The sequence below is a fragment of the Duganella sp. LjRoot269 genome, from assembly GCF_964254095.1.
Classification (GTDB): domain Bacteria; phylum Pseudomonadota; class Gammaproteobacteria; order Burkholderiales; family Burkholderiaceae_D; genus Rugamonas; species Rugamonas hordei.
On sequence record NZ_CAXUSL020000002.1, the window covers coordinates 1 to 52695 of the forward strand.

Here is a 52695-nt window from a genome sequence, read left to right on the forward strand (position 1 = left end):
TCAGGTGTTGGCGCGTGCCCGGCGCCGTCGGCGGCCGGCCAGCAGCAGGATCGTGCCTGGGCGTGGTGCTGGCCAGCGTCGGTACCGCGGCGCGCCGGCGGCGCGTGCGCGGCGGCCGCCATCGACCTGGTGCTGCAGCTGAAGGAGGCGCCGGCCGGGCGCCGAGCTGGCGGAGCAGGTGGGCCAGCAGCTGGTGATGGCCGTGGCCAGCGCCGCGCCGCGCGCGCCGGCGGCGATCGCGGATCTGGCCACACGGTCCCCATCATCCCTTTTTTCACGGTGACAATGTGTGAGTTTTCTCCGTGGAAAATTTGCTATCTTTGACCGCTTTCGACCAAACAGTCGTTAATCCAAAGAAACGAATTGTCGTCTAAAAAAGGGTAAAAAGATGAGCAAGCTCAAGATTGACACTTCTCGCGGCGCGTTATGGCACCGTTGGGATCCGCACATCCATGCTCCAGGCACGGCAATGAATGACCAGTATTCCGGCACAGATCCTTGGTCTGAGTTTATTTCGCGGGTCGACAATCAGGACCCGCCGATCCGGGTGCTAGGTATCACAGACTACTTTCTCGTCGACACGTACGAGAAAGCGCTTCAGGCGAAGGCTGCGGGGAATCTCTCGGGTGTTGAACTCATATTCCCAAATGTTGAAATCCGGCTGTCTGTAGGCACTGGGAGCAACTCGGCAATTAATGCGCATCTCCTATTCTCTCCAGAAGACAAGGATCACCTCGAACGCATCCGGCGCCTCATGGCGAGCTTCAAGTTTCGTTATCAGAAGGACGAGTTTCGTTGCGAGCGATCGGAATTGATCCGGCTCGGGCGCGCCCATGACTCGTCGATCATCGATGAGGGGCCCGCATTGACCGCTGGAGTAAACCAGTTCAAGATCGACTTCGAGGTCCTGCGAGGGACCTGGGAGACGAACGACTGGTTCCGCAGCAACTGTCTCGTGGCAGTGGCCGCCGGCGAGCGCGACGGTACATCCGGTCTGCGCGACGCCAATGGGTCGTTTGCCGCCATGCGAACGAACATCGAAGCTTTCGCGCACGTCATCTTCAGTGGCAACCCCAAGCAGGCGGCATTCTATGCAGGCAAGGGTTCTGTGACACTGGAGGAGTTGAATGAGAAATGGGGCGGGGTGAAGCCATGCCTGCACGGCTCCGACGCGCACGAGCACGATAAAGTCGGCAAACCGGCATTGGATCGGTTCTGTTGGCTAAAGGGCGCGCTGACATTTGAGACGCTGCGCCAAGCTTGTTTGAACCCGGACGGTCGTGCGTTCATCGGCAAGGAGCCACCATGCGGGGCACTGCCCAGCAATGCGATCCGCACGGTCTCCGTTAGCAACGCGCCCTGGATGTCGCCATCGTCTATCGAGCTAAATCCCGGCCTAATTGCCATTATCGGAGCACGCGGCTCCGGCAAGACAGCACTGGCAGACTTCATTGCTATGGGTGGCATGGGGGTCCAGGCGCACTTGAGCGACAAGTCATTCTTGCGCCGGGCCGCCGACCACCTCCATCAATCTGAGGCGAAGCTGATCTGGGAGTCCGACGAAATCACTTGCAACTCGTTCTCCGGGGTTGAAGCGGAAGACCTGCTGGACGTACCCCATGTACAGTATCTGTCCCAGCAGTTCGTCGACCAACTCTGCTCGTCTGAAGGGCTGGAGGACCCGCTAGTGCGCGAAATCGAACGCGTGGTGTTCGAGGCACACGGTGAAGCAGACCGCCTGAACGCGATCTCCTTCGAAGAACTCTTGTGCATTCGTTTGGAGGGGGCACGCACGGCCAGGAATCGCCAAGTGGAAGCGATCTCCCGGGCATCGGAAGCGATGACGATTGAACAAGCCCGGAAGGATGGCCTCGCGGCGTTGAATAAGCAGCGTGACGAGAAGGTCAAGGCTATTCAGACGGACGAGGCCGACATGAAGGCGCTGATGCCGAAAGGCAATGCCGATCGGGCAAAGCGCCACGGCACAGTGTCCAAAGCCGTCGAAGCTAAGCGGGCGCTAGTCCTCAAGGCCAAGGTCAGATTGGAGGCACTCCAGCATCTAGCGGCGGACGTCAAGGACCTGCGCGAGCGGGAACTGCCCCAAATGCTCGAAGCTTTGAAGGCCAACCGCGAGGAGGCCGAACTAGACCCTGCGGATTGGGCCAAGTTTGAGCTGGTATTCGCAGGGGACGTGGATGATACCCTGCACCGGTCCTACCAAGGCACATTAGGGCTTCTGCGCACATTGGAGGGTAACCAGGGCACTGCGGCGCCTGTAGCTCCAGCCGATGCGGATGTGCCGTTGGTCGTCGAGGGCGATGACCTGTCAAAACACCCCTTGTCGCTGCTCGAGCGCGAATTGGCTCGCTTGCGCCAGCTCGTGGGGATGGACGCTCAAAACTCTCGGCGCTTCAAGGCCATCAGCGACCGGGTTGCCACAGCGCGGGTCGCGTTGACGAAGCTCGACGCCGAGATCGCAAAGGGGCTGGGTGCGGAAGCGCGCATCGAGACCCTGCGCCAGCAGCGAAGAGATGCCTATGTCGGCGTGTTTCAGGCGGTACTCGACGAGGAGCGTGCACTGACGGAGCTGTACGAGCCACTGAAGGCGCAGATTGCGCTGGCGCGGGGTACGCTCGTCAAGCTGTCGTTTACTGTACGGCGCAACGTCAACCTGGATGCTTGGTGCCAGACCGGCGAGACGCTCCTCGACCTGCGCGCCGCTGGTGCATTCAAAGGAAAGGGCAGCCTACGGGAACTGGCAGCTGCGTCCTTGTTGGATACGTGGCGCAGAGGTGATGCAGCCATGGCCGGCGAGGCACTTCTGCAATTCGTGAGCGTCTACAGCGCAGAGCTTCGAAAACATCGCCCGGAGGACATGGAGGCTAAGGATTGGGCCAGGCGGATATCAGCCTGGCTGTTCAGCACCGACCACATCTCCGTTGGTTATGGGTTGGAGTTTGACGGCGTACCAATCGAGCGTCTCTCCCCTGGTACCCGCGGTATCGTGCTGCTGCTCCTATATCTGGCGGTCGACACGCAGGATGATCGACCGCTGATCGTCGACCAGCCGGAGGAGAATCTCGATCCGCAATCGATCTACGACGAGCTCGTCGTAGAGTTCCAGCGCGCCAAGTTACGCCGACAAGTGATCATTGTTACCCACAACGCGAATTTGGTTGTCAACACCGACGCCGACCAAGTGATCGTGGCGCGCTGCGGCAGTCATGAACGCGGGCGCCTTCCGCACATAACTTACGCTTCCGGTGGCCTGGAGGAACCGACAATACGCGAAGCCGTGTGCGCGATCTTAGAGGGCGGCAAGCGCGCTTTCCAAGAGCGGGCCAAGAGGCTGCGCGTCACCCTATAAGCCCTATGGCTTGTGAGTCCGGTTTGCCGCGGCCAGCAGCTGGTGCGTACCTGGGCGTGGTGCTGACGAGCGCCGGCACCGCGGCGCGCCGGCAGCGCGTGCACGGCGGTCGACGTCGACCTGGTGCTGCAGATGGAGGAGGCGCCGGCCAGGCGCCGAGCTGCTGGTGGAGCAGGTGGGCCAGCAGCTGATGATGGCCGTGGCCAGCGCCGCGCTGCGGGGATCGGGGATCTGGCGTTCTGGACTATGCTTGTCGAATTTCTACTGTGGCGAGAGGCATGCCTCAGCGTTTATACTGATCGGGTATGACATCCAAATGGATGGTTGAAATGCTTGGCTGTAACCACGGAGTAAAAATCACATGAAATTCACTGAAAGTATAGGGCCATTGGTTATTTCTGCATTAATTGCGGTACCTGGCGTAATGGCTTATAAGACATTGCCGATGTCCGTGGCTGCGGCCTGTCTTGAAGCATCTGCTAAAGAATTCAACGTCTCAGTGCATTTCTTGGCGTCCGTGGACCATATTGAGTATGGCAGTGCGAAGCCGGATCAAGCATGCCAACGCTACCCTGCGGAAGCCAAGGCGTTGGCATACGCGCTTTCACAAACGGATGGGGTTCAAGAGCGCGCACTCGCGTTGTTCTATGGTGGAGCCACCGGGTTGCGTGCCTACGACTCCCATGACGAGAGGGCGCAAAAGCCGGTGTCGCGAAAGGACATCGAGCAGATGTTCTGGAAGCCTCTTCGCTAAGACATGACGCCGAGGAAAATATGCGTCTCACGAAATCTTTAAAGGCCGCCATCCGGCGTGCCGGCAGCTCGATTGGGGACCTGGAAGCACTGGCCGGCATTCCTGGAGATGAGACTTCGCGCAGCATTTTCTGGCTGGCCAGACGCGCCGAGGTGAAGGACAGGACCGGCGCCGAGAATCCCGATCCGGCCTTGGTGTTCGATCGCGGGCGTGAAGTGTGTTACAGCCTTGTGGAGTGGCGCGTCTCGGCTGGAGAACTTTGTATTCTGCGAGCAGGCCCATCTGCGGGTGACGTAGCGTTGGCACGGCAATGATCTGGCTTGCTCACGAATCGGAAGAGCATGCAAAGGAATCAGCTGCAGTGCTGGCAGGCTTGGGCTTTCGCGCCTGCAAGTTGCTCGCCGATTCGGTAGTCACGACAGGGGTGACGCGGAAGCGGCTCTCGAAAGCTGCGCACGACCTTGAATCGGCGGGCTTCTTGTTTGTACGCGACGTCGGCGATTCCTGGGAGCCTGTATTCCAACTGACTCCGTCGCTCGCCGGCGAAGAGGCCCTGCAAGTGCTTGAAGAAACGTGAGGAGGGGAACCGTGGCCGATTTGCATTTAAATCTAAAAGGCGAATACTTCGACCAGATCAAGGCCGGGACTAAGCTGTTTGAGTTCCGGGCGAAATCTACTTGGGCGAAACGCTTGGAAGGCAAACAGTTCGACAGCATTATCATCAAGCGAGGCTACCCTAGCACAGGTGACGCAGAACGTATTATCCGTCGTCCTTGGCGTGGCTTCGATGTGCGGACCATTACGCATCCGCACTTCGGCGTGGATCCGATTGAGGTCTACGCAATCCGCGTGAACTGAAGGACACGAGGGCCATGATCTCAATTAACGCCGGCAGTGTGCCGCGCAAAAAACCGGAGCACCCCATGAATATGACACCACAACAGATCGCGGCGAAGCCGGCCGGTGAGGACCAGATCACTCGCGCTCAAGAAATTGCCGGCGCATCGCCGGTACTGCAAGAGCGTCTCAGCACTTTCCTGGCATCCGGGCCGACACGCGGCGAGATGGCGGACTTCCTTAGCTCACTTCGCTCTACGGCTGCAGAAGATCTGCTCAAGGAGAGGATCGAGGCAATATGCAGGGTCGCCGGGATTGAACAACCATCGGGCTCGGACCGTTTGATGGCGATGCAGATTGGTCTCATCCAGGAGCAGAACACGATTCTGCAGAATGGCATAGCCAGGACACTCAACCAGATGCGTGTAGACGCAAAAGCCGATAATTCTGATAGTCTTTTTACAGCCTTGCTGGGCGGTACTTTGATAGGCGTGGCGCTCGCGCGTTGACACTTGAGACTATGAATAAGGGACAAAAATGAAAATGCGTTGGACTACGGTAATGAGTGCCGTAAGGAAGGCACTGTGCGACATGAACGTGAATCATGCTTGGCGCACCAATCCCAACCGTGACTATAGCGTGAGCACACGTATGTGCAAAGCCTGCGGTCGATTGGAAATTGCCGACGAAACGCACTCCAAATGGGTATTGGTCCAAGCCAAATCAGAACCCTACGACATCCGTAAATACCTGATTGACACTACATTTACATATTCCGACTTGTCGATACCTTTCAGTGAAAAACGCTTGGCTGTTGACCTCTTGGCTAAGCTTCCATTGGCCGCAACTTGGGAGTCCTTCAACGCGGTACTGCAGTCACACGTTCCGTACTTCAGTAACATCACCGAGACCGATACGCTAGCGCTACGTCAGGTATTCAGCACCTTGCAAGACCAAAAAGTGTACAGCGGCCCAGTAGGCTAGCGCAGCTGAGATAAACTGTATAAACAATTTATAAGGTAAGAGATGGTGAAATTTAATGTGGCTCTCGGTGCTGTGATGTTCTGCTTGTCGGCGTGCGGAAGCTCGGAGAACTACGCGATCAAGGCAGATGATGGTCAACTTGGACTCGGGACAACCATCACGATGACCGGTAAGGCGGGCAGGATCCATTCGGACGTGCTGCCGGGCTATCCGAAAGGCTTGGACGAATCGGTGACGGAGATCGAGCGGACCACCGGACCCACCGGTGGAACTTGGAAGATCGAGACGGAGCATAACATGGTGCTCTCATTCATTGTCGTGTCCGGGGCCTACATTTGCGACTCGTGCAATGCGCTTAGCTTGCCATCCAACTGGCACAGAGTTCAGCCGGGGAAGTGAACCTTTCGATCTTGTCAGTCGGGTGACGCGGCAAATGGAAGCTGAACGTGCGAATTATCCTTAAGGAAGCAACATGGAAAAGAAACTGGCCCCAGTTAAAGCGTTTGAGCAGCGGGGGCAGGCCTTGATTGGAACAGCTGTGGCGTTGGCTGCTGAGAGTTCCGAAATCATCGTGGTGACGCCTTCAAAGGGTGACGCGACCGATGTGGCGCAGCAGCTGGGCTGCCGCATGCCGGACGAATCGCGCATGCGCAACGTAGCCATTTTAGGTGCAGAGAAGTTCGCTGAGATCGAGAGCGTCATCGCGTGCGCGGATCGTGTATTCAAGAAATTCGGGGCGGAGAGCGATTGGGCCGAGTGGCGAGACTTGGGCGATGCATTGCGGGATCTTAAAGCGAGCGGCAAGCCTGCCGACAGTTAGCCGGGATTGGGAAGGTCGAGCTCAGTCGTGTTGCGCTGTTTATCGAAATTTGACCACGTCTACAGGACGTCCGCTACGGCCGGGAGCCGATGAAAAGAACGAAATGACTATTGTCCGTGAAGACTTTGATGTTGTCCGTGTTTCGGTGATGGACGAAATTGCCGCGCTGGTCCTGATGGACCAGGAGTTGCGCAAAATGGGCCCGACGTTCCTGGAGTGGGAGAACCCCGATGCGCCCACATTCAAGATTGCAAAACCGGTGCTGACGGCGGCGGAGATCGCCGCTGGCGCTCTGCTGTCAGCTATCTTCGGAGCGTCAGGTAAGTTGGCGTTGCAGATCGCCAAGGCGCGCGCAGAAGGTTTGGAGGAACTGCGCAAATGCCTTCCGAAGGTGGAAGAGTTGGTGAGACTGGAGATCGGCATCTACTCGGACACGGCTGCTAAAGGCACGAATGTTCGGGACAAGGTTCTCGTGCCTCTCAATCGCTTGATTGCCGCCTGGTCGGAGATGTCAGCCTAACAGGGAGGCATGAGCGGTCGCGTGTGTCCAGGCTCTGCGGCGCGCCAACGGCGCGTGTATGCCTCTCCCAGTCCCACACGATGCGCCGTCGTCGACGCTGAGTTACGCCGCGCGTAGCAACTACACACCCAGCGTGACGCGGGTAGCTATTCGACGCCGTTGGCCGTGCGTAGAGCGTGCCGCGCGCCGCCGCGCTGTTGTCCTGGTACGCCGGCCGACTACTTTCCAGGGATCGCTTTCCATACCAGCAGTCCGACCAGCACCAGGCACGCTGGAAATGGATAGCTATCGATCGCCGCCAACACACCGGGCAAAATCGCCAGCATAGTGATCAGGTCTTTTTTAGGGGGCATCCGAAATCCTTTCTAGATTGTGTATCAGACGGGCGCCTTGCCCATCTCTTCATATTGCGTGGCTCTATTCTGGCGCTCCGGTGACGAGCCCGATCGCGCCACTTTCCATTTCGGCGCACCTCGCCCACCAATGACTCATGATGTCCATCACGACGAGATTCGCGCCAGCGCTTGCTATGCTTTTGTTACGGCGCCTACCATCACGACGGCAAGCCATGCACGGGCCTTTTCCTACTGTGATACGGAACGGCATTCGGTTCCTCTGGTGGGTTTTCCAACCCTCCACGGATAGCATTCTCAGCGGTGCAAAGTAATTCGACCGACGCAGCCAAGTTTTTCTTCGGCGTCGTTTTGCACGCCTTGGGTACAGTGTGCCGCCCCGGAAGAATTTTTTCTTGTGGTGGGTTTTCCTTATCCGACACAATCCCGCGCTGGCACCGCGGCGCGCCGGCGGCGCGTGCGCGGCGGCCGCCGTCGACCTGGTGCTGCAGCTGGATGAGGCGCCGGCCGGGCGCCGAGCTGGCGGAGCGGGCGGGCCAGTAGCTGGTGATGGCCGTGGCCAGCGCCGCGCTGCGCGCTCCGGTGGCGATCGCGGATCTGGCCGTGACCAGGTGCTGGCGTGGGTCCGACGCCGGCGGCGGCCGGCCTGCAGGTGCGTGCCTGGGCGGGGTGCTGGCCAGCGCCGGCACCGCGGCGCGGCGCGCCGTCGGCGCGTGCGCGGTGGCCGCCGTCGACCTGGTGCTGCAGGTGAAGAAGGCGCCGGCCGGGCGCCGAGCTGGCACAGCAGGCGGGCCAGCAGCTGGTGATGGCCGTGGCCATCGCCGCGCAGCGCGCGCCGGCGGCGATCGGGATCCGGCGGTGATCAGGTGCCGGCGTGGGCCCGGCGCCGGCGGCGGCCGGCCAGCAGCTGGTGCGCGCCTGGACGTGGTGCTGGCCAGCGCCGGTACCGCGGCGCGCCGGCGGCGCGTGCACGGCGGCCGCCGTCGACCTGGTGCTGCAGCTGGAGGAGGCGCCGGCCGGCGCCGAGCTGGCGGAGCAGGTGGGCCAGCAGCTGGTGCGTGCCTGGGCGGGGTGCTGGCCAGTGCCGGTACCGCGGCGCGCCGCTGGCGATCGCGCGGCGGCCACCGTCGACCTTGTGCGGCAGGGGATGGAGGCGCCGGCCAGGCGCCGCGCCGGCGGCGGCCGGGAGTCTGGCGGTGTTCAGATCGGTATCTTGTTCGTAGTTGACGGTTGTCGTGGCGGTCGTTAAGCTCGTGGCAAACAGGTTAAGGAAAAATTCATGTTCAAGTTCGTTCACGATGCACAGAGTAGAATAGTTTACCGCTATCCTGCCGTGCCCAATATCAGGGAAACGACTGGCGGGCGTGGGCGCGTGAAGAAGCGAACTGGATGGGACGTCGACATGTGGATCGACATTACCCGTGCGGACAATCGTCTCGTCCTCAACCAGTGGGAACATAAGATCGGGGAGGTTCCGACGCAGTCGTTCGATGCTCGCTATGACCGCGAACAGGCCATCTCCTATTTTCTAATGCATCACGCTCCGCGTGGGGCCGAGATCACAGAGTCCGAGTATGAGCGGCTGCAAGCCGAATACGAGGCAGAAGCTCGATCGCGCCCATAGTGCGCGTAACCTGGCTACCGAGCCGCCCACGGGGCGGCTTTGGCGTTAACAGCGTCGGCATGGTGTCGACCAGAGAGAAAGATGACGATGGATATTTTACATATTGGTGGAGCTGCGGACGGCAGCATGATGGACTTAGATGGGAACGTGATGTCGGCCCGACATTCCTTCAAGCTAGTCGGTGATTTTCCATCGGACGCTTTGCATCATCATGACTACAACCGCGAGATCTACTTGCTCGAGCAGAACGGCGAACAGCCAGAAGAAGGGGTTCAGCTAATGGTGTGGGAGAAGCTTCCGAAGGCTGTCGTCCCTGTGCTAATTGAGGCGCGTTTGGGACGCAAGGTAGTGGTTGATTTCCCTGAGGCGAGCTGAGAGCAGATATGACCAAGACCACGCAACGTCAAATGCGCCAAGGGATCGTCGTCGATGGCGGTCTGCGCGACGTCACCTCGGTGACGTCCTGGTATCGCGCTGGCCATTTCAAATCGACCGAAGCCGCATCCGGAGCGTTCGAACTGGCGTACCAGCAGGCCATGGACGGAATGGGGAAAAGTATCTCTGCCTGGATGGGGATGACAGAGTCCGAGTTCGATGTATGGATGCGGCACAAGACCCTTCCGCCCATGAAGTAGGTTTCACGGAGGTACGCCAGTCAGAGGTGCGGTGAGAGCCGCGCGCGAGCCGAAAGAGCCTGGACTTGAGCAAAATATCACGGGGGAGTGGGAAATGACCGAAGCGTGGGCGGGATGGGGAGTGGTGCAAGCTGGTATCTCGGCGGTGACGGGCCTGGCGGGCGTTTGGCTGGGGGGGCATCTAACCAATAGTCGTGAAGCGGAGCGCGAGGAGTCGGAGCGTCGGCATGCCGCCTGCTATTTGGCGACGCTTGTACTGGCGCACCTCGATCGATTTTCCGAAGGCTGCGTTGATGTCGCGTTCGACGACGGGACAAGCGAAGGGCAGCCAGCTGGGGATCGTGGGTATCACCAAACCACGACCAGCGCCCCCGTTTTCGATCCGCTGGAACTAGAAGTGCAGTGGAATGCAATATCGCCCGAGCTCATGTACGAATTGCTCAATCTTCCGCATCGCACCCGCGAGTTGCAGCGGTATCTGAACATGGATCCCGGGTTTGAAGATCCGCCAGATTTCGTTGAATATTTCTGGACGCGTCAGTGCGAATTTGCGCAATTGGGATTGGATGTGATCGACCTGGCTGTCAGATTGCGCAGTTATGCGGGATTGCCGCCACCATCGCCCGGGCCAAGCGGGCGGCGCCGCGACGAAGTGCTACGCGAACGACGAGACAAACTTGCTCGTGATCGGCGCGAGAATGAAGCACGGCGGGCGGCCGAAGCCATGCCACTGCCTGTGCTGGCCGATGCGGCTCGCCATCACGACTGATGCGCGATATGGACGCTACAACTGCTGAGCCAGGGAAAAAGGTTCGCGCGGACGGCCAGATCAGCGGACTCGCTGGAGAATTTTTTGTCGCGGCTGAGCTGTTGAAACGCGGGCTGCAAACGTCGGTGACGTTTGGAAACGCCAAATCGATAGATCTCCTTGCTCACTGTCCCCAAACAGAACGAGTTTTCATTGTCCAGGTGAAGACCGTGCGAAGCCGGAACTGGTTCCTGTTGAACCGGCAGCGCATCAAGCCCGATCACGTCTACGTGTTTGTGATCCTAAACCGCCCCGGTGCCCAAGTTCAGTATTTCATCCTGCGTGGAACTGAACTATTAGAGAACGATTTGCTATTCGCAAAGGGCTTTGCAGATCCGAAGATGCCAGGAGTCGCCCCGACCTCACTTGCTCGCTTTCAAGACAATTGGGCGGTCTTCGACCCCGCCAAACCGGACGCGCCTGATCAGCAGATTTAGCATGTCCGGCGCCGGCGGCGCCCGGCCAGCAGCTCGTCTGTGCCTGGGCCATGCGCTTGGTGGCGCCAGTGCTTCTGGCGTGCTGGCGGCACCTACCTGGCTGCAGCCGTCGACGATGCGCTGGAACTGAAGAGGTCCAGGTCCTCCGACGGTAGGGGAAGGCCATGGTGGTGCAGGGCTGTTAGCGAAACACCCGGCCGTGCGCCAATTCGAAGGCATCACGGAAGATCAGCACCTCGCGCATGGCATGACGCGTAACGTCTGAAGGGGCGCGTTCAATGGCTTCGAGAAGCACAGTGCGTGTGCACGTTACGGGGCTGTTCTGCAGGAGCCATTTGGTGTACGTGGGATGCTGGTCCAGGTGCTGCTCCCACTCTGCATCCGCCAGGTCGAGCGTCACCTGCGAAGTCGTGCTTGGCCGGAAAGGGATTCCGGACCTGCTGGTGAATTCACGCAGTTCCGCAATCATACGCAGCGACTGTCGGATAACAATGTCGGACGCCTGCCCAACCAGTGCCGCGATTTCGTCTGCGCTGCAAACCATGGTGTCCACTTCCGAAATATGACTCTCGAGGACGGGGCTGGCCGCCACGATGGCGCACCAGTCCTGGTGCACACGTTGGTAGATGGCGGCCTCGCAAGCGAGTCCGATCAGTTGGTTGGATCCACGGGGGAGAGCGTGGTCGTAAAAACTATGTTCTGGCATGGGATTCGTTCAAATGGAAAAGGTCTTGCGGAAAGTGTTGCAAAATAAGCGGCCGTCTCGCAAGGAATACGGCCAGAAAATTAATGTGGTCGGGGCGCGTCCTGCTCCTCCGGGTCGGTGGGATCGGGCCAGAGCGGTTCGGTGCCGCTAGCGGCCAGGTCGGCCAGGTACTGTTCGTGTGCGGCTTGTTCTCCGGCGTCGGCCATATGTACAAGAATTGGTGCCATCCCCGCCGGCGCGTGGCCAGGCCCTGCGGCCTGGGTAGCCTCGGGGGCAGTTTGCAGATCGAGAAGGCTGCGTTGACCGCGGCGCATCGCCAGCAGGGCTTCGGCGCAGAGGACAGCGTCGACCAAGGCGCCGTGCTTCACCCGATGCGCGGTGGGTATTTCCAGGCGCGCACATACCGCATCCAGTGATGCCGGTTTTCCGGGCCAGCGCTTCCTGGCCTCTTTCATCGTGTCGTGCACGCCGGCGATGTACTGTGCGATCGGCCCGAAGCCATGGCGCGCCAACTCGGCGTCGAGCATATCCAGGTCGAACTTCAGGTTGTGGCCGCAGACGATCATTTCCACTACCAGTTCGATGATCTTAGGCAGATAGGCTTTGATGGGGGGCTTGTCTGATAGGAATTCGGTAGTGAGCCCGTGCACCCGCAGGGCATCCGGATGGATCGGGGTACTGCCAGGATTAAAAAACCACTCGACGGTCTTACCGATGCGGCCGTCCACTATCTCAACGTAGCCGAAAGATATGATTCTATCAATTTTTGGATTGAGACCAGTCGTCTCAGTATCCAGGGCGCAGGCCAGTCCCTCAAGAGGATCCAGGTCATGCTCGGGGATTTTAAATGCCGGTTCCATTTGGGGCGAGCTTTCTGTATAGTTCCGTTTTGTAGTCACAAAACGAAACATACACTAACTTAGCAGGCGCGTTTGCAAGTGGCCAATACGACATTTCAGACTGTTTTGAACTTTCCGGCAAACCGACAGGGGCGGGATTTCGTGGTGGGGGATGTGTGCGGCGAGTTTGAATTGCTTTTTCGGCAAATGTCTGCGCTGATGTTCGACCCGTCGAAAGATCGCCTGTTCAGTGTCGGGCACCTGATCGCCTCCAGCTGGTCAATGTCGCAGTGCATCCGTTTCGTCCGCCACCCGGGCGTCTACGCGTTGCGCACGAACATCGAGCAGCAGCTCCTGGATCTGTTCGAAGAGGGGGAGCCCGACGAAGCCTATCTGGCCGACGTGGCGCAGACCTTCGGAGAAGCCGGAGCTTGGTTGGCCGAGTCGAGCCGCGCGCAGCGCGCGCAAGTTGTCGACGCGATGCGCATGCTCCCCTTGGCCATCGGGATCGGAGATCGACAGCCGCAGGTCGGCCTTGTGCATGGCAGCGTGCCTGTCGGCATGGCCTGGCCTGAATTCACCTCTAGGTTGGCAAAGGGTGACGAAGAAAGCTTGTCGGCTGCCCTTTGGGGGAACTCAAAGATTCCTAACGAGCCCGTCGTCGGAGTGAATGAAGTGTTCGTCTGCTATACCCCTGGCTGGGCCTTGGGTTACGAGCGGGTAAATATCCGTCAGGTCATGCCTGGTACGGCTCTGCAGCTATTCCAGCCAGCACCTGTAGGGCTGGTTAAATCATGAAAGGATATGGAATACGGTATGGAACAGATTGAAGATCGTGTAGATAGAACCAAAGACGGTGACCTTGTTGTGAAATTTGCGAAGACTGGCGTCACCAAGCGATTCCAGCGAATCTCCATCAACCACAGCTACCGGGGCGGTGCGAAGAACTTTTCCATCGCGGTATTCCTTGAGGTCGAGGATGAGGGCGCTGTGAATCTGGTGTTCGAAGCGCATGATTTTGACTACGACAACACGCCGAAGTTGCGCCGTTGTGTTGTTGAACGGTTCGAAGATGAAGGTACCGCAAACATCGCGCTTGCCTTGCTAACGGAAGCGATAGGTGGACCAGCGGCCGTTAGGAAGACTGTCGACGAGGAAGATGATCTGGCGGGCATGATTCCGACGCCAGGGCCCCATAAACGAAGCCGGTGGAAATCAACGTTGATCTGGTTTGCATTGTGCAGCGTGTTAATCGGTGGTGGTACCGCAGCGGTCCTGATCGGCGGGAGCGCACGCAGCGTGAGTACAACGGCGCGCGCTGCCGCGGACGGGCCGAGTCGCGCTCCGATTTTGCCCAATCCGACACCGGTGATCGGCCCCCCGCCCACAGTCTTGGCCACTCGGTTTAGTGGCGAGCCGTGCGACGGCAGCGAAGAGCTGTGCACTACGATTAGCACGCAAGGGCCTGCGCAGGCGATGAAGACGCTGGCGGACTTGGTGAAGGCAAAGAAGGATACCTACTACAAGCTGAAGGTCCAGTTGGTTGAAGATGACGTCAGCAATGCTTTCGAAAAGAAGGAATGAAGATGGACATGCGAAAAGACCCATTTGCGGAATACACATATGGTCGGCTGGCCTTGAAGAAGATCGGTTCGATCGATCCAAATTTTCGGCTGTTCAAAGCAGCTTGGCTGGGCAAGGCCAACGAGCGCCAGGTTATGCGGGTTACTGGTGCAACCTTTCGCGAAGCATTGAGCGGTCCGAACAAAGGCCAGCTGTGCGTTAAGGTCGAGGGTTCGGAGCACTCGGCGCTGGTGACCGCGAGCGAGATGGACGAGTATGAGGCCGCGCACCCAGGCCACGCAGATCGCGCGGATGCGAAAGGATCGTATGGACACGCGTAAGTATGTGGCCTTGCTCGCGGCCGGCATCATTTTCACGGCCTGCTCCCCTAAGCAGCAGGTGCAAGCGAATGCGGCAACGCCTTTCGCCGGCCAGGCTGCCAGTTCGTCTAACGCAACAGTCTTTGGCCGGATTACCGACAATGACTGGTACATGGTGGCCACGAGTACACCTGGTGTAAAACCCGTGGTGATCTGGGTTCCGTCCCATTCCGACTGTGAGAAGTCCGCCGGCGAATTCAATCTGAAGTCGGTCGACCCAAAGCGCCAGGGCGAGCCCGCGAAGGCGTGGTGCGCGCAGGGGCGCGAGATCCGGGCCAAGCTCAAAATCTAGCCGACTGAATGGTTCTCGCGGCCGATAGTCGTGGATTCCGCCGCCACAATTGGGCGGTCGGGGACGGTGGTGCAACCGCGCCGCTGTAACCGGAATAAGATGAACCCCTTTGCGAAGGAGTTCATATGGCCGTGCCAAAAAACGGAAAAGCCCACGATAGTATGCAACAATATATCGACCAGCCTGAGACGGTCGCCGGATGGGTCACAGATCAGGCAGTGGTGATGAAGGACGGTACGATGAACGTGACGTCGTACCTTCATTATGGGCATGGTGGCCTCGTCTTGCGCTCTGCGCTTGATCCGATGTCGCCGGAGTCGAGCGAAGGGTTGTGGCGGCGTTGGGATAGCGGCGAGCGATTTGTACCCATGTCCAAAACGGCATGCCAGGTAGCGTATTCGTTGCTCGACATCGCAGGTCTACCGCATAGCGCGCTGAATTTGCATCGTGAACTCGTGGATGGCCTTGCGCACCCGGAAAACATGAACAAGTCCGTCTTCGAAAAACTCCAGGCGCTGGCCGAAAGCATGAACCTCGCATTTGCGATGGGACACGACGCCGTGGACGGCTTCGATGAGCGCCACGCCGAAGTGGCGCGCCTGCTGGATGCCGCACCGTACCAGATGCATCCGGATCATGGCTGCGTGCTCAATGCCGATGTCGAGCGCCTCGACGCCGAGGCAATGGCGACAGTGGATGCCTGCAGATCGTAGGTTGACCCGGCTCCGACATTCCAGGCAGTGAGGTAGGGTGCAACCGCGTCGGGTAGATCGCTCTATGATGGGCTCCTCTACTTATGGAGCCCATATGTCCACCAAACTATCCGCCTTGGCCACTGCATCTCCACTGGAGTTGCTCAGTGGTGACCTAAAGATTGTCGCAGCGAACCTGCAGCGCGCCCAAAAGGAGCTGGAAGCCGCAACGGGCGGCCGGCACTCCTGGTTGGATGCGCCGATTGCGATCGCGAAGGATCGTGCGTTCAATCCGATTCCAGCTGCAGCGGTTGAGCTGCCGCACGTAGTTCTCTGCATGGAGGGGGGAATCATCACCAGCACGCTGGCTGCAACTCCGATTATGGTCACGGTCATCGATTACGATACCGAGGACTGTGTCGATCGAGATGATCTGGTCCTGATACCGCAAGGTGACGGCAAAATGGCAGAGGCTTATGCCAAGGTGGATCAGGCCTTCGTTGATGCCGCACGGACCACTGAGCTGATCGAGGCCGTGGAATCGCCGATACGTGAGCATGAAGAGCATCCCGGTCACAACTGAAATCACTTTTTGAAAGGGGGACCGCATGATCGATTTCGCAAAACTTCGTGATCCAGCCTTCATCGAGCGGGTCCGCGCCGACAGCGAAGCGCGGTCTCAGCGCCAACAGGAGGAGGAAAACCGCATCTGGGCGGCTGTCCGCGCACTTTCCGATCCTGATGTCGAAGGCCAGCTGGCCGACAAGGAACGGCGGTTCGTGAGCAGTTGCCGCAGCCTGGTGTCCCAGCAGCGGGTACTTAGCGAGCGGCAGCTGGAGTGGTTATTTGGCTTGGCCAATCGCTATGCGCCTTCGGCGCAAAGTGATGCGTCGGCGCCGGACGACTTGGGCGATCAAACTTCTTTCCCGTCACCTTGACCTTGGCTACGACGGAGAGCGATTGTCTTTCGATAATGGTAGCGCGGCGGGCCGTCGTGTTCAATGAAAGTCGCGGCTGCGTGTATTCAGCTCCCCTAGCATGTGCGTCAGGTCGACCAGGCGCTTGGCTACTAGGTGGCTGACGCCATTTTTCGATTGCCACTGGCCGTACACCGCCAGCAGGCGCGCGCCCATCACTTCACGCCGCTGTTTTTCCACCAACGACGGCCAGACGATCACGTTCACGTTCCCCGTCTCATCTTCCAGTGTGAGGAACACTGTGCCGTTGGCTGTGGCCGGCCGTTGACGCACCGTCACAAGGCCGCAGCCGCGCGCCAGGCGCGCGTCGTCGTACTGGTGCAGCACGTCGGCTGGCATCAATCGCATTGCGTGCAGGCGCGCGCGCAGATAGCTCAGGGGATGGCGCCCCAACGTCAGTCCAAGTTGTTGGTAGTCGGCCATCGTATTTTCGCTTTCCGTCGGTGCCACCAGTAGCAGATCTTGCTCGGCGATTGCGGCTTCCCGGAGCAGACCGCGATCGGGCGCGCTGCCTGCGGCCACCCACATCGCCTGGCGGCGGTTGCCGGTCAGCGCCGCCAGCGCGTCGGCGGCCGCGAGCAGCTTGAGCTGCTCGGCGTTGAGCACCGCTCGCACGCCCAGATCGTGTACGCTGGAGAACCCGCGTGCCGCGCGTGCCTCCTCGATCCGCCAAGCGGCCTCGCGCTCCATTCCCCTGATCGTGTTGAAGCCTAGCCGCACGCCACGTGCGCCGCCATCCACCGTTTCCAGCACCGCCTCCCAGTGGCTGACCATGACATCGACGCCCCGCACCGCCACACCGTGGCGCCGCGCGTCTTGCACCAGCTGCGACGGCGAATAAAACCCCATCGGCTGGCTGTTCAACAGCGCCGCCAGGAACGCGGCCGGCTCATGCCGCTTCAGCCAGCTCGAGGCGTAGGCCAGCAGCGCGAAGCTGGCCGCGTGCGACTCGGGAAAGCCATATTCAGCAAAGCCGCGGATCTGACCGACGATGCCCGCAGCGAAGGCCTCCGTGTATCCGCGTTCGGCCATGCCGCTCATCAGCTTGGCTTCGAAGTGCTCCAGACCGCCCTTGCGTTTCCACGCCGCCATCGCGCGCCGCAACTGGTCCGCCTCGCCGGGCGTGAAGCCGGCCGCCACCATCGCGATCTGCATCACCTGCTCCTGGAAGATGGGAATGCCGAGGGTGCGTGATAGCACGCCCTCCATCTCCTTGCTGGGATAGACCACCGGATCGACGCCTTCGCGCCGGCGCAGATAGGGATGGATCATGCCGCCCTGGATAGGGCCGGGCCGGATAATTGCCACCTCGATCACCAGGTCGTAAAAGGTGCGTGGCTTCATGCGCGGCAGCATGGACATCTGCGCCCGGCTCTCAATCTGGAACACGCCGATGGTGTCGGCATTGCTGATCATCTCGTAAGTGGCAGGGTCCTCCGCCGGGATATCCCTCAGTTCGAAGCGCTCGCCCCGTTCCGCGCTGATGATCTCCAGCGTTCGCTGGATGGCGCTAAGCATGCCCAGCGCGAGCACGTCGACCTTCAGCAAGCCCACCGCGTCGATATCGTCCTTGTCCCACTGGATGATGGTGCGGTCCTCCATGCTGGCGTTCTCCACCGGCACCAGCCGTGACAGCTTGGAGCGCGCCAGCACGAAGCCGCCGGGGTGCTGCGACATGTGGCGCGGGAAGGACATCATGTGCTCGGCCAGCGCGCCCCACTTTTGCGCAAGAGGCGAGTCGGGATCGAAGCCGCAGCTCACCATCCGCTCGCGCAGTGCGGCCTGGCCGCTCCAGCTGCTGCCGGCGGCGGCGACCTTGTCGACGATGGACAGGTCCACACCCAGGGCACGGCCAACATCCCGTAACACGCTCTTAGGCCGGTACGAAGTCACCACCGCCGTCAGGGCGGCACGCGTGCGGCCGTATTTCGCGGACAAGTACTGGATCACTTCCTCGCGCCGTTGATGTTCGAAGTCGACATCGATGTCCGGCGGTTCGTCGCGCTCCTTGGAGATGAAGCGCTCGAACAGCATGGTGCCGCGCGCCGGGTCGACCTCCGTCACGCCAAGGCAGTAGCACACGGCGGAATTGGCAGCGGAGCCGCGTCCCTGGCACAGGATCTTGCGCGATCGCGCGAAGCGCACGATGTCGTACACGGTCAGAAAATAGTTTTCATAAGCCATCTCGGCGATCAGCGTCAGCTCCTTCTCCAGCAGGTCCTGTACTGTGTCAGGGATGCCCGCCGGGTAGCGCCAGTGCGCGCCCAGGTAGGCCTGCACGCGCAGGTAGGACGTGGCGGTCTCGCCCTCGGGCACGATCTCGTTGGGGTACTCGTATTTCAGTTCATCGAGACTGAATCCGCACAGGTTGGCGAGGCGCACCGACTCCGCCAGCGCAGACACCGTGTACAGGTTGGCCAGCCGCAGGCGCTGGCGCAGATGCTGTTCGGCATTGGGCGCGAGCAGCCGGCCGCAGTGGTCCACCGGCATGCCGTGGCGGATCGCGGTCATGGTGTCCTGCACAGGTTTGAACGAGCGCACGTGCATCACCACGTCGCCGGTGGCCACCGCCGGCAGTCCATACTGGGACGAGATCTGTTCGACGGCCTCGCGATGCTCGTCGTCCGTGGCCCGGCAGTGCAGGGTCATGGCGATGCGCGCGCGTCCGGCCGCGCAGTGCAACAGCCAGGCCGCCTGCTTCGCCAGTTCGTCCACGCCGGCGCCGTAGCGCGGCAGCAGCACCAGCTGGCAGCCGGGTAGCCCGCGCAGCGCCGCCAGATCGGGCGGCGGGGCGGCGATGTCATTGGGCCGCACCAAGTATTCGCCCTTGGGCGCGCGCATGCGCGCGGCCGTGATCAGTTCGCACAGGTTGCCGTAGCCGTCCTTCGTCATGGCGAGGATCAGCAGCGCGAACGGCGCGCTGCCGTCGATCGGCGTGACCCGCATCTGGCTGCCGACCACCAGTTTCAGCCCGGCCGCCTTGGCGGCAATATGGGCCTTCACCGCGCCGGCCATGGTGCATTCGTCCGCTACGGCCAGCGCGCTGTAGCCCAGCTGCTGGGCGCGTTCAACCAGCTGCTCTGGCGACGAGGCGCCGCGTAGGAAGGTGTAATGGCTCACGCACTGCAACTCGGCGTAGGCCGGCAGGATGGTTGAAGGGGCGTCCATGCTTCAACCGTACAGGCCGTGCAGATACCACTGCGCTTCGTGCGTGCGTTCCAGGTAGATCCAGTAGCACGTCGCGTCGGCGCCCTGGGCGATGTAGTAGTCGCGGGCCACCGTCTGGTCGTTCCACCAGCCGGCCTCAATGCGCTCCGGCCCCTTGATGAGTCGCAGCGCGCTAGTGTAGAACGGCCGGTTGTCGCGCACCAGCAGGCGGACGGGCTTGGGCAGCAGCAGCGACGGCCTGGCCAGCGGTTCCGGGTCGGCCGCGCCGCGCGCCGCTTGCGAGGTGGCCGGCACCCAGCTGTTGCAGGCCTCCGGCCGGTGATCGGAGGCCTGCGCCGGCATCAGCACGTTCTCCGCACCCAGTCTGGCCGATAACACCTCCAGCAGACGCGTGAAATCCTCCGGCGAGCCGCCCGGTTCCGGAAACAGTTGGTCGGTCGGCGGCAGCATCGCCTGCAGATCCAGCGCGCGTAGGCGTAGCGCGATCACCGGCGACGTGAGCTCCACCTTCGCGAGGCGCTCCTTGAGCAGGCGCAGCAGGTGCGGCTCCTTCCAGGTCGGCTCGCCCAGCCGGATCTCCAGCGTGGTCGGCACCACCGCCGCGCGGCCTCGCTCGTGCTCCAGATCCAGGGCGAACGCGGCCACGGCCAGCTGCTGTACCGTGAGCCATCCCGTCATCTGCAGGATCAGCGCGGTCGCGCCGCACATCAGCGCCTCCGCGTGCTCGATGCGGTCGAAGGTTTCGGCGTAGCCTGAAAACTGCGGGGCGACCGCGATCCAGCGCTGCATCTCGGGCAGTTCGCCATAGGCGCGATCGAGTTCCTGCAGCAGCTGGGCACCAGTACGCCGAAGCAGGCCGGCGCGCGGCAGGCGCCGCAGCGCCGCCAAATCGGTCGCGCCGATCCCACGCAGCCAGTCCAGATGCGGCCAGGCAGCTGCCAGCGATCGGATGCCCAAGCGGTCCAGCAGGCGTGCGAGCGTGTCGCTGCGAACGCAGCGCCGGCGCGGCGGCCGACGGCCGCAGGGGGCGCGCGCAAGCATCCATGCGCCGCCGGCGGTGGGCGCGGCGCCCAGGCATACCGTGAAGCCCAGTTGGTTCGCGCTGTCACGCACCAGCCGGCAAAGCGCGCGGTGGCCGCCGAACAGGCGCAGGCTGGCACCCACGTCGAGCAGCATACCGAAGTCTGGCTGCAACGCTACCTCCGGCGTAAAACGCATCATAGCCAGCGCCAGCGCGTGCAGCGCGTCGGCCTCGCGCGTGATGTCGCGATCGAGCGCCGTCGCGTCGGGTGACATCGCCGCCACACCGGCTTGGCGCATGCCCAGCGTCACACCGTCCGCTTGGGCCGGCGCCGAGATGGCGCGCACTTGGCCCTGGTCCATCACGACGAACTTGCCCGACTCAGACCAACAGGGGCGCAGCGCTTCGAGCGGCAGCAGAGGCAGAAATAGGCTGAGGAGGAACCGCATGATCTTGATGAAATGGATGGCGTCCGACGGGCATTTCCGGCAAACGCACGAATAGGTCTTCTTCGGCGGCCGGACCACGGCGCTTCACCATGGAAACGGAGATGCCGCCCAGCGCGGGTCGCAGTCCAAGTCGGAGCAGCGCCGGCGAGGCCTCGCTGCGGCCGGCCAGTGGCCGTAGGAGCCAGAAATGGGTATCGGCGGCCTGTGCGGCCAGGTGCAAGCGCCTGAGCGATTCAGCGCGCACGTTAGCTTGCCAGAGGACCACCGCGCCGCAGCTCCCGTTTTTCAGGATCTGCTCGGCCGTCCACAGCGCGTCGCCAGTTCTTTGGGGACGCATCCACAGCAGGCGATTGATGTCGATGCCCCAGGTTTGCAAGGCTTTGGCGTGGGGAATGTACGGCGGCTGAATCAGCGCGATACGCCGCTCCTGAGCCAGCTTTTTCAGGACGGGCTTGAGCAGTTGAAGCTCGCCAATCCCGGACTGCTGCACCAGCAGTTCGACCAGACTGGATCGGGGCCATCCGTGATTCGGCAATTCCCGGTCCAGATCCGCGTGTCCACTGGACATCGTAGGCACGCGCGAGACGGCCAATTCGCTGGCCCGCCAAATATCGGGCATCAGCGCGGGGTCGCAGGCGTTGCTGCCGACTGTGGGGGAAAATGAAGTGCCGATCATGATGTGGCTGCTGTTGCCTATGAATAATTGCTGTATGGATGTACAGTATATCGCAAACCTTTGGGGCAGGTATACAAATTGGTGGTTGTCGTGCGGCGATATCGTTGGCCAGAGTAAGATGGGGCAAACCAACCTGCGAGAGAACGATCATGTGCGGACGACTCGACCAAAATGACATTGACCGGCTCCTGAATGATTTCGGCTGGGCCGGAGAGGTTGTGCGTCGGCAGGTTGGAAGCCAGACCTTCGATGCACGCCCTGGCACCCAGCGGCCGATCATCTACCTGGACGGTTCGGATCTCGTCGTGGACGCGCGTTTTTGGGGGTACAAGGGGCGCAACGCTCCACCTGGTGCAACCCGCCCCGTGCCCAATGCGCGCCTTGACAAACTGCTGGGCCCTTACTGGGGCAGGCTCGCGCGAGGCAGGCGCGTGATTGTGCCGGCCAATGGCTGGTACGAATGGGTACCTGAGCCGGACCAGCCGAAGAAAAAGCATCGCTGGCACATCCATCGCGCCGACGGCGAGCTGCTATACATGGCGGGGATTACGCTGTGGACGCAAACCGAACTACCACATGAAAGCGGCTTCGTCATCGTCACCTCCGCCGCAGAGGGCAGCATGGTCGACCTGCATTCGCGCGCGCCGATTGTCTTTACAGCAACTGATGCAGCAACCTGGTTGGACCCGGAGATTGCCGGCGAGCAGGCGGCCGAGTTGGCGCGTTCCACCTCGCTAGGGCATGATCGCTTCGCTTGGTTTGAAGTGAGCAGCACGGTGAAAGACGGACCGGAGCTGGCGCAGCCGTTGGAGCGGTCAGTCCTCCCACTGTAGAACAGGTTGGCCAGCAGCTGGTGGTGGCCATGGCCACCGCCGCGCTGCGCGCGCCGGCGGCGATCGCGGATCCGGCGGTGGTCAGGTGTTGGCGTGGGCGCGGCGCCGGCGGCGGCCGGCCAGCAGCTGGTGCATGCAGGGCGTGGTGTGGGCCAGCGCCGGTGCCGCGGCGCGCCGGCGGCCGCCGTCGACCTGGTGCAGCAGCTGGAGGAGGCGCCGGCCAGGCGCCGAGCTGGTGGAGCAGGTTGGCCAGCAGCTGGTGGTGGCCATGGCCACCGCCGCGCTGCGCGCGCCGGCCGCGATCGCGGATCCGGCGGTCAACTACCTCATCGACGGTGCGTTGTCCTCGCCAAGTCCTTCTCCTTCTGTATGATCGAAATCATTGGTCATTGAGAGAACCATCATTTCTTGCAGGGCTGTACGGAGCACGGCAATCGCATCGTCAAATCTCGGGTGGTACCCCAACGTGTCGACAGCCTCAAACTGCACCTTGAGCGCGGTGTAGCGCGATTCTAGGTGGCCTAACAGGACGTCAGCGTGCCGCAGCATAAATTCCCGCTGATGGAGCAGTTCATCACGTTCATGCTGTGCTACCAGCGCGAAGTCGAAGATGTCCCTGCCGGTGATACGATCGCCCCGGTGCCACATCTTCTTCGCAATGATTTCCACCGAGGTCTCGACTTTGACTTCGCGGCCAAGCAGCGTGACGACTTCATAGCCAGGCGACGTGAGATTTGGAGCTGCGACGAAGTCGACCTCGCCTTCAGGAAGGAAGAGCTTGATGTAGCCGGCCGCCTCGTCGTATTCGGTGGTCAGGGATTCGACGACATCGCTCAACCTGGGGTTCACGAAGCCGAGTGATTGTGGATCGGGCACGAAGATGTCGATGTCCTTACTAAAGCGGTGCCCATAGCGCAGCATCAGTACGGTGCCACCCCCCAGGGTCCAGAATGGATTGTCCCGGCCGTGTTTCGCGATTTCGTCGATCGCGATCATTGCGCTCTGAAAGAGACGTTCCCACGTGACAGGGACTGTACCCTGCGTCAGTGCGACCAGACTTCCCGACATACGTGCCACTCCTTTGCAAGATGCTGCAGGTTCTTCATGATTTTGCTCGACGATGTTTCCGCGCTTGCCGCCTCTGCGACGGCCTTGACCACAACAGGCAAGGGTGTCTCTTCCAGGAAGGCCAACAGGTGAGCCTGGTACTGTTGAGGCACGTCGCCAGTTCGAAGAATATGTGACAGAGCGTTGGGCGTGAGCATGACCCGATAGCTCGTGCTCGCGCTTCTCGCTGCTACAGCCAGGCCACTCTTCATGTTCGGCCCTTCTTGCGCCGCAAGCCCGATGCCCAAGAGGTCCAGGATCGCGTTGAGTTTGGTATAGCCCATGTCGTTTAATGTGCCGTTTTCCAGCCGATTAACGGTGACGCGAGACAGACCGACCAAGTTGCCAACCTGCTCTTGCAGAAGGCCCAACTCGGTGCGCTTTTGTTTCACTGCGATTCCTATCTGTTGCAAATTCACAATGTTACCTTACTCATTCGTGTTAAGTATAATTTACATGGTAGCATAATCCACGTGCTCCTACTTCGCTTTGCCTGGGCACATTGTTTTCGTCGCGGCGAATTGTCACGAGAGGTGAAGCATTGACCAGCAATTTGTGAAAAGGTTAAGAATATGGGTGAAGCAAAGGGTAGGCGTGCTGCATTGGTGGCTTGGGAGGCTGATCTCAGCGACGAGGAGAAGACCATCGTGTCGGTTTGCAAGCTGATCCATGCGCGCCTGAACAAGGACGCGGGTTTCGTGCGGGCCTGTTACTTCTTCGCCATGCTGTTACGGAAGCACCTCAAAGAGCAGAAGGGCATTCTCGTAACGCCAGTAGTCGGCTGGGCCGGCTATAAGGGGAACGTGTTTGGACATGCGTGGGCAGAATACCAAGGCAAGATCATTGACCTGTCACTGACGCAGACGACCGAGCCGATAATTTTCCCGTCCGGCCCTTTGGTCATTCTTGGCCAGCCCTTTGGGCACGGCGTCACCTACGAATACATCCGAGAAACGAGCGATGACATTGCCGCGGTGGCCGGCGAGTTTCGAGTCTCGTTTGGTGAGCGCATGCGCATGACCGTCGCGAGCGACGATCTCATCGACGAGTATTTTAACGATGCTCCGCCAGAGCACCGTTATGCGGAAATTTTGAGCAAGCTCAACTAACTGGACGCGGCGCCGGCCGGGCGCCGAGGTTCAGCCCGCCGGCCGATCCGCTGGCTCGATGTCCTCGTCTACTAAATCTGGGTCCGTGTCAGGCGTTTCTTGTGGCTCCAGGGCCTCATGTATCGCCTGAATAATCGCGCTAGCCAGTTCCTGGTCTTCGAGCATTGGAAACGCCTTTCTCAGCTTGTTCGATATCGTCCAGCCGTTCTTGCGCACTGATCTGATGATTTGGTCGATGTCTGTGTTCGGCCCCTCGAGATATTCTTTCACTCCGGCGCGGGCACGCTCGATGTCACGCAGAAAAAGCGCCTCCTTGCTCATTTCGTTCTCGATTGTCATCTGCACAACATGCCCCAGATAGGCGGCTTGGGATGTCAGGTCGGGATAGCGCCATACCGGCAAAGCGTCGTCATAGTCGTCGAAGTGGAAATTGCTGCGGACACCGTCTGGATACTCGACCATCGCATCGAAACGGTAACGGTCGGCAAACCTGCGCATGATCGGTTTCGAGAACCGCTCCAGCGCCCTATCGTAGCCGACACGTTCATGCGTGCTGTTCGTAATTGTCGCGGAGATTGGCAGTATGAACGGCTCTGGCACCGCGCCATCGCGGCGCAAGACGTCGTTGACCAGGAATCGCGAGATTCTCCCATTTCCATCGCTCATCGGGTGAATAAATACGAACCCGAAGCTTGCAATAGCTGCGCGTACGATCGCCGATGCCCCCCGCGTTTTGCTCAACGTCGCTTGCAGGCCGCCGAGCAGTGGTTGCGTCCGATCCCAGTGCGGCGCGATATAGTCGACCTTGTCGAGATAGCCGACCGTATGGCCCACGAACACTGGCGACTGTCGGACGCCATATCGTGTGGCGGGCCCAAGAATCTCAGCCTGCAGTGCACTGAGGGCGTCGACCGATAGCGGTTCATTGGCCGTGCCGCACCGGCTTTCCATGGCGGCGGCAAATCGCCGGACACGATCGACTTTTTTTTCTTCGCGTTCGATCAGAAAGCTTGCGCGGGACTCCTTGATTGTGAGCCAGACCGCACTTCGCATCAAAATATCAGCGCCGAATTCCACCTCCAGGTCCCTCAGTGCCTTGGCGCAATCATATCCCTCTGCCTTGTGGACAGCTCCGGTTCGCAGGATCATCGGACAAAATTCGGGCGTGCCCGGCATGTTGTCCCGCACTCGCCACCGTTGAACATTGATGGAGCGGGTGGCCACGAAATATTTATCAGGCTCCAATGCCTCAATGTAATTCCCCGAAGGGGCGTCTGGCACGTCGAGCGTACGGCCCGTCATCCATTCGTAGAAAAAACCGATTCGTCGCGCGTACGCGCCGGTCGGCTCTCCACGGATCCATTCTTCGAATACTGAAGGGGGAACCACGTCGAATACGCGCGAAAAAAATTCCAAATTGACAGTCTCGTATTTTAATGAGAAAGTGATATGTGCTGGAACGGTGGGGTCAGGCTCGGCTGCGGCTGGATATGTCTCAAGCCGGACCTCGTCGCTTTCCATCGTTTTGCGCCGTGTTCCCAGCTGACTTTCGACAGCAAAAGGTTGCACCGGCTCAATACCAAGGTGCTCAGCCACCCATTTCAATCCAAGGTAATTGCTCATTTTTGAGTAAAGTCGTTTTTTTTTATATAAAAACTAGTGTCTCACAAAAAAAATGAATAAAACATAGTTTTTATGTCAATCTTGGGGTAGTGCACTCATCTGCAGCATTCCAGTCGTACTCGACGTGGTCCACGGGTTCCGCAATCGTCCAACCTGGCAAGCCGGCGCGCACGCAGGCCTCGATCGTCGCATATTCGCCTTGATCAGGCTCCACGGTGACGAGGGAAACACCCTCCGGGCGGCCGCCGGCCCAAGTCGACATGAATTGCTCAGCGCGCGCTTCGCTTGGAAACGTGATCGCAGCAGGCTGGTCTACCGGGTCGAGCTTGGACCAAAACGCTAGGCCGATGCAGCTGCCAATAAAAATCCCTTCAATTTCGCTATAAATTACATAAGCCATCGCGATTCTCCCATCGTGCATGCGTAGTTACGCGGCGATGTGCCGCACCAACTGCATGGTGACGGGATTCCAGGCACGTGGTTGCAACAGCGACGCTAGCCGGTGCCGCAGCACCGCAGGTCGACCTCCTCGGCATGTCCCTCGTCGACGGCTTTCGCCGCGCCAGGCGAAATCTCGCAACTGTCGTGGGAGTAGAATATTCTATTCGGCCAGTAGAATATTCTACCGACCAAAAAATCCCATGATTACCTAGCGCGGCTACCGCGCAATTTCGGAGAATGAATGATTTCGATCCCGCCACTATCCCATGTTCATCTGGTGGACCAGCTGCGCATCTCAGCGCGCACGCGCAAGTTCCTGCTACGCAGCGATGTCCAGACGGTCGACCAGCTGTGCCAGCTCAGCTATCTTGACTTGGTGCGTAGCTCTGGACTGCACCAGTGGAATGCGTACCAGGTGCGGCGCGAACTGGCCCGTATCGGTCGCCACCTGCGTGATGAGGCAATACCTGGTGTGATGCTTGACACAGAAGAATTTGGCCACGTCGACCTGGGGCTAACGATCCACGCTTGCCTGGCTGAGGACCAGAAAGACCCACTCAAACTGGAGTTGATTATCAACGGCAACGTGCTCATGGAGTACGACCTGCTGGAAGGGTTCCGAGCTGGCGCCGAGGACTGCGAGCCGGCGAACCGTGTCGCCCAACTGCGTCACACCGCGCTGGACCTTCGGCGCATGGCCGCCGCGTTGGACGAGCTGGCCAGCGAAGAGCCTGCAGAGGCCTGATCGGCTAGAGGTATCGTGGGAACCACGAGAAGGCAGATAAGTCTGCGTCCAGCCCACAATAAGGCACCTGGCATGGCGCTGCCAGGTGCAATGAGCAGAACTAGCCTTTTGGCTTGCCCTGGGCGTCACTGAGGCGGAATTTCTGGCGGCGATCGCCCATCAGAAAGCGCAAATCTCGGATGGTCAGTTCGGACACCTCGTGCATGCGGATCAGCAGCGAGGCGCCGACGGGCAGGCGGCGGTGGCGGATCTTGCTGATCACCGGCGGCGCCACTTCCAGCGCGCGGGCGAGGGCCGCGTCGTTTTTCAGCTGCAGCTGCTCGATCAAGGTGTCGAGCAGGCGGTCGGGGTTGTATTCCAGTTCTTCGGTGTCGCCTTGATCGGCTCCGTGGGACAGATTGTCTCGCATATCGCGTTCCTTTTCGGTAGTGTGGTTGAGATTGTATTACTCTTGGGAAATCAATTCTTCGTCCTGCACCTTGGCATCGCCTATGTGCTTCTTCGACTTTGCAGCCTTCTGCGCCTTTTTCAGCGTGGCGGCCGCAATCAGCTCGGCGTAGCGCTGCTGGATGGATTCCGGCGTGGTGTAGGCGAGCTCGATGCCCAGCAGAAGCGCCATTTCCTGCCGAACCGAGGCGAGAATCCTGGCGTCGTCGTCGGAAGGTACAGCGGTGGGCCATCCCTTCGTGTACAGCAGGTGCGAAGGAATCCGGCTCTCAATGTCGACGCGGCGCGCGGCCTTTTCCTTGGCCTGTGCTACCGCCAGTCGCAAGTCGGCCGATAGCAGCTGGGGTGCGGTATCCGCAAGCCAGTGTTGACCCTGGAACGCAAATGTCGAATCGGCTTCGAGCTGGACCATCTCGCGGTACACATCGGCATTGTTTTCGCACGCAGCCGACGCGCGCAGGTCGGCCTGGCAGCTCATGATGCAGAACACGCACGAGACGCGCGACACGGCGTAGCGCACATAGGCCTCGTGCAGGCGCAGGCCAGACTGCGCGATGGACGCGAAAACGTCCTCGAGCTTCCATTCGATGATCGCATTCCAGGTTACGCCCACCTTTTGCTTGCGGGCACGCTTCAATTTCTCTTGTAGTGCCGAGACCGGCATCTTCGACCGCGTAGTGCTCTCCTGGCGGCGGATGCCGGCGACGTTCACGATATCGTGATCAGGAAAGCGCCCCTTCAGCGCTCGGGTGATGACATCCACCTTGAGTTCCGAGGTGCAGAAGCGAAGCGCCGGCGTGCTCCAGGGCAGAATCAGCTTCACGCAAGACAGCTCAGCATAGCGTTTCAAGTTCGCCTTCCAGCGCGACTGCCAGCGGTCCATCATGTCGCCGGCCGGACGGCGCACGACCATAAGCTCCAAGCCAAATCGCTCGGCCAGCTCCTCACACACGGGGAGGCTATCGTCCCACTCGACGCGCCCAAGGTCAGCATGGACCAGTACGCGCGGTCCAGTATGTCCGAACGAGTCCAGATAGTTGATCACTGCGACGGTGCACGCTTGGCTGTCCTTGCCACCCGAGACCCCGATCGCGCAGACGGCGCCGGCGTCGAGCAAGTTTTGCACTTCATCGGTGATGGCCACCGAGGGGACCGCGTGGGCCAGGCTCGCCTGCGGGGTTGGGATAAGACTGACTGCTTTTTTCATTTTATGGCTCCAGAACGTCACATTGGTATTGGACCAAATTTGGAGCCCGTCTCGCAAATGTGGTTGCAGATTGGGGAGGACTTCTCCGCTTGGCCGCCGTGGGCCAAGCGGTTCATGCTCGGTGCGCTAAGGCTGAGATGATTCGGATTCGCCGGCGCGGACGTCCTCGAGCAGCTGGTCCTTGCACTCGATCCAGAGCTGCGCGAGAGACGCGTTGCCCTGGTTGGCCACGTCGTCCAGAAGCTGCTTCGAGCCCCGCTCCATCAACGAATAGGCTAGGCGCTCGATTTGGTCTTCCGAAAGGTCGCTTGTATCGATGTCGGCTTCGATGGCGGAAATCGCATCCAGTCCGCTCCAAACAGAAACGGTATGGCCGCGGTGGCGGATCGCTTCGGCCAGCGTGCTGGTGGAAAGCTGCTGCATCATCGCGACACGGAGCAGGTCGGAGACTTGACCGCGCATCTGGTCGTCCTGGATGCTGGCCACAATCTTGTTGAATTCCGACTGGATATGCGCGGAGGCCGCTGCAGCATCGCCTGCAACCAGAGCAGAATTGAGCTTGGCGCCGAATTCGACGGCGTTGGTGGTGTTGCTCTCCAGCTTGACCTGGCGGCTGTAGTAGCTGCAGTCGCCGCCAAATTCGAACAGCCGCGGACGGTCAGAATGCCAGCAGCCTTCGATCTTCATGGCCTTGAGGCCATGGCCATCATCGATCCGCTCGGCGACGCGATAGACGGTGTCCAGATCCGCGGCATCGGTGAACTGGTAGGTAGCAAGCAATCGCGCGAGAACCGGGTCGCTGTCGGCGCCGTAGTGCCTCGCGATGACCTGCAAGTACTCGCCGGCAAACCACTCGTCGCCGAGCGGCACGTCAATGTCGAGCGACTCCGCGAGATCACGCAGCTCCTCCAGGATGTCCTGCCACGATGGCGGGCTGTTTTCGGACATGCGTGAGATAAAGACCTGGCCATCCCCAGGATGGTGCTCGTCCAGGCCGAAGCCCTTGAAGAGTGCGCGGATCAGCGGCGTCACCGCGCTGAGCTCCAGCACGCCGGTTGAATCGTAAAGGTTTTGAGACATGGTGCGCCCTATGTTTGGTTGATAGGGCCCGGCACAAGCAATGTGCGTGTGACAGGCATACTCAATCATCTCGTTAAACCTGCGACGTGGTTGCAAAATCGGGTGTCCGTGCGCGCAGCTTTTGCAAGACGCGTTTCATGTGCTCGCGCGACTCCTGGTGGGCGAGCAGCACATCGTCTTCCGACGCCGGCTCGTCGCCCATAATGCCCAGGAACTGGGAAACCTTCAGGCCCAGTGCTTCCTGCATTTCCGGATCGGTCCCTTGGTCTGAAACGAGGTAGTAGCACAGCACCGAGTCGCGCAAGCCTTGGCGGTGCGCGCGATCTTCAGCTTGGCTGTGCACGGCGGGAGACCAATCCAGTTCCGCGAACACAACGACCCTGGCGCGCTCCTGCAGGCCATCAATGCCGGTGGCCGCTCGCAAGGAGATAATGCACAAATTCGTTTTTCCCGTCCTGAAGGCTTCCTTTGCTTCCCATTTCTGATCCGACGATTGGCGCCCAGTGATGCAAACCGGATTGAAGTCGGCCAGCTGCTCAAGCAGCGTGTCGACCACGGAATGGTGGTGGGCGAATACGATGGTCGGTTCATCCGCCTCGAGCAGCGTGCGGACGAACGCGGCGGCCGCATGAGACTTCGCGATCCCAGTAGCCCGCCTCGTCTCAGTGATCGCCTCCAGCTCAGCGCGGCCGCGCGCAAGCACGTCGGACAGACCTTCAGCTTTCTTGGCCAGCGCCACCGCGCTCTGGATCAGTTCGTTGTACAGGCCATCGTTGGCGTCGAGGTGCTCGATAATTCGCCGCTTCGGCGGCAGGTCCTGGAGAACGTCTTCCTTGCGCCGGCGCAGCATAAGGCCTTCACGGCGCAGATGCGCATTGAGAATGTCGGGCTGGACCACGGCATCATTCCCGTAGCCGTTACACCACTCGCGAGTAAACGAGTCCCAATCCCCCAGGCAGTGGTACTCGATAATGTTGAGCACGTTCCAGATCTCGCCACCACGGTTATAGATCGGTGTTCCGGAAAGACCGATTACTTCATCGGCAGCGGTAGCGAGGTCGCTGGCCGCCGAGTACTTCTCGGTACCGGCGTGACGCAGATCCTGGATCTCGTCGAAAATGATGCGCTTGAAGCCATGGCCGCGCAGCGTCTGGCGCCAGGAGCGCAATAACAAGTAGTGGATCACATAGATGTCGGCGGGTGGGAGCGGAGCCGCTTTCGTGCCGCGGATGACGTGCACCCTCACGCCGGTACTGCTGGCGAAAAGCGGGCCGTCGTCCTGGCCATCAGTTTCCAGAAATTCCGGGATCTTTTCTTGCCAGTGGCGCACCAGGTGCGGCGGCACCACCACGAGCGCTGGCCATTGCTGATCGGTCGCGAGGTATGCGAGCGCCTGGACGGTCTTGCCAAGGCCCATTTCGTCTGCCAGAAGGGTGCGGCGGTTGCCCAGCATCCAGGCGAGACCCTCGCATTGGAAGGGGCTCAGCTCGCCCTTGAACGTAACATCCGGGTGCGCGACCACGCAGCCCTTGGCCAACTGCTTTCGCTGCATCGCGTAGTTGCAGGCGTCACCATAGGCCTGGTCAAATAGGCCGGGATCATCCACCTGCAACGGCCAACGGTGCATGAACCAGACCAGGTCTCCGAAATTGCGGCGGTTCGCCGGGAACTTGGCAATGCCAGCTCCACGTCCGCTCGATCCAGGGAAGACCCGCTTTGCCATCTCGGCTACTTGGGGTTCTCCATCGATGATCCAGAATTCGCCTTTCGGGGTGCTTTCCCTGCGGAGCACGCCGAATGTCTCGCTCGCCGACTGTGGCCTTGCCAGGTACTGCGGAACTTCCATCTTCACAACGCGATCCCCCAGAGTGAATTGAGGCTGAGCACATGCACCGGCTTTCCCTCGATCGTGCCCGGCAGGACGATGCTGCGCTCGAGCACGACAACGATTCCCCGAACCGCATCCTGCTCGGCGTAGCGCGTCAGCTGGTCCATCAACGTGGCGCGCGCAGGCCGCTGCTTCTTCACCTCGATCACGATGCCATCCACCCAGGCATCGGCGCGGCAGCCAGCGGCAAACGCATATTCCTTCTCGAATCGAATGTGGTGCGCCGTTAGGGATGCGCACACAGCATCATGGAGAGCGAATTCGAGCTGCCCGATTCGGCTCACGCGGATGGTCCGTAGCGAGACCAGGACTTTCTCTATCGAGACACCGGAGATTGGATCTTCAAACAACATGAGGGATCTCCCGGCGGCGCAGGTCTGGTGGGATCTGATCGAGGTCTGCGCGTTTATTCGTGGCGCCGCCCAGCTGCTTGAGGAAGAACGGGACGCCCGCGAAGTCGCATTGCTTCAGGAGGTCCTGCGCCCATTCGGTGAGCATGATGCGCGCACCAGGCCCGGACTCGCCGCCTACAATCACCCACCCCAGTTTTATGAGCTGCTCGATCGGGATACGAACCCGCTCGAGCAAAGGTTCCATGGACAGGCCGTGCAACCTGGCCGGTACACTCAGCAGCTTCCCCAGATCCCGATCGGCCTCGGCCTGGGTAACGATGGTCGCGATCAACCAGACATTGGGGTAACCCGAACCCCAATCGGGCGGGAGCATGCGGGCCACATTGCCGATTCGCTTTGTGACGATTTGAAAGGTGAGGTGAGGGCAGTCGCGTATCAGCTGCCAAAAATCTTCGCGCCATACCTCTGGCACTTCGTTGTCGAAAATGTCCGCCTGGGACGCAGTAAAGACCGGCCAGAACTCGCCTGTGCGGGCGGCCACCTTATTCCAGCGGTACACTTGGTTCCAGTTTGCGGTGCTCGTGCGATATCGAGGAACGCCGGCGCCCCAATGGGTGACGCCACCGAAAATCCCACGCGCATCCATGCGCTCGGCATAGCAGTGATCGCAGCCAGGTCCGGTCCGGGAACAGCCAATCCATGGATTCCACGTTGACCGCGTCCAGCCGATAGAGGTTCTTTCAGCCATGGTGGCCTCCCACAGCGTCCAAGGCAGCATGCATCTGGAACCCGGGCCGATCCCGATACATTTCCGCCGCGCCTCGCAGGTACTGCAGAATCCATTCGGTAACGATCCAACGCCGCCCCAGACGCTCAGCGGCCAGCCCAGTCTTTGTCGTGCCGCCAAAGAGGTCAGCGACCAGGTCCCCAGGCTCTGTCAGCAAACGAATGAAGAAGTCCGGCAACGATGTGGGCTGCATGGCGCCGTGCGGCGGCAAACCGAGCTCCTTCGCGTGCTGGCGATAAGCAGCGGTGTCACGACAGGCATGGCCACGTTCAAAGACATTGCGTGGAATCTTTCCAGCGGTGATCCGCCCGAACGAGTTCGGACGGATTTGGTACGCCCCATCACCATATTCGGCGGTGCGGCCGGCGCCGCCGGCATGCATCAACTTGTGGTGACGTTCGGTGTGCGCTTCGAGCACACGTCGGTTGTCCGAGCGTACCTTGAGTGGATCGTTGGTGAACCACAGCACCGGTTCGTACGCGGTGGTCAGCTGCACGCGGTTGACGCAGGCCCAGTAGGTCGGGCCCGGAGGCTTGCTGTAATTCACCCAGGGGATGCGGTCCATCAGATCAAGCCCAAGTCGATCGTGCAGAGCCAGCGTCAGACGTTCGATATACAGCGAGCGCGCTGGCGACTTGTGAGTGAAGATATCGTTGCTTATGTTGAGTACGACGCTGCCTCCGGGCGCGAGGTTGCGCACGACTGGATCCAAGGCCTCGCAGATGAAGTCGACGTACTGGACCTCGTCCGGATTGCCATAGGCGCGCGCCTGGCGCAGCGGGTAGGGCGGGGAACTGATGCAGAGATGGATTGGCTCATCGAGCAGAGGGAACACATTCTGGTGACGGCTCCAGATCGCCATGCCCAGCTCAGTGTGAAAGGCGATGAGCTTCACGCCTTCCGCTGCTCGGTCGAGATCCTTGCCTGCACGCTCAGTGAGGCGCCAGATACCGCGTTCCCCTTCGACGCGTTCAATCATCTTAAGTTGTTTGAGGGATTGCTGCATCCAGCGAATCTTTCTCGCTACAGGACTGCGCGGTGCACCCGCAGAACCAATTGGAACGCGAGCCTGCAGATCGCTATCGGATAGGCCCGCGCGCTGAGCGACGTCCCGGTAGAGTGCCGTGTTTGTCAGAGTGCCCGACGCGTCTGCATAGGCGGCCGCGACATGAGAGAAGAGTTCGAGCTGTTCACGCATCACAGGTTCCCAGTTGGCGATCGCCGGTAAACGCCCGCAGAATTGCCTCCCCACTATCAGTATTCGATGCGGCAGTTCGCGGCTCGATCGGCAGTTGTCGTAGCAGTTTGGTCGTCAGGCTGTAATAGCTGTTCTCTAGCGGAGCAGCGTGCTCGCGCACCCACTGCGCCGCCAGCGGTCGAGCAAGCGCCCATTGGACCCAGGCCAAGGTATCTGGATCCGCGCAGACTATGCTGAGGTTGTGATTAATCGGTAGGTGACCGCAAGGAACTGCAATGGCACACGGCACCTTCGCAATGCGCGGCACCAAGAGACTCGGACTCCGAAGGTCCATGCGGTGGAACGATTCCGGTGGCATCCACGGCTTGGCCTTGAGGCCGCGTGCGGCCATGCGATGCATATTGCGGTCCAAGTGGGCCATGATCGCGTTGCACGGCTCCACGTCCGGCATCGTCCGGATGGCGTAACGCACCGCTGGCCGAAGTATTCCCCCAATGACGTCGTCGGTGTCGATCGCCGGTACCAAGGATTCGGCAGGAATATTCGAAGCAGCGACATCTTCGGCGCTGATCACAAAGATTCCCGTGGTCCCCAGCCAAGGCGCCAGACGGACTTGGGCTATGTCGCCCAGCTTCACATAAGCGTCATAGCAACCCGGCTCAACGCCGGGATAAATCGCCTGTTTCGTGAGCGCACGCCCAGGTCCATCATGCAGGTGGACGGCAACAGGATGGACACGAGGCGGCGTGCCAGCGCGCCGACTTTTTGGGCGATAGAACGTAGATTTGACGTCGAGGCGTTCCAGGTGAGAAATGCTCACCGACTGACCAAGCTGGGAGCGTAGCTTTGCGGCGCCGGCGTTAAAGAGCCAACGGTCGGAGGTGACGAGGGCGATATGGCCACCTGGACGCAAAGACGCCACGCAGCGATCGAGAAAACTGTGCAACATGTCGCCGCTGGCGTAGGCCGGAACGTGTTTGCCGTACAGGTCGCGCAGGAACGAAGGAACGTTCACCCAGCGAAGATACGGTGGATTGCCAGCGATAACGTCGTACGTTGGTTCTGTCGGGCCCTCCGTGAGGAAGTCGCGATTGCTAATGATGCGGGTGGCCAGGCGCAGTGCCCGCGTGGGTTCACGGCCGAACGAGGCAAGAGCCACCGCCAAGCGAGCGCGGGCCTGGCGGCACGCCTCCGGATGCACTTCCCACCCGGAAAGCAAGGCGCAGAGTGTTTCGTCTCCCATGTCCTGGACCTGCAGGGCCTTGCGCACTGCCGCAACGAGGAACGCACCATCACCGCAGCTAGGGTCAACCAGTCGACGGTGATCACGAGGCCAGTCGACGCGCTCGAGCAGTTGATCGACGACAGGGGCTGCGGTGTAGATCGCGGTTGCTTGATGCAGAGCGTCAATGGCCTCCGCGTGCTGGGGCAGGAGAACCTCCTGCGGCGCCAAAGCCGTCACGTGGTCGTCAAGCATCATGGTCACCTTGATCGACTGCGAGGGCGAGTGCAACCGGACGCACCCAGATCGGCATGGCGCTGAGCATGAAGGTCTCGCCAGCGGCGGCCAGGAGAAGGGTGGTGCCCATCACCTCGGCGATGGCCTCAGCAGCGTCCGGAGGAACGGCATTGCCGATGCGCTCACGGTGAGCGCTATCGTTGGTGCCATCGAAGCACAACCCACGGCCCATGGCGTGGTTGTAGGCGTCGATCTCGCGCTGGGTTTGCGCGTCATCCGACCAGTGCTCGTCAGGATCAATCAGCGACTGCAACGCGGCCAGCTCCAGCGTAGTAAATGGACGGTGCCACGTACCGTCCAGCGCGCGGATGATGGCCACAGTCTTATCGTTGAGCGCGGGCAGTGCTGGCACCTGATCGATGCGCGGATCGGCGATTGACCAGCGGCCATTGTCGTAGCCGGCCGAGGCGCTAACCGCGCCGCTATGACTGGCCCACGGTACAACGCCATAGTGGCCGCCTGTCAGGTATGCATCGCCGGCCTTGCGGTTCAGCGTACGCGGGTCGGCAACTGCGAACGCGCCCTGACCGGTTGTGCTGCCCGCAATCACCGTCCCGGCCGGGCCGTCGAAGGGCGTGACCAGGTACTTTCCAGCACCTTCAAAGCCACTGGCCGAGCGCGGATCCGCAACGGCATAGGCGCCTTGGTCATCGCCACCGATAACGGTCCCCGTGCGCTTGTTCCATGGTGTGACGGCATACTTGCTGAACAGCGGGCCAGCAGGAGGGCGCGGGTCTGCGACCGAGAACCCGCCTTGTATCGGTGAGCGCTGGCCGGTGATCGTGCCGGTGGACTGGCCCCACGCGCGCACGCCGAGCTGGCCATAGTCGCCACCGTTGACGTAGCGCGGGTCGGCTACGCACTGGCCCGTGCTGTGTGCGCTGGACACGACTTTCGCCGGCTGGTCCCATGGGCCAATGCGGCACTCGTTGCTATGCTTGTCCGGGCCGAAGTGGCGCGGGTCGGCAACTGAGAACGAGCCGGTGGCCGGCCGGCTGTTGCCGGTCACAGTACCCGTCGGAGTATCCCAGTCGCGCACACCTAGCACGCCGTTGTGCATGTCAGGCACGATCAGATAGTCGCTCAAGTGCCCATTCTCCACCGCCAGCTTATTGAGGCTGCGCCAGTCGCTACCGGCCTCCACGAATGCCAGGCGTACCCAAGTTTTCCACTGCAAGCGCGGAATGCGGTGCATCGGGCCGCCGGCGGCATCGCCAGGAAATGGCATGCGGCCGAGTACGTCGCCGACGGCGCGCAGGCGCTTCTTCTGCGGCTCATAGAGGAACGGTGGCACCTTCTCCATGTGTCGTGCCACCAGCAGGAAACGCTTGCGGCTCTGGGCCAGGCCGCCCAGCTCGCCGCAGTCGTGAGTGGTCTCAGCAACGGCGTAGCCGAAGCTCTGCAGCAGCTGGTTAATCTGGTCCAGCAGGTGCCTGCCGCGAGTCGCCAAGCGGGGCACGTTCTCGAAAACGATCAGGTCGACCGGGTTGTCAGCCCACGCCTCGGCCATCAGCCAGATACAGCGCAGCGTCAGCTCGTTTAGCGCCTGATACTTGGCCGTCTTGCTCAGCGACTCGCTCAGCAGGCCGGACGCCCCCTTGCACGGCGAACTGATAAACACGACGTTCGGCGCCTCGTTGCCGGCGGCGCGCCGGATATCGACCGCGGTAGCCTCGCGCCAGCCGGCCGGAGGCTCCTTGCCGTGGAAAGCGGTGTACTGCGCACGCGTGAACAAGTCCATGACGGTACCGGGACGACCAGGTCCCGCACGATCGAAGTCACGGATCGCGGCCGGATCGTTGTCGATGCCGCCGATGCAGCGGAAGACGGCGGCTATGTTGCCTACCTGCGGCCGGGCCTTGTTGAAGCCCTTCTTTCCCCCGCCTAGGCCGCAGCAGAAATGGAAGTGGCGAATTTCTTTGGTGGTGGTGATCAGGTCGCGCTTCATACGGACTCCTCTACGACAGGGCCGGATTCGACAAAGAGCGAAGTTTGACCAGCATGAGAATGGGTGTTGTAAGGCATGTGAGTTCTCGCGAAAATTCTGAAGCCTAAAATTAGCTCAGATGGGTTGTCGAAGTCTTTGCAACCACGTTGCACTGAGAAGAGGTTAGCAATTTCAAGGCTCGTCTCGCAACGAAACGATCGCCAGCGCCGCGCAGCGCGCCCCGGCGGCGATCGGGGATCTGGCGGTGATCAGGTGTTGGCGAGTGCCCGGGCGCCGGCGACGACGGGCGGTACCTTTAAAGTGGAACGTCGATTAAGACTTCGGCTTGGCGTTCCGCCTCGCCGTGCGCGTGCAACTCATTCCATGCTCGACCCAACGCCTGATGAATTGCTGACAGCGCGTCTGCTTTCACCGGCGCGCAATTTACTGCGCATAGCTCGTCCAACGAATCGACCGTTTCCACGCTTCGCGTGAAGGTGGTGCGTTCCTCAGGGAAGTCGAACCACCGTTCGATGAAGCGCTTTTCAGCATCAATTCCGCCAGCATCCCAATCTGCACCAAAGCACCGGACCACAATGTGCGCGATTGGAGACGAGGACATTTCGTGCTGCTCGTACCCAAACGTGGTCCGGCCGATCGAGACCAATTGCGATGGGATGCCGAGGTCGCTAAGGCATGCCTGCAGTGCGATCGCAAACTCAGGCGCATATTTTTCGACGCAATCTGTGCGGTATTGGCTGATGTGGCTGAACAGCTTTGCCAGCAGTTCGCGCTCGCTACGAAAGTCTTGATACATAAGGGCTCCTGGAGGTTTAGTGGGCGGCGGGCGTTTCCGAGAGGCTGTCGCGCGAGAAGGACTCCCAAGGTTTGTCGTCGACGATCTGCTCTCCCTCGATTACAAGCTCGTACACGTCGGCGGTTTGCAGCGCCGCGTTATCGCGCAGGTACTGCAGGGCAGCTTCCTCGGCATCGAGAGGCCATGCGAAGTTCTGATCGAAGGGATTCCAGGGAAAGGCAACGCCGTCCGAGACGTTGACGGAATATTCGACTGTCCGGTCAAGTGCGGTGTCTTCTGGTACAGGTTGGGTAGTTTTCATAGTGGATACAGCAGTCTCCGTTGACGCGGTGCGACAAGTGTAGTGAGTGTCTGAGGCGTGGTTGCAAATCGGGATCGTTGCGAGACGAGGCCTCAAATTTCTACAATGGGAGTATGAAAAAGACAAACCTTCGACAAATCGGCAATTCGCTGGGCGTTGTGCTCCCCAAAACCCTGCTCGCACGTGCCGGCTTCAGCCTCGACACACCGCTTGACGTGATCGCTACGCACGGCGAAATTCGCCTGGTCCCATGTGATGGGACAGCAGTCGTCCTCACGAAAGCGGAGGTGCACGCGTTGCTGTCCGGCGACCTGGCCGGCCCGAACGGTCTGTCGGCGGCGCTGAAGCTCAAGGCAAGCCAGCAGTAAGGACAATTCGAGCTACGTGGATGGTGACTGGCATTCGGCCTAGTAGGGCATTGGGATCTCCCGCTTCTCCGACCATCGCGTCTCGTTAATACTATCGAGGAAACCATGACGAAACACTATGTAATCGCGCTCAGCAGAGCATTCTTGCCCACCGAGACATTCGATGCCCAGAAGGGAACTATCGTGTCCCGCCACACCGAGTCGTTCAAGGCCTCGGAGCAGGCGGACAAGCATAATGCGAAGAACGGCACCACCAGCCGTAAGCCGCTGTTCGGTGTGCTGAGCACTGAACTGTCGTTGGCCAAGGGCGACGTGCGCGAGGATCTTGCTGAGCAGTGGCTCAAGGACCGGTACGATCACGATGCGATCTACGTTATGAAGTGCATTCTCGATCCGAACTGGCGCGAGGGCCGGCCGGCAGATGAAGAAACAGTTGCCGTCTGGCTGGCGGACTTAAACCTGAACGTTGATGATCTGCGTATCCGCTATCAGGACCGAGCCCAGGAAGAACTCGATAAGGCGAATTCCAACCGCATTGCGCAGGCCGAGCTCCGCGCACGAGTGCTGGCCAACACAAAGGAGCTGGCCGCGGAGCGCAGCCAGTTCACCTACACCTTCCCCGCCGTGGCGGGAACGCAGGCTGGCCAGGTCTACTACGTGGCGCAGGTGCCACTGAAGGTGCTGGTGCGGTTGTTTCGGTTCGATGAGGAGGATGTCGTGCCGGCACAGCTCCGCGCCCAGCGCGTGATGACCGAGGCGCGGGCGGAGAAGATAGGCCAGTACATGGTCAAGAATCCGAACGACTATGTACTGCCCGCCATCACCGCCAGCGTGTCGGCCGAGATGGCGTTCCAGGCGCTGCAGGTGGACGGCGCCGCCGGCAGCGTCGGCCTGCTGCATATCCCGATGGAAGCGACGCTCCTAATCAATGATGGCCAGCACCGCCGGGGCGGCATCGAGCGCGCTATTAAGGAGCGCCCGGCGCTGGCTAACGAGACGATCGCCGTGGTGCTATTTTTCGACCAAGGGTTGGAACGCTCGCAGCAAATGTTCGCAGACATCAACGCGCGTCAGGTCAAGCCATCGTCGGCCATCAATGCGTTGTATGATCGCCGCAACCCTTTCAACCAGTGGGTGCTGGAGGTGATCGAGCAGCTGTCGCACATCAGCCATCGCGTCGACTTCGAGAACTCCAGCGTTGGGGCCAAGTCGTCGAAGCTGTGGAGTCTGGTCGCCTTCAAGAAATCGCTGTCACTGCTGACCGGCGTGGACGAAAAGACCATCGGCGCGCTGGGCGACCAGGAGCTGGCGACGATCACTGCATTCGTCCAGCAGTTCTTCGCGGCCTGCGCCGAGCGCATTCCCGACTGGCAGCAAATGGTCAGCGGTAAGATGGCGGCTGTCGACGTGCGCGAGCACATGGTCATCGGCCATGCCGTCTGGCTCGAAGGCCTGGCTGTGTTTGCGCGCCTGGCGATGTTCCCCGGCGATCAGGTCGACCACGGCCGCTTTGGGCAGAACGTGATCCGCCCAGACAGTGCCCAGTGGGACAAGCTTGATGCGTTGGCCAAGGTGGACACGCGCAAGGTATCTCGCATGTGGGATCGTCGCTGTGTGGTACTGGGCAAAATGCAAAAGACCGCCGACGGCGTGAATGGCACTGCGGCCAAGCTGCTGACGATGGCCAACGTCACACTGCCGCAGCACATGCGGGAGCTGGAACAGCGTCTGGCGGCATGAGGAGGCATAGGCCATCAGGTAGCTGATGATCGCAGGCTCGTCGGCCGGCAGCACGCCGCCCCAAACCAGATAGTGGTTGGCGGCCGACCGGTAGGCGCGGCGGGCGTTGTCGGAGGCCGCTGCAGCCAGCACCGCGCGGTGCCGCTCACGCCAGAGCGCAGTTGTAGGTCATCACAACTACCAGCTGGTAGTCTCAAAGTGCACCAGGTCGCGTACGATGGCGAGGTAAAAGGCCGCACGTCCCTTCATCGCAGTAGAGAACTGCGACAGCTCCTGTCGGTACTCCCCCTCGGTCCGGTTTGTAGGCCGGGTGTGGCCACATATCCACGAGAAGTACTCGATCAGATGCGTGCCCAGGTCATGCGGACGCTCCGTGGACTGCAGCGTGTACTCTCCGCCGTAGGCCATGCCTTTGCTCGTATCCAGGATCTTGAAATTGACCAGGTCTCCGCCGACGTGGTCTGGCAGTTTTTTTGACCAAGTGCCCAGGACATGGTTGGCTTGTGCGAACGACAGACACTTTTGTTGACCCAGGCCAGCGTGGTGAGTGAGGGTGATCTCGAGAGACATGTGGTTGGAATTGGGGTTGCTTTCGGATAGTTTATGGCGATCCGCCGAACGTGGTTGCAAGCTGTGTTTGGGGTTATTTTGAGGCGTGGTTGCACGGATTTTTCCGCCGACCTGCGGTATCGTGAATGCCTTGCGGAAACAATGCGTTTGCATAACCAGAGCCTGAAAGGATCCAAATGAGCATAGATATCAACGCCCAAGCATCGGGTGGCAGCACGGCGGAAGAAATTGCTACCTTCGTATACGATCAGGTCGGTTTTATGGACAAGGATGAGCTGGTGGCCGCCGTGGCCGCTCGCATCGACAGGCTCGTCGCAGCTGCACGCGAGAAGGCGCGGCATGACGCGTATGATTTGGAAGTCGCGGCGCCTCAGTTGAGCGCCGCGCGCGACGGCGAGCTGAAAATTGCGAGCCCGGCGCCGGCGCCAGGTCGACCAACGTTCGCAGATGAGATTGCCTCGGCGACGGCGCCACATCTGCAGGACGCGGTACGGGAAGCCGTCAAGGCAGACCCTGCAGCGTTCGTCCAGTCGCTGGTGAAGGAAAATGAAGAACTCAAATCCGAGGTTCGGCAGCACTCCATGATCCTGGACATGCACAACGAATTGATCGGCGTGGTCAAGGACTTGGTCTCTGAACTCGAGCGCTCTCCTGCGGTCCCCGCGCATCTGGCGGCCGTCAAGGCCCTCGTCGAACGCGCGGAATCGTCGCGCCTTGGGGAGGCCCAGATTCCTATGGGCGTTTCGCCATTTCGAATTATGGCGACAATGGAAAAGCTGGTGAGCTCGCACTCGGAAGTGATCATGCAGTTCGGCCGGAACATGCCTGGCACGACGGTGGCCAGCTGTGTGCGTGTTCTGGCCGACGCAACGAGACTCCTGGAAGAGATCCACGGACCTGCCAACGAAATCGATGCTAGCCGGGATGCTGAGTGCGACGATGATCTCGAACGGCCGCAAGCGACCTAAGTGACCTGCGTTGAACGAAAAAAGAGAGGCTCGCCTCTCTTTTTTTTGCGGCTTTAACCTGTCTACAGCGTTGGTGAAGTTTCACCCGGCGCCGATTCGGTGTCAGCCTCCAGCGATCCAGCACCATTGGATGCCCAGCGACTCTTGAGGCCAGCCAGTTTGGAAACGGCAGTGTGCCCAGCGAACCGTGGTGCTGGCGTTTGCTGCACGTTGGCGCGGGATTGCTCCACCGCGCGGGAAAGCTTCGCACCAACCATGCTCAGGACGCCTCCAACGACCGTGGCCATGACACCGGAGCCGGCCACCTGCACCAGTTGGTCAACAGGCGGCGACTGATTGACCGCTTGACCGAGGCCGGCCACATTCGCCAGGCCACCATAGACGGCGTTGGTCATTTTGACTGCTGGCGCCATCAAATGGCAGACCGCTGCTGCCGCATCTTTGTGATTGGCCAGCTCCGCGAAGATACCGAGGACCGATGCGCCGCCGTAGGCGACCGCCGCGATGCCTGCCAATTTGAGCGTGGTGGAGATGGCGGAGCCCAGGGTGATGCCGCGCGGTGTTGACGGAGAACCGATACGGATTGTCATGTCACTGGCCTTTTTCGAAGACTTCGATGGCCTGCAGCATGCCAACGACCATCTCTTTTGAGACGATGCCGATCACGGGGAGGCCGTGCTGCTGATGGACCGCCTGGGCTGCCTGAGGCAGCTCTTGTTCCGTGCAGCTTACGGGCACGTAGCGGATGTGTTCTGGCTTGGGATCCACTGCAGGATCGATGGCGTTCGTTGTGACAAAGAGGTAAGTCTGATTCATTTTTGTTCCCTTAGATGTAGGTCGTTAGTGACCGGTGCCGCGCTCCGCCGTTTCTTGTACAGTCCTGTTCAATTGAAACTGCTCCTGATACCAGGCGAGATACTTCCGGATGTGATCCGTTGCTTCGACCACGCCGTACGCGATATTGGTCATTTCTTTTTTAACTTCTGCAAGCCAGCCGTCGAAGCCGACCTGGCGAGCTTGTTGTTCACGACGGCCGCGCTCAAACGCGGCCGTTGCAAGTACATCGTCAGCAAACTTCTCCTTGAATTGCGGCTCGGACGTCGTATCGCCTTTTGCCGCGTACTCACCATGTTGGTACGCCAGGTGTAGGTCGGCCAAGCGGCAATTATTTCTGTCGGTCGTCATGATAGCTAGTTTCCGTTTCGGTTGTTGGCGGATTTGGCGAGACTGTTTAGCTGTTCCAGTGGTCCAGGCCCAGTTGTTTCCGATCATGCTTTTCTTCCAGACTGCGCCGCAATTTTGCGCGCTGCTGGCGCAGTTGGGCGCTCTGCTCCCTGGTGATTGGCGGAGCCGTCATTATTTCGTGCAAGTTGTGGTCACTGAAGCCTTTGTCCTCGCGCAGCATCATTGGATTCTCCAAACGTGGTTTTGACGGCATCCAGTGTAGAGAAGGACAGGGACGCGGTTGCAAAGGATTTCTCGGGGGCGTGTGCGGGTTGCCCCCTTCCGATGTTCAACGCCGGCCGGTTAGGACTCCAGCTGCATTGTCTTCAAAGCGCCCGGCATCCTCAATGTAGCCGTCGACGACCGCGTCGGTCTTCCAGCCACCCTGGTTCTTGATTGCCCGTCTGGATGCGCCCGCCTTGCTGGCAGCGGTGGCCATGCCGCGGCGCAGGCTATGAGCTGAGAATTCTGGCACCTGATCGAGGCCAGCGCGCTCGGCCCGCAGAACCAGGATGGAAGTTACGCTGCCAGCACCCAGCGCCTGCTTGCGGACAGTGCCGTGGCGGGTCATGGGCCGGAACACCGGCCCGTTTGTGATGCCCGACTTGCGCAGCCAGTCGCGCAGCGCGGTTGGGCCGCACAGCGAATCCTGGCCGCCATAAGGGATCGAGCGCAGCACGCCCTGCCCCGTCTGATCGGTCTTTGAACGCTGCAGCACGATCGTCAGCCCCTCCGGTTCCCACAGCAGGTCCTCCACCAGGATCCCGACCAGCTCGCTGCGCCTGAATGCGCCAAGGAAGCCGACTTGCAGCAGCGCGTTGTCGCGCACGGCCGCCAGCGACATATCCATGGTCAGCGCCATCACCATCTGCTTGAGGCTGGCCAGCGACAATGCCCTCGCCTGTTTCTTCGGCTTGCCGTGCAGCTTAAACGCACCGGACAGTGCGGCGCGCACGGCCGGCGCCCCGGTCGGGTCGTAGAAGCCCTGGTGAATGTGCCACTTGGACAGGGCCGACAGGCGGTGCGACAAGGTGCGGGGGTTGAGGACCTCATCGTGGCTGGCGAGGTAGCGCAGAACCGCGTCCTCGTCTGCAGGCAATAGGCCGCCCCAGTTCAGGAACTGCTGCACGGCGGAGCTGTAGGTGCGGCGTGTGTTCTTGGTCACAGCGGCCGCCTGCAGCACGCGGAGCTTCGCTTCGATCTCGGCATCCGTCAACGCCGGCGCAAGGCGGGCGACGCGGCCGGGCCCACGCGAGGCGCCGGGATCGGCGAGCGACAGACTCGCCGAGGGTGCAGTGATTTTTTTCATTGGTAAATAAAAATATTTTCCGAGGGGAAATATCACATGTCAAGAATTGATAATGCATATTATCATGAGTTGTAAATTGCGTTGCATTTTTATCGTCATGTGGTAAGGTAAGGTAATATTACCTCTTACCATTTAAATTACCATGACAAACCAGCCCCGGCCAGACGCCCCAGAACCCGCTTTCGACCTCAAGGAACGGGTCCACCGCGCCTGCGCCGCCTTGGCGCTGGCCGGCAGGTCGGTGACCAACGAGGCGGTGCGGGAAGCCATCGGCGGCTCGTACCGCGACATCGCGCCGCTGGTGAAGGCCTACAAGGCGATGCAGCGCACCGCCCCGGTGGCGCCCGAGCAGGCCGGCCTGCCCGGCAACGTGGTCGAGGCGGTGCAGCTGCTGCAAACCCACCTGCAGGCCGGCGCCGACCAGAAGGTGGCCACCGCCCACCAGCAACTGACCGAGGTGCAAGCCCGGGCGCACGCGGACCTGCAGGCCGCCGCCACGCGCGAGGCGGCGCTGGCCAGCGAGAACGCCCAGCTGCGCCTCGACCTGGTGAACGCTCGCGCCCAGGTGGCCACGTTGGAGGCGTATCGCGCCGACCAGGCCGCCACCATCGCCCGGTTGGAGGCCGACAACGCCGGCCAGGTCCAGCGTCTGGCCGACCGCGCCGCCGAGCTGCACGAGGCGCGCGAGCAGCTCAAGCAAGGCAAGCTGCAGTATGCGCACCTGGAGGAGAAGAGCGCGTTCAATCTCACCGAGGAACGCCGCTTGGCCGCACAGCGCTACAACCTGCTGCAGCACGATCACCAGCAGCTGCAGCACGCGAACGGCGGCCTGGAGACGGCGCTGCGGGCCGCCGATGGCCAGGTCGCGCAGCTGCGCACCGAAGTCGAGCGGGGTACAGCGGCGTTCGCCGCAATCAGCACCGAGGCGGCAACGGCGCGCGCGCAGCGAGATCACGCGTCGGCGGCGCAGATCCGTGCCGAGAACGCCCAACGCGAGGCCGCCCAGGTCGCAGAATCGGTGGCGCGGCAGCTGGGCGAAGTCAAGCAAGAACTGGCTGAGCGCCAGGGCGAACTTAAACGAGTAGAGCGCGATCTGCACAAGGCCCAGAATCTGGTCGACCAGTTGAACAGGGAAGTCGTGATCGCGAAGCAGGAGCGCCACCGGCTGGAGGATATGCTGCGCGATGCGCGAGGAGGGGAGTGATGTCCGAGCAGCCTACTGATCGAGCGGCTTTCGCGTGGCGCAACGGCCCCGGTGAAATCGCCAGCACCAAATTCGAAGACCAGGTACTACGGTACTGGCGGAACGTGGCGCTGCCGGCGTTGGCCAGCGCTGACATTGAAGTAGAGCAGGCGCTGGCCGCCACCGAGACCGATGTGTCAGCTGTTTTTGTGCACACGGATCGGGTCGACCAGCACCAGGTGACAGCACTGGCGATGGGGATCGCGCTGCAGTCGCTATGGGAACGGCAGCTGCGCCGCTATCTGGGGGCCTGTGTGGCAAGCGATGAGGCAATGCAGAAGCGAGTCCAAAAGGTGCCATGGACTGATCTGCAAAAGCTCTTTCATCTTCTCAGGGGAGTTCCGCTGCAGGCGTTCGCCAACTTTCCTGAGCTCGATCTCTTGTCCCAGATCGGCAACGTCTGCCGCCACGGCGACGGAACAACGGCTGATCGCCTTTGGAAATCGCACCCGGAGTTGTGGCCCTACAGCGAAAATTTAGGACAGCATGGTGCTGCACCACCAGTAGAACACATCCATCTCAGCACCGAGATGCTGACTCGGCTCGCTGATGCAGTGGCTACGTTCTGGGAATTTATCAGCTATCTCTACACGGAGAATTTGCGTGTCAAGCATCCTTCGGTAGAACGCCGCCTGCCGGAATTGCGCCGCCGCCACGTGTGGGCCATTGAGCATTTCAATCTTGCATGTTTGCGCGACCTGGGCGAGTTTCGGGGGGCACCTTAAACCAGGAGCAACCTGGTGAATCACGCCGGCCAGGCAGCCATCATCGCGCGGCCGGCCGCGCGGCCGAGTTGCCCGAGGGGCCAGGTAGCGCGCGTTTAACGTCGCCGAGAAACGCCGCTTAGAGGATCTGCTTCGCCAGTAGAGCGCTGAGTCCGAACCGGCTTGGCCGCTGAGCGGGCCCAAGGACCGCAGCCCTTCGGAACCCTCTCATCCGTAAAAAAGAGGAGGGGGCGGTTAAGGCTTGGGACGGGAAGGCTCGTCCTTGTCGTCGTCGTAGAAAACATTGACTTGGTCACCGAACACATGGACTGCACCGAAAATCTCACCACCGAGACGTACGCCGTCGACGACCTGCGGACCAGCGGAGCGCGGAAGCGAGTGCCCGCTGGAGTGCATGTCACGGGAAAACACATTCACCTGCGGGCCGATAACAACAGATTCAACATTCGAATGCTGACCACTCTGTTGGGCTGAGGGCGTCTGCTCGGCCTCTACGCCACCTTGGGCGGTATGCCTGTCCGTCGTCTGTTTATGCTCGGCATCGCGCCGGTTGGGACTTATCGCATTTTCCTTGATCGACTTGAGTGTTTGGAGCACAGCAGCGGGATCATGTCCGGAACGCATGACAGTCGACGAGAGGGGGGGCGGGGTAATGCCTGCAGGCGTGGAGAATTCGTGCGCAAAGCTCGCCAGGTCCTCAATAGTCGCATCGTCTCGTGCCGAATCCAGTTCTTTAAAGAGCGCCTCCAGCTCATCCGCTGCGCCAGGTCCTAAAGCAGCGGAAACAGCGATTGCGTTATGAAAATATTTGGAAATGAGTTCCCGATGCTGCAGAGCGAGGATCGCTTTCTCGAATTCCTTGTTCACCGACACCCGGGAAATAACGGTACCACCCCCCAGTTCTATTCGACCATGCACTCGAATGGCACTCGGCATCCGCTGGTCCATCTGCAAGTAGCACTTTTCGCCTTCCATCTGTATCGAGCCGAAGGCGCCCTTGCAGAGATGGCGCATGACAGCAGCGCTATGCGGAAATTCCATGGCAGCGGTGTCCACCACGACAACTAGGTCGCCTGGAATTAATGAGCTAGGTAAAACAGGTTTGGAGCGATGGATTGTCATTTCTTTTTCCGTATCAGTAGGGAGCAGAATATCAATAGTCGAACGGCCGGGGGATCACCCCGCAAGGTCGCGAGGCGGGGGGGCTTGATAGCCGTTTGTTAGATATGGAAATCTTACACAACGAACCCAGCGCGGTTGCAAAATATCCATCCTTGCCCTCGCTAGGCCGTTTACCAACAGCCCGGCGAAATTCGGAAAGAGCGGCCGGCTCGGCGACTGCGGCGGCGCCGAATCCTCCACGTATGGGCAGATTTACTTCACATCCTGCGGGGATTGTCACTTTTACTTCAGCTAATCGGGCACTTTCACTTCACTGGACGACCAAGCAACCACTGTGCCGCCGAGCTGCACGAGGCCAGGCAGCGAGCGCGTTCAACCGCGCCGAGGAACGCCGCTTGGAGGATCTGCTTCGCCAGCAGAGCGGCGACAAAAGCACGCGCCGGTGCGCAGTTGCGGCGGCTGAATGTCCTGCCGCCCCAGCAGGGGTAGTTTGCCGGTGGTAACGAGCTGGGACAGATGGTATAGTATCCAAAGTATGGATTTTGCAACACCACCCGCCCGGTAGGCGGGGCGCGCAAAGAAAAACAGGCCCTGCAACGCAGGGCCTGTTTTTTAATAACTGGGGGAACGAGCCAATTGGACTGATCAGTTAGACTGCAGTATCCGTTAGGGTCGAACCCCACTTAGAGGGTGTACTAGCAAATCATTTCAAAAAACGCTCACTAGCCGAACCATCATCCTAATCTCAATGACTACTTCTGTCAATCCTCTTGAAAACCTCGCCGTCGTACGCTTGCTCGAATTCTTGGCTGATCGTAGCCCATGGAACAGGTCTCTGTGGGGTATCGGCGTCGTGTTGGCCCTGGACGAGCTTTACGAGTCCTGTATCGTTGTGGCCCAGGGCCATCTTAGCGAACCATCACTCAAACGAGTTATGTCATCGTTGAGCAAACGCGTGGGCCTACACCCGGGCTTTACCGCGGCTGAGAAACGACTCCTCAACCAGCACCTTCAGCAGGTTCCCCGCCCTGACAGCGTCGCGCACTACACCATCCAGCAGGTCTCAACCCTGGTCGCGGCCGATTACCTGGTCAGGTGGAGCCGTGTGATTTCTTCGGGCAATTTTAATGTCGAATTTTTTGCGCGCAGCGTTGCTGGCCACCTGCTTGATGCTGGTTTCTCCGGGCAGTACTTGCGAGAATTCATCAACGCGCATATTCAGGGAACAGTCCCATTTTCGTTAGCGCAGCTTTGCACTGATCTGCAGCAGGAAATGCTCGCCAGCCCCTCGCGCGATTTCGAAGTATTGCTCGCTTTCGGGGCAATACCCAGATTGGTCAATGGCGTTCCGCCATCATGGTTGCAAGGACCGGCGGTCATCGAATGGCTGAGGGCGCACGGGTTCGATACAGCTGGCGTACGTGCGCCGGCAGCGCTGATTCTAACGGTCAGGGCACGCGACACGATCGGAGCCGCCCAGATCGCGCGTAGTGAATCAGATCGTTACGCCGCAAGAACCTTGTTGGCGACCGGCCGCCCCTTGAATCGGATACCCAAGCTTTGGGTCGTTGGCAGCGGAGCGCCAGTCGACCTGGACCACGAGCGACGCGGCGTCGAAGTGAAGGAACTATACCGGGAGGATCGGATATTTTCCGCCGATACGAACAAAAGCGTCGATGCAGCGCTTGATCTTCTCGCCCATTTGGACGGCAGCTCGCCGACTGCGGCCGTGGCCGGCGGTTGGGGAGCTATCGAAGGATTACTCGCCCCTTCCAATGACCGATCCGCCGCCGCTGACAACTTGGCAGGTCTGGTTACCTGTTCCTTCCCCCGCGCCGAACTGACGAGATTGGCCCACTTGGTGCAGCAGGACTACCCTGGGCAATACCCCTTGCTCGAAGGCGCCGCTAGCAACCGCGGACGTTCCCGCATAGTTGGGGATATGATCATTGCCGGGACCATGCCGGCTCTCCCAGGTTTAAGCGACCAAGCGGCCGTGACGCGCATGAAGAAATTGTTCCTTAATCCAAAGGGGGAACTGGAAATAATTCGCGAAGTGATTTCCGACTCCTTCCACCGCCTCTATCGGCAAAGGAACCTCATTTTGCACGGCGGTAAACTCGATAGCGTTGCGCTCACCCCAGGATTGCGTACGGTGGCGAAACTAGCTGGGGCAGGGATGGATCGTGTCACGCACGGCCATTATGTCCAGAACCTCAAGCCACTCGAACTGGTAGCGAAGGCCAATATAGCACTTGCATTGGTGGACGCATCTAATCCCCTTGCCTGCGTCGAGTTGCTAGAGACAAGCTGAAAACCTTGGGCAGTAAATCGCGTCCTACCCGAGGGATCTCAAGGAGTCGAGTTAGACGGGCGGTGCGCCTTTACATCCCCATAGGAGCCTGCGGCATGCGATGCACCGGCACTCGCCTGGTTGGTGCACAAAGATTTCGCCAACTTCTCTACTTCAGCCTTCTTCAGCGCGCCCCAAGCCGAAATCAGATAGGCAGCGCCATCACGGTCAACAGTCACGCCAAACTGTTCGACGAGTGCATGCACCGCCCGCTGCGCTTCGGCCCGCGTGCACTCGACCGCTGTGGAAACGCGATGCATGGTCGCCTCCCCGCGCTTCATGTGATCGATCGCCAATAGCACGACGAAATAGCGCCTGGCGTCACCTTTCGGAAAATCCCGGTATCGCATAGTTCTACCTGCTGCCCACAAAATCGGCGATCGCCCGATAGTTGCGGAACTTCGTATACTCGCCGATCCAGCTAAGCCGCACGGTTCCAAGAGGTCCGGAACGTTGTTTGCCAATGATGATTTCTGCAGTGCCCTTGTCTTCCGTGTCAGGGTGATAGACCTCGTCCCGATAGACGAACAGGATCACATCGGCGTCTTGTTCAATGGCGCCTGACTCCCTCAGATCCGACATAACCGGACGCTTGTTTGGTCGGGATTCGAGCGAGCGATTGAGCTGTGATAGCGCAATGACGGGGCACTTCAATTCCTTGGCCAAGGCTTTAAGCGACCGTGAAATTTCTGCCACCTCGGTCGCGCGATTATCCCCTCGGCCTTGTCCTTCATTGTTCGATACCATCAGCTGCATATAGTCGACAACGATCAAACCCAGCTGTCCGTGGGCGCGGGCCTCGCGCCTAGCTCGAGCACGCAACTCCATCGGTGAGAGACTTGGCGTCTCGTCGATATACACCGGCACGTCGTTCAGTTTCTGGATTGCGTGCGTGAGACGAGGCCAGTCCTCGTCATTCAACTTGCCATTGCGCATCCGTTGCTGGTCCAACTGTCCAGTCGAACCCAAAATACGCATTGCCAGTTGGGTCCCGCCCATCTCCATGGAGTAAATCAACACCGGCAGTCCTGCCTCAAGCGCGACATGCTCGCCAATATTGACTGAGAAAGCGGTCTTGCCCATCGATGGTCTACCCGCGACCACAATGAGATCGCCAGGCTGTAGGCCGGACGTGAGGCGGTCCAGATCGATGAATCCCGTGGGAACGCCGGTGACTTCACTTTGATCTTCGCGCGAATATAGTTCATCGATTCGCTCGACAACCTGTGTGAGGAGCGGTTGGAGTGCGACAGCACCGGTATCCGCACGCCCCCGCTCGGCGCCGATGGCCATGATCTTGGCTTCAGCGTCACCCAGAAGCCCCATGATGCCGTCATTGTGAGGGCGGTACACACTCTCACAAATTTCATTGGCCGCGACGATCAGCCGGCGCGCAATGCCGCGGTCACGCACGATCTCCGCATATCGACCGATATTCGCTGTCGACGGCATCGTTTGCGCCATCGCATTCAGATACGCCAGCCCACCGACGTCCTCGGCCTTGCCGATTTGTGTCAGCTGCTCAAACACGGTGATCACGTCCGCTGGTTTGTTCGCACCAATCATGCGGACGATCTCCTTGAAGATCAAGCCGTGGTCGTAACGATAGAAGTCGGCCGCACTGAGCAATCCACCGATACGGTCGAACGCGGTATTGTCCCGCAACAAGCCACCAAGCACAGACTGTTCTGCCTCAATCGAGTGTGGGGGAAGACGCAATTCGTCCATCTGAAAATCCCTGCTAGCTGGTCCCATCGATATTCCCTTACGTAGTACTGCCTGCGGCAAT

64 protein-coding genes are annotated in these 52695 nt (G+C 60.4%); 31 read left to right on the forward strand and 33 right to left on the reverse strand.

Annotated elements, in window-relative coordinates; translation table 11 throughout:
* Window positions 1-252 carry a hypothetical protein gene (locus tag ACSQ3S_RS32610; RefSeq protein WP_436145107.1) on the reverse strand — a complete coding sequence of 84 codons (252 nt, stop codon included), beginning with the start codon at window positions 250-252 and terminating at the stop codon, window positions 1-3.
* A 136-nt stretch (window positions 253-388) separates the two neighbouring features.
* On the opposite strand from ACSQ3S_RS32610, the gene ACSQ3S_RS32615 reads away from it, so the two are divergent.
* The 10 genes from ACSQ3S_RS32615 to ACSQ3S_RS32660 all read left to right on the forward strand — a co-directional run bounded on the left by ACSQ3S_RS32615 (window position 389) and on the right by ACSQ3S_RS32660 (window position 7282).
* Window positions 389-3367 (forward strand): TrlF family AAA-like ATPase, encoded by a 2979-nt coding sequence (locus ACSQ3S_RS32615; protein WP_436145108.1) that lies wholly within the window; start codon window positions 389-391, stop codon window positions 3365-3367.
* A gap of 361 nt (window positions 3368-3728) precedes the next feature.
* On the forward strand, window positions 3729-4121 hold the full coding sequence (locus ACSQ3S_RS32620) for a hypothetical protein (protein ID WP_436145109.1): 393 nt from the start codon (window positions 3729-3731) through the stop codon (window positions 4119-4121).
* 20 nt (window positions 4122-4141) lie between these two features.
* Window positions 4142-4435, forward strand: coding sequence for a hypothetical protein (locus ACSQ3S_RS32625; protein WP_436145110.1), 294 nt, complete (start codon window positions 4142-4144; stop codon window positions 4433-4435).
* Window positions 4432-4698, forward strand: a complete 267-nt coding sequence (locus ACSQ3S_RS32630; RefSeq protein ID WP_436145111.1) for a hypothetical protein — start codon at window positions 4432-4434, stop codon at window positions 4696-4698. The genes ACSQ3S_RS32625 and ACSQ3S_RS32630 overlap by 4 nt, the downstream gene beginning before the upstream one ends.
* Before the next feature lie 11 nt (window positions 4699-4709).
* Complete coding sequence (locus tag ACSQ3S_RS32635) at window positions 4710-4979, forward strand: ASCH domain-containing protein (protein WP_436145112.1); 270 nt, start codon at window positions 4710-4712, stop codon at window positions 4977-4979.
* 14 nt (window positions 4980-4993) lie between these two features.
* Entirely contained in the window at window positions 4994-5467 is a 474-nt protein-coding gene (locus ACSQ3S_RS32640; protein ID WP_436145113.1) for a hypothetical protein, read from the forward strand.
* Window positions 5468-5549: 82 nt separating this feature from the next.
* Window positions 5550-5942 carry a hypothetical protein gene (locus tag ACSQ3S_RS32645; RefSeq protein ID WP_436145114.1) on the forward strand — a complete coding sequence of 131 codons (393 nt, stop codon included), beginning with the start codon at window positions 5550-5552 and terminating at the stop codon, window positions 5940-5942.
* Window positions 5943-5984: 42 nt separating this feature from the next.
* Window positions 5985-6341 carry a hypothetical protein gene (locus ACSQ3S_RS32650; protein WP_436145115.1) on the forward strand — a complete coding sequence of 119 codons (357 nt, stop codon included), beginning with the start codon at window positions 5985-5987 and terminating at the stop codon, window positions 6339-6341.
* 73 nt (window positions 6342-6414) lie between these two features.
* Window positions 6415-6762 carry a hypothetical protein gene (locus ACSQ3S_RS32655; RefSeq protein WP_436145116.1) on the forward strand — a complete coding sequence of 116 codons (348 nt, stop codon included), beginning with the start codon at window positions 6415-6417 and terminating at the stop codon, window positions 6760-6762.
* Between the two features lie 103 nt (window positions 6763-6865).
* Window positions 6866-7282: a hypothetical protein gene (locus ACSQ3S_RS32660; protein WP_436145117.1), complete on the forward strand. Its 417-nt coding sequence runs from the start codon at window positions 6866-6868 to the stop codon at window positions 7280-7282.
* A gap of 218 nt (window positions 7283-7500) precedes the next feature.
* Here ACSQ3S_RS32660 and ACSQ3S_RS32665 read toward each other — a convergent pair whose 3' ends face one another.
* Entirely contained in the window at window positions 7501-7635 is a 135-nt protein-coding gene (locus ACSQ3S_RS32665; protein WP_436145118.1) for a hypothetical protein, read from the reverse strand.
* Between the two features lie 862 nt (window positions 7636-8497).
* Window positions 8498-8932 (reverse strand): hypothetical protein, encoded by a 435-nt coding sequence (locus ACSQ3S_RS32670; RefSeq protein ID WP_436145119.1) that lies wholly within the window; start codon window positions 8930-8932, stop codon window positions 8498-8500.
* Here ACSQ3S_RS32670 and ACSQ3S_RS32675 point away from each other — a divergent pair.
* The 5 genes from ACSQ3S_RS32675 (at window position 8915) to ACSQ3S_RS32695 (ending at window position 11139) form a co-directional block, all read left to right on the forward strand.
* Window positions 8915-9259, forward strand: coding sequence for a hypothetical protein (locus ACSQ3S_RS32675; protein ID WP_436145120.1), 345 nt, complete (start codon window positions 8915-8917; stop codon window positions 9257-9259). The two genes, ACSQ3S_RS32670 and ACSQ3S_RS32675, sit on opposite strands and share 18 nt — an antisense overlap.
* An 81-nt stretch (window positions 9260-9340) precedes the next feature.
* Window positions 9341-9634, forward strand: coding sequence for a hypothetical protein (locus ACSQ3S_RS32680; protein WP_436145121.1), 294 nt, complete (start codon window positions 9341-9343; stop codon window positions 9632-9634).
* 8 nt (window positions 9635-9642) lie between these two features.
* Window positions 9643-9894 (forward strand): hypothetical protein, encoded by a 252-nt coding sequence (locus ACSQ3S_RS32685; RefSeq protein WP_436145122.1) that lies wholly within the window; start codon window positions 9643-9645, stop codon window positions 9892-9894.
* A gap of 94 nt (window positions 9895-9988) precedes the next feature.
* The gene (locus ACSQ3S_RS32690) at window positions 9989-10663 is read left to right on the forward strand and encodes a hypothetical protein (RefSeq protein ID WP_436145123.1); all 675 of its coding nucleotides are present in this window, start codon (window positions 9989-9991) and stop codon (window positions 10661-10663) included.
* A gap of 8 nt (window positions 10664-10671) precedes the next feature.
* Window positions 10672-11139, forward strand: coding sequence for a hypothetical protein (locus ACSQ3S_RS32695; RefSeq protein WP_436145124.1), 468 nt, complete (start codon window positions 10672-10674; stop codon window positions 11137-11139).
* A 181-nt stretch (window positions 11140-11320) separates the two neighbouring features.
* Here the strand turns inward: ACSQ3S_RS32695 and ACSQ3S_RS32700 are convergent, their stop codons facing one another.
* Window positions 11321-11845, reverse strand: coding sequence for a hypothetical protein (locus ACSQ3S_RS32700; RefSeq protein ID WP_436145125.1), 525 nt, complete (start codon window positions 11843-11845; stop codon window positions 11321-11323).
* A gap of 80 nt (window positions 11846-11925) precedes the next feature.
* Window positions 11926-12705 (reverse strand): exonuclease domain-containing protein, encoded by a 780-nt coding sequence (locus tag ACSQ3S_RS32705; protein ID WP_436145126.1) that lies wholly within the window; start codon window positions 12703-12705, stop codon window positions 11926-11928.
* 78 nt (window positions 12706-12783) lie between these two features.
* On the opposite strand from ACSQ3S_RS32705, the gene ACSQ3S_RS32710 reads away from it, so the two are divergent.
* The 7 genes from ACSQ3S_RS32710 to ACSQ3S_RS32740 all read left to right on the forward strand — a co-directional run bounded on the left by ACSQ3S_RS32710 (window position 12784) and on the right by ACSQ3S_RS32740 (window position 16549).
* On the forward strand, window positions 12784-13482 hold the full coding sequence (locus ACSQ3S_RS32710) for a hypothetical protein (RefSeq protein ID WP_436145127.1): 699 nt from the start codon (window positions 12784-12786) through the stop codon (window positions 13480-13482).
* Between the two features lie 18 nt (window positions 13483-13500).
* Window positions 13501-14268, forward strand: a complete 768-nt coding sequence (locus ACSQ3S_RS32715) for a hypothetical protein (RefSeq protein ID WP_436145128.1) — start codon at window positions 13501-13503, stop codon at window positions 14266-14268.
* Window positions 14265-14588, forward strand: coding sequence for a hypothetical protein (locus ACSQ3S_RS32720; protein ID WP_436145129.1), 324 nt, complete (start codon window positions 14265-14267; stop codon window positions 14586-14588). Before ACSQ3S_RS32715 ends, ACSQ3S_RS32720 begins: the two co-directional genes overlap by 4 nt.
* Complete coding sequence (locus ACSQ3S_RS32725; RefSeq protein WP_436145130.1) at window positions 14575-14919, forward strand: hypothetical protein; 345 nt, start codon at window positions 14575-14577, stop codon at window positions 14917-14919. Before ACSQ3S_RS32720 ends, ACSQ3S_RS32725 begins: the two co-directional genes overlap by 14 nt.
* Window positions 14920-15044: 125 nt before the next feature.
* Window positions 15045-15632 (forward strand): hypothetical protein, encoded by a 588-nt coding sequence (locus ACSQ3S_RS32730; protein WP_436145131.1) that lies wholly within the window; start codon window positions 15045-15047, stop codon window positions 15630-15632.
* Between the two features lie 94 nt (window positions 15633-15726).
* A complete protein-coding gene (locus ACSQ3S_RS32735) occupies window positions 15727-16194 on the forward strand; it encodes a hypothetical protein (protein WP_436145132.1) in 468 nt (155 codons plus the stop codon).
* A 25-nt stretch (window positions 16195-16219) separates the two neighbouring features.
* Window positions 16220-16549, forward strand: a complete 330-nt coding sequence (locus ACSQ3S_RS32740; protein ID WP_436145133.1) for a hypothetical protein — start codon at window positions 16220-16222, stop codon at window positions 16547-16549.
* Window positions 16550-16609: 60 nt separating this feature from the next.
* On the opposite strand, the gene ACSQ3S_RS32745 is transcribed toward ACSQ3S_RS32740, so the two are convergent.
* Genes ACSQ3S_RS32745 through imuA form a run of 3 tightly spaced genes read right to left on the reverse strand, consistent with a single transcriptional unit; the run spans window position 16610 to window position 21902 of the window.
* A complete protein-coding gene (locus ACSQ3S_RS32745; protein WP_436145134.1) occupies window positions 16610-19756 on the reverse strand; it encodes an error-prone DNA polymerase in 3147 nt (1048 codons plus the stop codon).
* A gap of 3 nt (window positions 19757-19759) precedes the next feature.
* Complete coding sequence (locus ACSQ3S_RS32750) at window positions 19760-21226, reverse strand: Y-family DNA polymerase (protein ID WP_436145135.1); 1467 nt, start codon at window positions 21224-21226, stop codon at window positions 19760-19762.
* Window positions 21159-21902 (reverse strand): translesion DNA synthesis-associated protein ImuA, encoded by a 744-nt coding sequence (gene imuA / locus ACSQ3S_RS32755; RefSeq protein WP_436145136.1) that lies wholly within the window; start codon window positions 21900-21902, stop codon window positions 21159-21161. The genes ACSQ3S_RS32750 and imuA overlap by 68 nt, the downstream gene beginning before the upstream one ends.
* 149 nt (window positions 21903-22051) lie before the next feature.
* Between imuA and ACSQ3S_RS32760 the strand changes: the two genes are divergently transcribed.
* On the forward strand, window positions 22052-22735 hold the full coding sequence (locus ACSQ3S_RS32760; RefSeq protein ID WP_436145137.1) for an SOS response-associated peptidase: 684 nt from the start codon (window positions 22052-22054) through the stop codon (window positions 22733-22735).
* A gap of 81 nt (window positions 22736-22816) precedes the next feature.
* Here ACSQ3S_RS32760 and ACSQ3S_RS32765 read toward each other — a convergent pair whose 3' ends face one another.
* The 3 genes from ACSQ3S_RS32765 to ACSQ3S_RS32775 are packed head-to-tail and all read right to left on the reverse strand — an operon-like array spanning window position 22817 to window position 24234.
* Window positions 22817-23056, reverse strand: a complete 240-nt coding sequence (locus tag ACSQ3S_RS32765; protein ID WP_436145138.1) for a hypothetical protein — start codon at window positions 23054-23056, stop codon at window positions 22817-22819.
* Window positions 23057-23731 carry a nucleotidyl transferase AbiEii/AbiGii toxin family protein gene (locus tag ACSQ3S_RS32770; RefSeq protein WP_436145139.1) on the reverse strand — a complete coding sequence of 225 codons (675 nt, stop codon included), beginning with the start codon at window positions 23729-23731 and terminating at the stop codon, window positions 23057-23059. It abuts the gene before it with no gap.
* A 47-nt stretch (window positions 23732-23778) separates the two neighbouring features.
* Window positions 23779-24234 carry a helix-turn-helix transcriptional regulator gene (locus ACSQ3S_RS32775; protein WP_436145140.1) on the reverse strand — a complete coding sequence of 152 codons (456 nt, stop codon included), beginning with the start codon at window positions 24232-24234 and terminating at the stop codon, window positions 23779-23781.
* Window positions 24235-24414: 180 nt separating this feature from the next.
* On the opposite strand from ACSQ3S_RS32775, the gene ACSQ3S_RS32780 reads away from it, so the two are divergent.
* On the forward strand, window positions 24415-24951 hold the full coding sequence (locus ACSQ3S_RS32780; RefSeq protein WP_436145141.1) for a hypothetical protein: 537 nt from the start codon (window positions 24415-24417) through the stop codon (window positions 24949-24951).
* A gap of 30 nt (window positions 24952-24981) precedes the next feature.
* On the opposite strand, the gene ACSQ3S_RS32785 is transcribed toward ACSQ3S_RS32780, so the two are convergent.
* Together ACSQ3S_RS32785 and ACSQ3S_RS32790 are read right to left on the reverse strand one after the other, a co-directional pair.
* Window positions 24982-26574 carry a Fic family protein gene (locus ACSQ3S_RS32785; RefSeq protein WP_436145142.1) on the reverse strand — a complete coding sequence of 531 codons (1593 nt, stop codon included), beginning with the start codon at window positions 26572-26574 and terminating at the stop codon, window positions 24982-24984.
* A gap of 70 nt (window positions 26575-26644) precedes the next feature.
* Window positions 26645-26974: a hypothetical protein gene (locus tag ACSQ3S_RS32790; protein ID WP_436145143.1), complete on the reverse strand. Its 330-nt coding sequence runs from the start codon at window positions 26972-26974 to the stop codon at window positions 26645-26647.
* Between the two features lie 282 nt (window positions 26975-27256).
* Here ACSQ3S_RS32790 and ACSQ3S_RS32795 point away from each other — a divergent pair, with 282 nt between their 5' ends.
* Complete coding sequence (locus ACSQ3S_RS32795; protein ID WP_436145144.1) at window positions 27257-27760, forward strand: hypothetical protein; 504 nt, start codon at window positions 27257-27259, stop codon at window positions 27758-27760.
* A 100-nt stretch (window positions 27761-27860) separates the two neighbouring features.
* On the opposite strand, the gene ACSQ3S_RS32800 is transcribed toward ACSQ3S_RS32795, so the two are convergent.
* The 11 genes from ACSQ3S_RS32800 to ACSQ3S_RS32850 all read right to left on the reverse strand — a co-directional run bounded on the left by ACSQ3S_RS32800 (window position 27861) and on the right by ACSQ3S_RS32850 (window position 39284).
* Window positions 27861-28169 carry a hypothetical protein gene (locus tag ACSQ3S_RS32800; RefSeq protein ID WP_436145145.1) on the reverse strand — a complete coding sequence of 103 codons (309 nt, stop codon included), beginning with the start codon at window positions 28167-28169 and terminating at the stop codon, window positions 27861-27863.
* A gap of 36 nt (window positions 28170-28205) precedes the next feature.
* A complete protein-coding gene (locus tag ACSQ3S_RS32805) occupies window positions 28206-29414 on the reverse strand; it encodes a phosphoadenosine phosphosulfate reductase domain-containing protein (protein WP_436145146.1) in 1209 nt (402 codons plus the stop codon).
* A 126-nt stretch (window positions 29415-29540) separates the two neighbouring features.
* Window positions 29541-30494: a hypothetical protein gene (locus ACSQ3S_RS32810; protein WP_436145147.1), complete on the reverse strand. Its 954-nt coding sequence runs from the start codon at window positions 30492-30494 to the stop codon at window positions 29541-29543.
* Window positions 30495-30567: 73 nt separating this feature from the next.
* A complete protein-coding gene (locus ACSQ3S_RS32815) occupies window positions 30568-32340 on the reverse strand; it encodes a DEAD/DEAH box helicase (RefSeq protein WP_436145288.1) in 1773 nt (590 codons plus the stop codon).
* A gap of 2 nt (window positions 32341-32342) precedes the next feature.
* Window positions 32343-32735, reverse strand: coding sequence for a hypothetical protein (locus tag ACSQ3S_RS32820; protein WP_436145148.1), 393 nt, complete (start codon window positions 32733-32735; stop codon window positions 32343-32345).
* Window positions 32725-33483, reverse strand: coding sequence for a DUF5131 family protein (locus tag ACSQ3S_RS32825; protein ID WP_436145149.1), 759 nt, complete (start codon window positions 33481-33483; stop codon window positions 32725-32727). Before ACSQ3S_RS32825 ends, ACSQ3S_RS32820 begins: the two co-directional genes overlap by 11 nt.
* On the reverse strand, window positions 33476-34720 hold the full coding sequence (locus tag ACSQ3S_RS32830; protein ID WP_436145150.1) for a DNA methyltransferase: 1245 nt from the start codon (window positions 34718-34720) through the stop codon (window positions 33476-33478). The genes ACSQ3S_RS32825 and ACSQ3S_RS32830 overlap by 8 nt, the downstream gene beginning before the upstream one ends.
* Entirely contained in the window at window positions 34713-36200 is a 1488-nt protein-coding gene (locus tag ACSQ3S_RS32835; RefSeq protein WP_436145151.1) for an Eco57I restriction-modification methylase domain-containing protein, read from the reverse strand. Before ACSQ3S_RS32835 ends, ACSQ3S_RS32830 begins: the two co-directional genes overlap by 8 nt.
* Window positions 36190-38187: a DNA cytosine methyltransferase gene (locus tag ACSQ3S_RS32840; RefSeq protein ID WP_436145152.1), complete on the reverse strand. Its 1998-nt coding sequence runs from the start codon at window positions 38185-38187 to the stop codon at window positions 36190-36192. Before ACSQ3S_RS32840 ends, ACSQ3S_RS32835 begins: the two co-directional genes overlap by 11 nt.
* A 295-nt stretch (window positions 38188-38482) precedes the next feature.
* The gene (locus ACSQ3S_RS32845) at window positions 38483-38983 is read right to left on the reverse strand and encodes a hypothetical protein (RefSeq protein ID WP_436145153.1); all 501 of its coding nucleotides are present in this window, start codon (window positions 38981-38983) and stop codon (window positions 38483-38485) included.
* 16 nt (window positions 38984-38999) lie between these two features.
* The gene (locus ACSQ3S_RS32850) at window positions 39000-39284 is read right to left on the reverse strand and encodes a hypothetical protein (protein WP_436145154.1); all 285 of its coding nucleotides are present in this window, start codon (window positions 39282-39284) and stop codon (window positions 39000-39002) included.
* Between the two features lie 113 nt (window positions 39285-39397).
* On the opposite strand from ACSQ3S_RS32850, the gene ACSQ3S_RS32855 reads away from it, so the two are divergent.
* Window positions 39398-39652, forward strand: a complete 255-nt coding sequence (locus ACSQ3S_RS32855) for an AbrB/MazE/SpoVT family DNA-binding domain-containing protein (RefSeq protein WP_436145155.1) — start codon at window positions 39398-39400, stop codon at window positions 39650-39652.
* A gap of 105 nt (window positions 39653-39757) precedes the next feature.
* Window positions 39758-41392, forward strand: coding sequence for a DNA sulfur modification protein DndB (locus tag ACSQ3S_RS32860; protein WP_436145156.1), 1635 nt, complete (start codon window positions 39758-39760; stop codon window positions 41390-41392).
* Window positions 41393-41569: 177 nt separating this feature from the next.
* Here the strand turns inward: ACSQ3S_RS32860 and ACSQ3S_RS32865 are convergent, their stop codons facing one another.
* Window positions 41570-42115 (reverse strand): hypothetical protein, encoded by a 546-nt coding sequence (locus tag ACSQ3S_RS32865; RefSeq protein ID WP_436145157.1) that lies wholly within the window; start codon window positions 42113-42115, stop codon window positions 41570-41572.
* Between the two features lie 23 nt (window positions 42116-42138).
* Between ACSQ3S_RS32865 and ACSQ3S_RS32870 the strand changes: the two genes are divergently transcribed.
* Entirely contained in the window at window positions 42139-42930 is a 792-nt protein-coding gene (locus ACSQ3S_RS32870; RefSeq protein ID WP_436145158.1) for a hypothetical protein, read from the forward strand.
* A gap of 62 nt (window positions 42931-42992) precedes the next feature.
* Here ACSQ3S_RS32870 and ACSQ3S_RS32875 read toward each other — a convergent pair whose 3' ends face one another.
* The 5 genes from ACSQ3S_RS32875 to ACSQ3S_RS32895 form a co-directional block, all read right to left on the reverse strand.
* Window positions 42993-43520 carry a hypothetical protein gene (locus ACSQ3S_RS32875; RefSeq protein WP_436145159.1) on the reverse strand — a complete coding sequence of 176 codons (528 nt, stop codon included), beginning with the start codon at window positions 43518-43520 and terminating at the stop codon, window positions 42993-42995.
* A gap of 1 nt (window position 43521) precedes the next feature.
* Window positions 43522-43746, reverse strand: a complete 225-nt coding sequence (locus ACSQ3S_RS32880; protein WP_436145160.1) for a hypothetical protein — start codon at window positions 43744-43746, stop codon at window positions 43522-43524.
* A gap of 24 nt (window positions 43747-43770) precedes the next feature.
* On the reverse strand, window positions 43771-44115 hold the full coding sequence (locus tag ACSQ3S_RS32885; RefSeq protein ID WP_436145161.1) for a hypothetical protein: 345 nt from the start codon (window positions 44113-44115) through the stop codon (window positions 43771-43773).
* Window positions 44116-44161: 46 nt separating this feature from the next.
* Window positions 44162-44338 carry a hypothetical protein gene (locus ACSQ3S_RS32890; protein WP_436145162.1) on the reverse strand — a complete coding sequence of 59 codons (177 nt, stop codon included), beginning with the start codon at window positions 44336-44338 and terminating at the stop codon, window positions 44162-44164.
* A 105-nt stretch (window positions 44339-44443) separates the two neighbouring features.
* Window positions 44444-45463, reverse strand: coding sequence for a site-specific integrase (locus ACSQ3S_RS32895; protein WP_436145163.1), 1020 nt, complete (start codon window positions 45461-45463; stop codon window positions 44444-44446).
* 142 nt (window positions 45464-45605) lie between these two features.
* On the opposite strand from ACSQ3S_RS32895, the gene ACSQ3S_RS32900 reads away from it, so the two are divergent.
* A complete protein-coding gene (locus tag ACSQ3S_RS32900; protein ID WP_436145164.1) occupies window positions 45606-46667 on the forward strand; it encodes a DNA-binding protein in 1062 nt (353 codons plus the stop codon).
* A complete protein-coding gene (locus ACSQ3S_RS32905; protein WP_436145165.1) occupies window positions 46667-47431 on the forward strand; it encodes a hypothetical protein in 765 nt (254 codons plus the stop codon). The genes ACSQ3S_RS32900 and ACSQ3S_RS32905 overlap by 1 nt, the downstream gene beginning before the upstream one ends.
* Before the next feature lie 234 nt (window positions 47432-47665).
* On the opposite strand, the gene ACSQ3S_RS32910 is transcribed toward ACSQ3S_RS32905, so the two are convergent.
* The gene (locus tag ACSQ3S_RS32910; RefSeq protein WP_436145166.1) at window positions 47666-48553 is read right to left on the reverse strand and encodes a hypothetical protein; all 888 of its coding nucleotides are present in this window, start codon (window positions 48551-48553) and stop codon (window positions 47666-47668) included.
* Window positions 48554-49301: 748 nt separating this feature from the next.
* Between ACSQ3S_RS32910 and ACSQ3S_RS32915 the strand changes: the two genes are divergently transcribed.
* Window positions 49302-50867: an integrase gene (locus tag ACSQ3S_RS32915; RefSeq protein WP_436145167.1), complete on the forward strand. Its 1566-nt coding sequence runs from the start codon at window positions 49302-49304 to the stop codon at window positions 50865-50867.
* A 38-nt stretch (window positions 50868-50905) separates the two neighbouring features.
* Here ACSQ3S_RS32915 and ACSQ3S_RS32920 read toward each other — a convergent pair whose 3' ends face one another.
* Both ACSQ3S_RS32920 and dnaB read right to left on the reverse strand, forming a co-directional pair.
* A complete protein-coding gene (locus ACSQ3S_RS32920) occupies window positions 50906-51256 on the reverse strand; it encodes a hypothetical protein (RefSeq protein WP_436145168.1) in 351 nt (116 codons plus the stop codon).
* A 4-nt stretch (window positions 51257-51260) separates the two neighbouring features.
* On the reverse strand, window positions 51261-52661 hold the full coding sequence (gene dnaB, locus ACSQ3S_RS32925) for a replicative DNA helicase (RefSeq protein WP_436145169.1): 1401 nt from the start codon (window positions 52659-52661) through the stop codon (window positions 51261-51263).
* Window positions 52662-52695: the final 34 nt, after the last annotated feature.

What these genes read in the sequence shown, in the direction of transcription:
- ACSQ3S_RS32770 (WP_436145139.1), bottom strand. Translation starts at nt 23,731, where the DNA reads ATGATCGCGATCGACGAAATCGCGAAACACGGCCGGGACAATCCATTC.
- ACSQ3S_RS32645 (WP_436145114.1), top strand. Translation starts at nt 5,550, where the DNA reads ATGAACGTGAATCATGCTTGGCGCACCAATCCCAACCGTGACTATAGC.
- ACSQ3S_RS32835 (WP_436145151.1), bottom strand. Translation starts at nt 36,200, where the DNA reads ATGATGCTTGACGACCACGTGACGGCTTTGGCGCCGCAGGAGGTTCTC.
- ACSQ3S_RS32795 (WP_436145144.1), top strand. Translation starts at nt 27,257, where the DNA reads ATGATTTCGATCCCGCCACTATCCCATGTTCATCTGGTGGACCAGCTG.
- ACSQ3S_RS32915 (WP_436145167.1), top strand. Translation starts at nt 49,302, where the DNA reads ATGACTACTTCTGTCAATCCTCTTGAAAACCTCGCCGTCGTACGCTTG.
- ACSQ3S_RS32740 (WP_436145133.1), top strand. Translation starts at nt 16,220, where the DNA reads ATGATCGATTTCGCAAAACTTCGTGATCCAGCCTTCATCGAGCGGGTC.
- ACSQ3S_RS32910 (WP_436145166.1), bottom strand. Translation starts at nt 48,553, where the DNA reads ATGACAATCCATCGCTCCAAACCTGTTTTACCTAGCTCATTAATTCCA.
- ACSQ3S_RS32890 (WP_436145162.1), bottom strand. Translation starts at nt 44,338, where the DNA reads ATGATGCTGCGCGAGGACAAAGGCTTCAGTGACCACAACTTGCACGAA.
- ACSQ3S_RS32735 (WP_436145132.1), top strand. Translation starts at nt 15,727, where the DNA reads ATGTCCACCAAACTATCCGCCTTGGCCACTGCATCTCCACTGGAGTTG.
- ACSQ3S_RS32895 (WP_436145163.1), bottom strand. Translation starts at nt 45,463, where the DNA reads ATGAAAAAAATCACTGCACCCTCGGCGAGTCTGTCGCTCGCCGATCCC.
- ACSQ3S_RS32860 (WP_436145156.1), top strand. Translation starts at nt 39,758, where the DNA reads ATGACGAAACACTATGTAATCGCGCTCAGCAGAGCATTCTTGCCCACC.
- ACSQ3S_RS32615 (WP_436145108.1), top strand. Translation starts at nt 389, where the DNA reads ATGAGCAAGCTCAAGATTGACACTTCTCGCGGCGCGTTATGGCACCGT.
- ACSQ3S_RS32815 (WP_436145288.1), bottom strand. Translation starts at nt 32,340, where the DNA reads ATGGAAGTTCCGCAGTACCTGGCAAGGCCACAGTCGGCGAGCGAGACA.
- ACSQ3S_RS32840 (WP_436145152.1), bottom strand. Translation starts at nt 38,187, where the DNA reads ATGAAGCGCGACCTGATCACCACCACCAAAGAAATTCGCCACTTCCAT.
- ACSQ3S_RS32865 (WP_436145157.1), bottom strand. Translation starts at nt 42,115, where the DNA reads ATGCAAACGCATTGTTTCCGCAAGGCATTCACGATACCGCAGGTCGGC.
- ACSQ3S_RS32630 (WP_436145111.1), top strand. Translation starts at nt 4,432, where the DNA reads ATGATCTGGCTTGCTCACGAATCGGAAGAGCATGCAAAGGAATCAGCT.
- ACSQ3S_RS32830 (WP_436145150.1), bottom strand. Translation starts at nt 34,720, where the DNA reads ATGCGTGAACAGCTCGAACTCTTCTCTCATGTCGCGGCCGCCTATGCA.
- ACSQ3S_RS32685 (WP_436145122.1), top strand. Translation starts at nt 9,643, where the DNA reads ATGACCAAGACCACGCAACGTCAAATGCGCCAAGGGATCGTCGTCGAT.
- ACSQ3S_RS32870 (WP_436145158.1), top strand. Translation starts at nt 42,139, where the DNA reads ATGAGCATAGATATCAACGCCCAAGCATCGGGTGGCAGCACGGCGGAA.
- ACSQ3S_RS32850 (WP_436145154.1), bottom strand. Translation starts at nt 39,284, where the DNA reads ATGAAAACTACCCAACCTGTACCAGAAGACACCGCACTTGACCGGACA.
- ACSQ3S_RS32820 (WP_436145148.1), bottom strand. Translation starts at nt 32,735, where the DNA reads ATGTTGTTTGAAGATCCAATCTCCGGTGTCTCGATAGAGAAAGTCCTG.
- ACSQ3S_RS32885 (WP_436145161.1), bottom strand. Translation starts at nt 44,115, where the DNA reads ATGACGACCGACAGAAATAATTGCCGCTTGGCCGACCTACACCTGGCG.
- ACSQ3S_RS32620 (WP_436145109.1), top strand. Translation starts at nt 3,729, where the DNA reads ATGAAATTCACTGAAAGTATAGGGCCATTGGTTATTTCTGCATTAATT.
- ACSQ3S_RS32730 (WP_436145131.1), top strand. Translation starts at nt 15,045, where the DNA reads ATGGCCGTGCCAAAAAACGGAAAAGCCCACGATAGTATGCAACAATAT.
- ACSQ3S_RS32665 (WP_436145118.1), bottom strand. Translation starts at nt 7,635, where the DNA reads ATGCCCCCTAAAAAAGACCTGATCACTATGCTGGCGATTTTGCCCGGT.
- ACSQ3S_RS32880 (WP_436145160.1), bottom strand. Translation starts at nt 43,746, where the DNA reads ATGAATCAGACTTACCTCTTTGTCACAACGAACGCCATCGATCCTGCA.
- ACSQ3S_RS32825 (WP_436145149.1), bottom strand. Translation starts at nt 33,483, where the DNA reads ATGGCTGAAAGAACCTCTATCGGCTGGACGCGGTCAACGTGGAATCCA.
- ACSQ3S_RS32790 (WP_436145143.1), bottom strand. Translation starts at nt 26,974, where the DNA reads ATGGCTTATGTAATTTATAGCGAAATTGAAGGGATTTTTATTGGCAGC.
- ACSQ3S_RS32675 (WP_436145120.1), top strand. Translation starts at nt 8,915, where the DNA reads ATGTTCAAGTTCGTTCACGATGCACAGAGTAGAATAGTTTACCGCTAT.
- ACSQ3S_RS32700 (WP_436145125.1), bottom strand. Translation starts at nt 11,845, where the DNA reads ATGCCAGAACATAGTTTTTACGACCACGCTCTCCCCCGTGGATCCAAC.
- ACSQ3S_RS32655 (WP_436145116.1), top strand. Translation starts at nt 6,415, where the DNA reads ATGGAAAAGAAACTGGCCCCAGTTAAAGCGTTTGAGCAGCGGGGGCAG.
- ACSQ3S_RS32715 (WP_436145128.1), top strand. Translation starts at nt 13,501, where the DNA reads ATGGAACAGATTGAAGATCGTGTAGATAGAACCAAAGACGGTGACCTT.
- ACSQ3S_RS32725 (WP_436145130.1), top strand. Translation starts at nt 14,575, where the DNA reads ATGGACACGCGTAAGTATGTGGCCTTGCTCGCGGCCGGCATCATTTTC.
- ACSQ3S_RS32780 (WP_436145141.1), top strand. Translation starts at nt 24,415, where the DNA reads ATGGGTGAAGCAAAGGGTAGGCGTGCTGCATTGGTGGCTTGGGAGGCT.
- ACSQ3S_RS32785 (WP_436145142.1), bottom strand. Translation starts at nt 26,574, where the DNA reads ATGAGCAATTACCTTGGATTGAAATGGGTGGCTGAGCACCTTGGTATT.
- ACSQ3S_RS32720 (WP_436145129.1), top strand. Translation starts at nt 14,265, where the DNA reads ATGAAGATGGACATGCGAAAAGACCCATTTGCGGAATACACATATGGT.
- ACSQ3S_RS32810 (WP_436145147.1), bottom strand. Translation starts at nt 30,494, where the DNA reads ATGTCTCAAAACCTTTACGATTCAACCGGCGTGCTGGAGCTCAGCGCG.
- ACSQ3S_RS32680 (WP_436145121.1), top strand. Translation starts at nt 9,341, where the DNA reads ATGACGATGGATATTTTACATATTGGTGGAGCTGCGGACGGCAGCATG.
- ACSQ3S_RS32695 (WP_436145124.1), top strand. Translation starts at nt 10,672, where the DNA reads ATGGACGCTACAACTGCTGAGCCAGGGAAAAAGGTTCGCGCGGACGGC.
- ACSQ3S_RS32800 (WP_436145145.1), bottom strand. Translation starts at nt 28,169, where the DNA reads ATGCGAGACAATCTGTCCCACGGAGCCGATCAAGGCGACACCGAAGAA.
- ACSQ3S_RS32855 (WP_436145155.1), top strand. Translation starts at nt 39,398, where the DNA reads ATGAAAAAGACAAACCTTCGACAAATCGGCAATTCGCTGGGCGTTGTG.
- imuA (WP_436145136.1), bottom strand. Translation starts at nt 21,902, where the DNA reads ATGATCGGCACTTCATTTTCCCCCACAGTCGGCAGCAACGCCTGCGAC.
- ACSQ3S_RS32705 (WP_436145126.1), bottom strand. Translation starts at nt 12,705, where the DNA reads ATGGAACCGGCATTTAAAATCCCCGAGCATGACCTGGATCCTCTTGAG.
- ACSQ3S_RS32920 (WP_436145168.1), bottom strand. Translation starts at nt 51,256, where the DNA reads ATGCGATACCGGGATTTTCCGAAAGGTGACGCCAGGCGCTATTTCGTC.
- ACSQ3S_RS32905 (WP_436145165.1), top strand. Translation starts at nt 46,667, where the DNA reads ATGTCCGAGCAGCCTACTGATCGAGCGGCTTTCGCGTGGCGCAACGGC.
- ACSQ3S_RS32640 (WP_436145113.1), top strand. Translation starts at nt 4,994, where the DNA reads ATGATCTCAATTAACGCCGGCAGTGTGCCGCGCAAAAAACCGGAGCAC.
- ACSQ3S_RS32660 (WP_436145117.1), top strand. Translation starts at nt 6,866, where the DNA reads ATGACTATTGTCCGTGAAGACTTTGATGTTGTCCGTGTTTCGGTGATG.
- ACSQ3S_RS32625 (WP_436145110.1), top strand. Translation starts at nt 4,142, where the DNA reads ATGCGTCTCACGAAATCTTTAAAGGCCGCCATCCGGCGTGCCGGCAGC.
- ACSQ3S_RS32745 (WP_436145134.1), bottom strand. Translation starts at nt 19,756, where the DNA reads ATGGACGCCCCTTCAACCATCCTGCCGGCCTACGCCGAGTTGCAGTGC.
- ACSQ3S_RS32875 (WP_436145159.1), bottom strand. Translation starts at nt 43,520, where the DNA reads ATGACAATCCGTATCGGTTCTCCGTCAACACCGCGCGGCATCACCCTG.
- ACSQ3S_RS32690 (WP_436145123.1), top strand. Translation starts at nt 9,989, where the DNA reads ATGACCGAAGCGTGGGCGGGATGGGGAGTGGTGCAAGCTGGTATCTCG.
- ACSQ3S_RS32650 (WP_436145115.1), top strand. Translation starts at nt 5,985, where the DNA reads ATGGTGAAATTTAATGTGGCTCTCGGTGCTGTGATGTTCTGCTTGTCG.
- ACSQ3S_RS32805 (WP_436145146.1), bottom strand. Translation starts at nt 29,414, where the DNA reads ATGAAAAAAGCAGTCAGTCTTATCCCAACCCCGCAGGCGAGCCTGGCC.
- ACSQ3S_RS32750 (WP_436145135.1), bottom strand. Translation starts at nt 21,226, where the DNA reads ATGCGGTTCCTCCTCAGCCTATTTCTGCCTCTGCTGCCGCTCGAAGCG.
- ACSQ3S_RS32760 (WP_436145137.1), top strand. Translation starts at nt 22,052, where the DNA reads ATGTGCGGACGACTCGACCAAAATGACATTGACCGGCTCCTGAATGAT.
- ACSQ3S_RS32845 (WP_436145153.1), bottom strand. Translation starts at nt 38,983, where the DNA reads ATGTATCAAGACTTTCGTAGCGAGCGCGAACTGCTGGCAAAGCTGTTC.
- ACSQ3S_RS32900 (WP_436145164.1), top strand. Translation starts at nt 45,606, where the DNA reads ATGACAAACCAGCCCCGGCCAGACGCCCCAGAACCCGCTTTCGACCTC.
- dnaB (WP_436145169.1), bottom strand. Translation starts at nt 52,661, where the DNA reads ATGGGACCAGCTAGCAGGGATTTTCAGATGGACGAATTGCGTCTTCCC.